The organism is Kitasatospora sp. NPDC087315, assembly GCF_044744345.1.
GTDB lineage: Bacteria > Actinomycetota > Actinomycetes > Streptomycetales > Streptomycetaceae > Kitasatospora.
Genome location: NZ_JBIUYD010000024.1, coordinates 32545 through 81372, shown reverse-complemented (window position 1 = coordinate 81372; position 48828 = coordinate 32545). Strand labels below are relative to the sequence as shown.

General features: G+C 72.7%; 33 protein-coding genes and 1 pseudogene. 14 read left to right on the top strand and 20 right to left on the bottom strand.

Annotated elements, in window-relative coordinates:
* Positions 1-138: 138 nt before the first annotated feature.
* The 4 genes from ACIO5D_RS29825 to ACIO5D_RS29810 all read right to left on the bottom strand — a co-directional run bounded on the left by ACIO5D_RS29825 (position 139) and on the right by ACIO5D_RS29810 (position 3747).
* A complete protein-coding gene (locus ACIO5D_RS29825) occupies positions 139-567 on the bottom strand; it encodes an SHOCT domain-containing protein (RefSeq protein ID WP_400656466.1) in 429 nt (142 codons plus the stop codon).
* Positions 568-737: 170 nt separating this feature from the next.
* Positions 738-1319 carry an NUDIX hydrolase gene (locus ACIO5D_RS29820; protein ID WP_400656464.1) on the bottom strand — a complete coding sequence of 194 codons (582 nt, stop codon included), beginning with the start codon at positions 1317-1319 and terminating at the stop codon, positions 738-740.
* Entirely contained in the window at positions 1316-2476 is a 1161-nt protein-coding gene (locus ACIO5D_RS29815; RefSeq protein WP_400656461.1) for a type III polyketide synthase, read from the bottom strand. The genes ACIO5D_RS29820 and ACIO5D_RS29815 overlap by 4 nt, the downstream gene beginning before the upstream one ends.
* Positions 2477-2541: 65 nt before the next feature.
* On the bottom strand, positions 2542-3747 hold the full coding sequence (locus tag ACIO5D_RS29810; RefSeq protein ID WP_400656459.1) for a cytochrome P450: 1206 nt from the start codon (positions 3745-3747) through the stop codon (positions 2542-2544).
* Between the two features lie 290 nt (positions 3748-4037).
* On the opposite strand from ACIO5D_RS29810, the gene ACIO5D_RS29805 reads away from it, so the two are divergent.
* From ACIO5D_RS29805 to ACIO5D_RS29785, 5 genes are all read left to right on the top strand, one after another.
* Complete coding sequence (locus ACIO5D_RS29805) at positions 4038-6839, top strand: penicillin acylase family protein (RefSeq protein WP_400656457.1); 2802 nt, start codon at positions 4038-4040, stop codon at positions 6837-6839.
* Between the two features lie 81 nt (positions 6840-6920).
* Positions 6921-7475, top strand: a complete 555-nt coding sequence (locus ACIO5D_RS29800) for a VanZ family protein (RefSeq protein ID WP_363612379.1) — start codon at positions 6921-6923, stop codon at positions 7473-7475.
* Positions 7476-7728: 253 nt separating this feature from the next.
* Positions 7729-8472: a hypothetical protein gene (locus tag ACIO5D_RS29795; RefSeq protein WP_400656455.1), complete on the top strand. Its 744-nt coding sequence runs from the start codon at positions 7729-7731 to the stop codon at positions 8470-8472.
* Positions 8473-8644: 172 nt separating this feature from the next.
* The gene (locus ACIO5D_RS29790; RefSeq protein ID WP_363612389.1) at positions 8645-9943 is read left to right on the top strand and encodes a hypothetical protein; all 1299 of its coding nucleotides are present in this window, start codon (positions 8645-8647) and stop codon (positions 9941-9943) included.
* Between the two features lie 112 nt (positions 9944-10055).
* Positions 10056-11156, top strand: a complete 1101-nt coding sequence (locus ACIO5D_RS29785) for a WD40 repeat domain-containing protein (RefSeq protein WP_400656452.1) — start codon at positions 10056-10058, stop codon at positions 11154-11156.
* A 381-nt stretch (positions 11157-11537) separates the two neighbouring features.
* Here the strand turns inward: ACIO5D_RS29785 and ACIO5D_RS29780 are convergent, their stop codons facing one another.
* From ACIO5D_RS29780 to ACIO5D_RS29765, 4 genes are all read right to left on the bottom strand, one after another.
* Positions 11538-13085: a hypothetical protein gene (locus tag ACIO5D_RS29780; RefSeq protein WP_400656450.1), complete on the bottom strand. Its 1548-nt coding sequence runs from the start codon at positions 13083-13085 to the stop codon at positions 11538-11540.
* A 322-nt stretch (positions 13086-13407) separates the two neighbouring features.
* Positions 13408-13566 (bottom strand): hypothetical protein, encoded by a 159-nt coding sequence (locus ACIO5D_RS29775; RefSeq protein ID WP_400656448.1) that lies wholly within the window; start codon positions 13564-13566, stop codon positions 13408-13410.
* A gap of 749 nt (positions 13567-14315) precedes the next feature.
* Entirely contained in the window at positions 14316-14846 is a 531-nt protein-coding gene (locus ACIO5D_RS29770; RefSeq protein ID WP_400656446.1) for a hypothetical protein, read from the bottom strand.
* A 196-nt stretch (positions 14847-15042) separates the two neighbouring features.
* Positions 15043-16566, bottom strand: a complete 1524-nt coding sequence (locus tag ACIO5D_RS29765) for a carbohydrate binding domain-containing protein (protein WP_400656445.1) — start codon at positions 16564-16566, stop codon at positions 15043-15045.
* A gap of 426 nt (positions 16567-16992) precedes the next feature.
* Here ACIO5D_RS29765 and ACIO5D_RS29760 point away from each other — a divergent pair, with 426 nt between their 5' ends.
* Positions 16993-17946 (top strand): aldo/keto reductase, encoded by a 954-nt coding sequence (locus ACIO5D_RS29760; protein ID WP_400798980.1) that lies wholly within the window; start codon positions 16993-16995, stop codon positions 17944-17946.
* A gap of 37 nt (positions 17947-17983) precedes the next feature.
* Here ACIO5D_RS29760 and ACIO5D_RS29755 read toward each other — a convergent pair whose 3' ends face one another.
* The 3 genes from ACIO5D_RS29755 to ACIO5D_RS29745 form a co-directional block, all read right to left on the bottom strand.
* Complete coding sequence (locus tag ACIO5D_RS29755; protein WP_400656444.1) at positions 17984-18634, bottom strand: GNAT family N-acetyltransferase; 651 nt, start codon at positions 18632-18634, stop codon at positions 17984-17986.
* Between the two features lie 85 nt (positions 18635-18719).
* Positions 18720-19397: a nitroreductase family protein gene (locus ACIO5D_RS29750; RefSeq protein WP_363612403.1), complete on the bottom strand. Its 678-nt coding sequence runs from the start codon at positions 19395-19397 to the stop codon at positions 18720-18722.
* A 143-nt stretch (positions 19398-19540) separates the two neighbouring features.
* Positions 19541-21196, bottom strand: a complete 1656-nt coding sequence (locus ACIO5D_RS29745; protein WP_400656441.1) for an ABC-F family ATP-binding cassette domain-containing protein — start codon at positions 21194-21196, stop codon at positions 19541-19543.
* Between the two features lie 468 nt (positions 21197-21664).
* Between ACIO5D_RS29745 and ACIO5D_RS29740 the strand changes: the two genes are divergently transcribed.
* Complete coding sequence (locus ACIO5D_RS29740; protein ID WP_400798977.1) at positions 21665-23272, top strand: ABC-F family ATP-binding cassette domain-containing protein; 1608 nt, start codon at positions 21665-21667, stop codon at positions 23270-23272.
* A 54-nt stretch (positions 23273-23326) separates the two neighbouring features.
* Here ACIO5D_RS29740 and ACIO5D_RS29735 read toward each other — a convergent pair whose 3' ends face one another.
* Both ACIO5D_RS29735 and ACIO5D_RS29730 read right to left on the bottom strand, forming a co-directional pair.
* Positions 23327-24748, bottom strand: a complete 1422-nt coding sequence (locus tag ACIO5D_RS29735; RefSeq protein ID WP_400798974.1) for a S41 family peptidase — start codon at positions 24746-24748, stop codon at positions 23327-23329.
* Positions 24749-25048: 300 nt separating this feature from the next.
* A complete protein-coding gene (locus tag ACIO5D_RS29730) occupies positions 25049-25696 on the bottom strand; it encodes a Pr6Pr family membrane protein (RefSeq protein ID WP_400798972.1) in 648 nt (215 codons plus the stop codon).
* 198 nt (positions 25697-25894) lie between these two features.
* Between ACIO5D_RS29730 and ACIO5D_RS29725 the strand changes: the two genes are divergently transcribed.
* On the top strand, positions 25895-26260 hold the full coding sequence (locus tag ACIO5D_RS29725; RefSeq protein WP_400656433.1) for a hypothetical protein: 366 nt from the start codon (positions 25895-25897) through the stop codon (positions 26258-26260).
* Between the two features lie 74 nt (positions 26261-26334).
* Here ACIO5D_RS29725 and ACIO5D_RS29720 read toward each other — a convergent pair whose 3' ends face one another.
* The 4 genes from ACIO5D_RS29720 to ACIO5D_RS29705 form a co-directional block, all read right to left on the bottom strand.
* Positions 26335-32328: a hypothetical protein gene (locus tag ACIO5D_RS29720; RefSeq protein ID WP_400798969.1), complete on the bottom strand. Its 5994-nt coding sequence runs from the start codon at positions 32326-32328 to the stop codon at positions 26335-26337.
* Between the two features lie 564 nt (positions 32329-32892).
* Positions 32893-33981, bottom strand: coding sequence for a hypothetical protein (locus ACIO5D_RS29715; RefSeq protein ID WP_400656431.1), 1089 nt, complete (start codon positions 33979-33981; stop codon positions 32893-32895).
* A 10-nt stretch (positions 33982-33991) separates the two neighbouring features.
* Positions 33992-36136, bottom strand: a complete 2145-nt coding sequence (locus ACIO5D_RS29710) for a DUF6571 family protein (RefSeq protein WP_400798967.1) — start codon at positions 36134-36136, stop codon at positions 33992-33994.
* A gap of 19 nt (positions 36137-36155) precedes the next feature.
* The gene (locus tag ACIO5D_RS29705) at positions 36156-36614 is read right to left on the bottom strand and encodes a hypothetical protein (protein ID WP_363614865.1); all 459 of its coding nucleotides are present in this window, start codon (positions 36612-36614) and stop codon (positions 36156-36158) included.
* A gap of 288 nt (positions 36615-36902) precedes the next feature.
* Between ACIO5D_RS29705 and ACIO5D_RS29700 the strand changes: the two are divergent.
* From ACIO5D_RS29700 to ACIO5D_RS29675, 6 genes and pseudogenes are all read left to right on the top strand, one after another.
* Positions 36903-38018: pseudogene (locus ACIO5D_RS29700) on the top strand (CaiB/BaiF CoA transferase family protein); the annotation flags it as partial.
* 90 nt (positions 38019-38108) lie between these two features.
* Positions 38109-39323 (top strand): acetyl-CoA C-acetyltransferase, encoded by a 1215-nt coding sequence (locus ACIO5D_RS29695; RefSeq protein WP_400799043.1) that lies wholly within the window; start codon positions 38109-38111, stop codon positions 39321-39323.
* A 36-nt stretch (positions 39324-39359) separates the two neighbouring features.
* Entirely contained in the window at positions 39360-41642 is a 2283-nt protein-coding gene (locus tag ACIO5D_RS29690; protein ID WP_400798964.1) for a 3-hydroxyacyl-CoA dehydrogenase NAD-binding domain-containing protein, read from the top strand.
* A 245-nt stretch (positions 41643-41887) separates the two neighbouring features.
* Positions 41888-43078: a non-hydrolyzing UDP-N-acetylglucosamine 2-epimerase gene (gene wecB, locus ACIO5D_RS29685; protein WP_400798961.1), complete on the top strand. Its 1191-nt coding sequence runs from the start codon at positions 41888-41890 to the stop codon at positions 43076-43078.
* Positions 43075-44115: a hypothetical protein gene (locus ACIO5D_RS29680; RefSeq protein ID WP_363614875.1), complete on the top strand. Its 1041-nt coding sequence runs from the start codon at positions 43075-43077 to the stop codon at positions 44113-44115. Before wecB ends, ACIO5D_RS29680 begins: the two co-directional genes overlap by 4 nt.
* Positions 44116-44142: 27 nt before the next feature.
* On the top strand, positions 44143-44907 hold the full coding sequence (locus ACIO5D_RS29675; RefSeq protein WP_400798958.1) for a class I SAM-dependent methyltransferase: 765 nt from the start codon (positions 44143-44145) through the stop codon (positions 44905-44907).
* 472 nt (positions 44908-45379) lie between these two features.
* Here the strand turns inward: ACIO5D_RS29675 and ACIO5D_RS29670 are convergent, their stop codons facing one another.
* The 3 genes from ACIO5D_RS29670 to ACIO5D_RS29660 form a co-directional block, all read right to left on the bottom strand.
* Positions 45380-45985 carry a hypothetical protein gene (locus tag ACIO5D_RS29670; protein ID WP_363614879.1) on the bottom strand — a complete coding sequence of 202 codons (606 nt, stop codon included), beginning with the start codon at positions 45983-45985 and terminating at the stop codon, positions 45380-45382.
* A gap of 375 nt (positions 45986-46360) precedes the next feature.
* Positions 46361-47104: a MerR family transcriptional regulator gene (locus tag ACIO5D_RS29665; RefSeq protein WP_363614881.1), complete on the bottom strand. Its 744-nt coding sequence runs from the start codon at positions 47102-47104 to the stop codon at positions 46361-46363.
* Positions 47105-47343: 239 nt separating this feature from the next.
* Entirely contained in the window at positions 47344-48396 is a 1053-nt protein-coding gene (locus tag ACIO5D_RS29660) for an isopenicillin N synthase family dioxygenase (protein ID WP_400798955.1), read from the bottom strand.
* Between the last annotated feature and the right edge of the window lie 432 nt (positions 48397-48828).

The following is a 48828-nucleotide window of genomic DNA, read 5'->3' as shown; positions in this document are numbered from 1 at the left end:
GCCGGGCCCGGGGGCGGCGGGGGGGGGGGCCCCCCCCCCCCGCCGGGGGGGGGGGGCCCCCCGCCCGGGGGGGGGGGGGGGGGCCCCCGCCCCCCCCCCCCCCCCCCGCCGTCGCTTCCCTCGCTGCCCGGCCGGTGCTCAGGCCAACAGTCTTTCCTTGGCCCGCTGGTACTCCTCCTCGGTGAGCGAGCCGGTGGCCTTGAGCTCCGCCAGCTTGGCCAGATCGTCGACATGGCTGCGGGCGCCCGTGGCGGCCCCGGTGCCGCCTCCGCCCTCCGTCGGCGGGGCGGCGGCACTGCGGATGTATTCCTTGAAGGCGGCCTCGTTCCGCTGGGCCTGCTCCACGTCTCGCTGGCTCATCGACCTGCCGCGCGCGATGACGTAGACGAGCACGCCGATGAGTGGCAGCACGATCACGAGGAGTAGCCAGCCGGCCTTTGCCCAGCCGCCCAGATCATGGCTGCGGAAGATGTCCGTGATGATCTTGAACAGCAGGAAGAACCAGAGAATCCACAGGAAGAGCTCCAGCATCGTCCAGAAGATGTTGAGCAGCGGGTAGTTGTCCATGGTGCTCCCATCGGTGCGACCCCCTGGCTACAGGCGTCACCCGATTCATATCACCGTATATTGGACATTGCGCTGCGCTGCTCGGCCATTCAAGTGATCTCCGGCGCCGATGGGAATACCTCGCCGACCAGGCGTCTCGGCCGCGCTTCAGCCGTCGGCCGGGCCGCGCGTCAGCCCCCGGCCCGCCCCCGCAGCTCCACGGCCAGGCCGATCAGCTCGGCCCACCAGGCGTCGCGCCCACCGGCCAGCAGCTGCTGCGCCTCGCCCGCCTCCATCGCCCGCACCTCGACCACCTGTTCGCCATCGGCCGGATTGGTCGGCGCGGAGTCCACCGTCACCTCCGCCCAGCCCCAGAGCCAGGCCTTCTCGGGGTGCGGCTGCCACGGCCGGTACGGCTCCGGGGCGTCCGTCACGCACCGGTGCGCCCCCAGCCAGACCGGCGCCCCGAGCAACTGCGCGCCGGCCTCCTCCCGCAACTCCCGGACCAGGCAGGACTCGATGCTCTCCCCGCTCTCCCGCGTCCCGCCCGGCAGGAACCAGTGGTCGCGCTCGTCCCGGCAGAGCACCACCAATCCCTCGCTGAACCCGACCAGATGGATGTTGGTGACCAGTTCGTCCGGCGGCAGTTCCGTCGAGAACTGCGCGTCGTAAGGCCCCCACGCCCAGTGCTGCGGCGCGTGCAGCGTGGGGAAACGCGCCGCCAGTTCGGCGACTCTGCCAGTGGTGTCCGTTCGGTCCGTGGTATCGGTCATTCCGAGATCGTAGTGCCGGCGGGGAGACGGAGGGGGGTGGCGGTACGGGCCAGGGCGAGGCCGGCGGTGCCGAGGGCGCGGGAGCGGTGGGGGATGGTGGCCCCGACCGGGGTGGCGACCCAACTGCCCAGCGAGATCTCGGCGGTGATGCCTGGTCCGAAACCGGCGATCAGGCCCTGGGCGCCGTCGGGAAGGGCGCCCTCGTCGAAGAGGCGGGCGAGGGCGTCGAAGACGACGGCGCTGGCGATGTTGCCGCGCTCGGTGAGGGTGGCGCGGCTGAAACGGAAGGCGGCGGGCTCCAGATTGAGGTAGTGGCAGAGGTCGTCGAGGATGCGGGGGCCGCCGGCGTGCACGATGTAGAAGCCGAGGCCCGAGACGTCCCAGCTGTGCTCGGTGGCCAGCGCGCGCAGGGCGGGGGCCAGCATCTCCATGGTGCCGGGGACGCGCTTGTCGAGCTGGAAGTGGAAGCCGGTGTCCTTGACCCCGTAGGAGATCCAGTCCTCGGTGTGCGGGACGAGGTGCGAGCCGTTGCGCTCGATGTGCACGCCGGTGCCGCCGCGGCCGCGCATCACCACGGCGGCGACGGCGTCCCCGAACAGGCCGTTGGAGAGCAGCGAGCCGACGCCGAGGTCGGTCGGCTGGTAGCAGAGCGAGCAGAACTCGCAGGCCACGATGAGGACGTTGGAGCCCGGGTAGGCGCGGCAGAAGTCGTGCGCCCGGTTGACGGCGGCGCCGCCGGCCGCGCAGCCGAGCTGGGCGATCGGCACCTGGCGGGTGTCCGAGCGGAAGCCCATGGTGTTGATCAGCCAGGCCGTCAGCGAGGGCATCATGAAGCCGGTGCAGGAGACGTAGACGATCAGGTCGATGTCCCGGGCGGACAGCTCGGCGTGCCCGAGGGCGCGTTCGACCACCTCGGGGACGCGCAGCTTGGCCTCGCGTTCGTAGACGGCGTTGCGGGTGGTGAAGCCGGGGTGCTCCAGGGTCTGCTCGATGGGCTGGACGAGATGCCTGGTCCGCACCCCGGTGTTCTCGATCAGCCGTAGTGCCAGGGCGAGTTGCGGGTGGCCGGCGTGCAGGGTGCGGGCCAGGTCGAGGGTCTGGCCGAGCGTGATGACGTGCTCGGGTACCGCGATGGCGGGTCGGCAGAGTGTTGCCATGGATGAGGTCTCCCCTGGTGCCTACGGGTGCGTCGGACGTGCGCCTGGGTGGCGCGGGGGGAGGGTCACCAGGCGACCGGAAGGGTGCGCGGGTAGCGCCAGATCGAGCCCGTCCGCCAGTCCAGCCCGTCCGCCGGGACGGCGAGCCGCAGCCCGGGGAAGCGCCGCAGCAGGGTGCCGATGGCGACCTGGAGCTCCATCCGGGCCAGGTGCGCGCCGGGGCAGTGGTGGGTGCCGTAGCCGAAGGTCATGTGGTTGGCCGTGCCGCGGTCGAGGTCCAGCTCGTCGGGCCGGTCGAACATCCGCCCGTCGCGGTTGGCGGCCAGGTAGGAGACGTGCACGGCCTCGCCGGCCTTGATCAGCACACCGCCCAGCTCGACGTCCTCGGTGGCCACCCGGGCGATGCCGACGCCCTGGCGGAACGGGATGAAGCGGAGCAGCTCCTCCAGGGCGCGCGGCAGCAGGTCGGGCTGGGCGCGGAGCTTGGCGAGCTGCTCGGGGTGGGTGAGCAGGGTGTAGGTGATGTTGCTGAGCTGGTAGGTGCTGGTGTCGTGGCCGGTGACCAGCAGGACCATCGCCATCACGGCGAGCTCCTGGTCGTCCAGCAGTTCCTCGCCGTCCCGGGCGGTGGCGAGGGCGCTGATCAGGTCCTCGCCGGGGGCGCGGCGGCGGGCGGCGGTCAGCTCGGCGAAGTAGTCGCGCAGGGCGGTCTTGGCGCGGACCTGGCCGTCACCGCTGCCGGGGCCCATCGACATCATCGCGACGGCGTGGCCGCGGAGTTCGGCGCGGTCCCGCTCGGGGATGTCGAGCATCTCGCAGATGGTGGTGAGCGGCAGCCGGCTGGAGAGGTGGTGGACCAGGTCGGCGGGGGAGCCGTGTTCGGCCATCTCGTCCAGGAAGCCGTCGACGATCCGCTGGGTCTTCGCCCGCATCTGCTCGACCTGGCGGTTGGTGAAGCCCTTGGCGACCAGCCGCCGCAGCCGGTTGTGGGCGGGCGGGTCCATCAGGTTGATCGCCTCGACCTGGGCGATCGGGGCGGGCGTCATGCGGGGGAGGTCCCGCCCGATGCCGGCGGCGCGGCTGAACCGGCGGTCGGTGGTGACGACGCGGACGTCCTCGTAGCGGGTGGCCAGCCAGGCCTCGCCCTCGCCGTGCGGCAGCCGGATCCTGGCGATCGGGTCCTCGGTGAGCAGTTGCTTCAGGAGGGGGTCGAACTCCAGGCCTGCGGTGTGGTTGAACGGGCAGTCCCACACGGGGGCGGAGGTAGTCACGGGCTGATCCAAGTGGCCTGAGGTGGTGCCGCCCGGACATGGGCCGTTCGGGCGCGGACGTGCTGATGTTCCCCCATGAGGAGGCAAAAGTGTGGGCGTGACGGATAGTTCGCTCGATCGAGCGAGATAGATGATTGTCTTCAGATATACGGGAGTTGGGGATCACCTGCTGCCGGGGACGCACTCGGCAGGACGTGCGGGGCGCGCGGCAAATGGCATGCACGCTACTAGGCAACCGGCCAGTAACAGCCCTACCGTCGAACCCTCTTAGCTCTGACGGAGGAGCTGATATGCACCGACGCCCCCATGCGCTCAGGCTCCCGGTCGCCGGCCTCTCGGCGGCCCTCCTCATCACCGCGGCCCTCACCACGACACCCGCCCCGGCCACCCCCGTGCCCGGCACCCCCGTCGCGGCCGGCGACTACTGCGGCGGCCGCTGCCTCGACATCCTGCCGCCCGGCGAGAACGGCAACGCCACCCTCGCGGAGATCATCCTCAACCGGATGTTCGGCAGCCGCCCCGCCCACACCGACGACCAGCTCGGCCCGTACGCGGCGCTCGCGGCCGGCTACCCGGGCCTCACCGAGGCCCAGTTGCGCAGCTTCTTCAACGACGCCTCCTTCGGCGTCCCCGCCGACCAGGTGGCCAGCACCACCCGGCCCCGCGCCGACGTCGCCATCGTCCGGGACAAGGCCACCGGTGTCCCGCACATCACCGGAACCACCCGCTACGGCACCGAGTTCGGCGCGGGCTACGCCGCCGCGCAGGACCGGCTCTGGGTGATGGACCTCTTCCGGCACGTCGGCCGGGGCGAGCTCTCCGGCTTCGCCGGCGGCGCCGCGGCCAACCGCCAGCTGGAGCAGAGCTTCTGGCAGGCCGCCCCGTACACCGAGGACGAGCTCCAGCGGCAGATCGACGCCATCGCGGGGCAGGGCGACCGGGCGAAGCAGGCTCTCAACGATGCCACCGCCTACCTCGACGGCATCAACCAGTACGTCAAGGAGGCGTACGACGGCCGCTACTTCCCCGGCGAGTACGACCTCACCGGGCACATCGACCCGATCACCAACCAGGGCTCGATCGCACCGTTCAAGCTGACCGACCTGGTGGCCCTCGCCTCCGTGGTCGGCGCCCTCTTCGGCTCCGGCGGCGGCGGTGAACTCGCCTCCGCCCAGGTCAAGTCGGCCGCCGAGGCCCGCTACGGCAAGGAGGCCGGCGACGCCGTCTGGAAGTCGCTGCGCGAGGCCGACGACCCGGAGGCCGTCCAGACCCTGCACGACGGGCAGAGCTTCCCCTACGCCCAGGCGCCCGACGACCCGCAGGGCGCCGCGCTGCCCGACCCGGGATCGGTGGTGCCCGAGCGGCTGGTCTACGACGCCACCGGCTCGGCCGGACAGCTCACCACCCCGGCAGGCGGCGTGCTGCCCGGCAACCTGCTCCGCGACCGGCACGGGATGTCCAACGCCCTGCTGGTCTCCGGCAGCCACACCGACGACGGCCACCCCGTCGCCGTCTTCGGCCCGCAGACCGGCTACTTCGCCCCGCAGCTGCTGATGCTGGAGGAGATCCAGGGCCCCGGCATCAGCGCCCGCGGCGCCGCCTTCGCCGGCCTCAGCTTCTACGTCCAGCTCGGCCGCGGCCAGGACTACGCCTGGAGCGCCACCTCCGCGGGCCAGGACATCACCGACACCTACGCCGTCCCGCTCTGCACCACGGACGGCTCACCCGTCACCACCGCCGCCAACTCCTACCGCTGGCACGGCCAGTGCCTGCCGTTCGACCGGCTGGAGCGGAAGAACGCCTGGAGCCCGACCACCGCCGACTCCACCGCGGCCGGCTCCTACACCCTGGTGATGTACCGCTCCCGCTACGGCCTGGTGACCGCGCGCGGCATCGTCGGCGGCGCCCCCGTCGCCTTCACCTCGCTGCGCTCCTCCTACCGCCACGAGGCCGACTCCATCATCGGCTTCCAGGAGCTCAACGACCCCGGCGCGGTGCACGACGCCGCGAGCTTCCAGCGGACCGCGCAGGACATCAACTACACCTTCAACTGGTTCTACGCGGACTCCAGGGACATCGCGTACTACAACTCCGGCGCCAACCCCGTCCGCGCCCCCGGGGTCGACCCCGGCCTGCCCGTCCGGGCCGAACCCGCCTACGAGTGGGCCGACTTCGACCCGGTGGCCAACACCGCGCGGTACACCCCGCCGGCCGAGCACCCGCAGTCGGTCAACCAGGACTACTACATCTCCTGGAACAACAAACAGGCCGCCGGGTACGCCCCGGCCGGCTACGGCAACGGCTCGGTGCACCGGGCCAACCTGCTCGACGACCGGGTCAAGGCCCTGCTGAAGAACGGCGGCAGGGCGAGCCGGGTCTCGCTCACCCAGGCCATGGAGAGCGCCGCGCTGGCCGACCTGCGGGCCGAGGACGTGCTGCCCGAGCTGCTACGGGTGATCCGCAGCGCCCCGGTGACCGACCCGGCCGCGGTCACCGCCGTGCAGCAGCTGGAGAGTTGGCTGGCGCACGGCGCGCAGCGCCGGGAGACCTCGGCCGGCAGCCAGACGTACGCGGACGCGGCGGCGATCCGGATCATGGACGCCTGGTGGCCGCTGGCCGCGGAGGGGGTGATGCGGCCCGGGCTGGGCGACCAGCTCTTCGCCGCGCTGACCGGGGCGTTGCAGATCAACGAGTCGCCGTCGGGCGGGCAGCCGGGCCCCGGTGGCGGCCCGGTCAGCGCCAACGAGTCGATCCCGCACAAGGGTTCCGCGTTCCAGTACGGCTGGTGGAGCTACCTGGACAAGGACCTGCGGGCCGTGCTCGGCCAGCCGGTGGCGGGCCCACTGGCCCGCCCGTTCTGCGGCGGGGGCGACCTCGCGGCCTGCCGGTCGGTGCTGCTCGACACCCTGAAGCGGGCCGCCGCACAGACCCCGGCCCAGGTCTACCCGGGGGACGCGGACTGCGCGGCGGGCAACCAGTGGTGCGCGGACACCGTCATCCAGCGGCCGCTGGGCGGGGTGACCGACGCCAAGACCACCTGGCAGAACCGGCCGACGTACCAGCAGGTGGTGCAGTTCTCCGCCCACCGCTGAGCACTCCGGCCCTGCGTCCCTGGCCGCGCCGGAAACCGGCGCGGCCAGAACCGGGCGGGCGTCCGGGGCGTCCGTTCAGGCGTGATCACAGGTCTCCTGAGCGGGGTGCCGCTGTTCTGGCCCGGGCTGCTCTGCTCGCTGGTACCGGCGGCGCTGCTGAACCGGCCGGTGGGGCGGCTGCTGCGGGCGCACTGGGCGGTGGCGTTCGTGCTGCTGCTGGCAGGTGGCGGGGTGGTGACGCTGACGCTGCTGCCCGACAGCCAGGGGGCGTTCTGGGAGCTCTCCCGGGACGCCGTCCGGCACTGCGCGTTCGCCGGGGCCGGGCTGCGGCCGCCCGATGAGTGGCTGACCTCGCGGCAGGCGGAGCTGAACATCGCGATGTTCGTTCCGGTCGGCCTCGCGGCGGCGCTGGCCGGGACCAGGCCCCGGGCGGCGGCCGCCCTGCTCGGTGCGGCGGCCCTGCCGTTCGCGGTGGAGGCCGTCCAGTACGCGCTGCCCGGACTCGGCCGGGCCTGCGACGCCCAGGACGTCTGGGACAGCCTGCTCGGCCTCGCGCTGGGCGCGGCCCCCGGCCTGCTCGCGGGCCAGGTGGTCCGGGCGGCGGCGCGCTCGCTGCGGGCGGGGAGGAGCGCCTGACGGACCCGTACGGGGGAGGGGCGGCGGCCGTACAGAACCGGGCTGTCCGCCGTGGGACGGACAGCCCGGGTGTGTGGCCCAGCCCCCAACCCCCGACCCCTGAGGGCCGGGTGCCCGGCTCCGAGGCCCGAATCGGGGCGACCCGCCGCCTCCTCCGGGCGGATCACGGATGGAATTCGGAGATTGCTGCGGTGCCTTCCCGTGGGCAGCCCGGCGAGATCGCGGATGGGGCCGCGCCGGTACGATCCGGCCCATGCTTCTGTCGATCGACGTCGAGTCACATGCCTACCAGTACGGGCAGTACACCGGATACGCCATCGTGGGTGCGCTCGGACTGCTCTTCCTCTGGAAGGCGACCGGCGAATGGCGCGGCGTGGTCGACCAGCAGCCGCCCCGGAGCCCCGAGGACGCCACCCGGATCGCCGGGCTGCGCCGGAGGCGTACGAACATCGTCCTGGCCGTGATGGGCGCACTCGCCGCCGTCGGGACGACCGCGATAGGCGTGAAGGCCTCCGGGAACGACTTCCGTGATGCCGCCGCGTCCTCCGGCCCCACCGACCGCACGGTCGTCGCGCCGGCCTCCGTCGGGGACTACCACCTGCTCGTCGGGGAGAACGCCGCACAGCTGGAGGCACGGATGGCGAATGACGCGTCGCATCGCAGCTGGTTCTACGCGAACTCGCCGGACGACACCCACCCGCAGGTCGTGCTGACCGCCGCCACGAACGAGTGGAGCCCCGAACTCGCCCACGAGAAGGCCACGCATTCGTCCTCCTGGGCTCTCCAGAACTTCTTCGCCGGGGCCAGGATCGACCGCCCGCAGGCCGTCGACCCGGGCCCCCTCGGCGGGCAGATGCAGTGCGGCGGCAAGGGTGCGAACACCATCTGTGCCTGGGACGACGCCTCGACGTCCGGAGCCCTCGTCCTGCTGGGCATCACGGATATCCACGACGCTGCCGACCTCGCGGTGAAGTTCCGCAACGCGGCCGAACACTGAGTCAACGGGACGCCGGACCACAAGCTGATCGGGTGAACCCGGGCCGGTGCGAGGGCCGTCAACCCAGGTGTCGGCCCTCCGGGCCGGCCGGTTCGGACACCCGCGCGCACGGCGCGCTCCGGACAACGGCTCACCACGGTCAGTGCCCTGACCGCTCCCCAGGAGGTCCGCAATGGCGCCGAGGAAACCCACGAAGATCCTGCTCGGAAGCACGACACTGGTCTGCCTGAGCGCCGGCGTGATCGCGATCGGAGGCGTGGCATCCGGGCACGAGGGCACCGGGGCGACGTCGGCCGTGGCGGCGTCGGCGCGAAACGCCCGCCCGGTCCTGAAGTTCAGCAGCCTGGACGGCCCGGTCACCGCAGACGAGATCAAGTCGTACAAGTCCTACATTCAGACGCTCACGCCGGCCGCCGACAACATCGGCAACCAGTGGGCCCAGGGGCACAGCGGTGAGTCCACCAAGGCGATGGGCCTGGTGTACGAGGTCTCCGCGGACCGGGCGATCCTCGACCGGATGATCGGCTTCTGCGACACCGTCCTCTCCGAGCGCAACGACCTGGCGGCCCGCCCGGTCGGACAGCACGTGCTCTGGACCGGCAAGGTCGATCCCGCGTGGCCCAACGACGTCACGGCCAAGCCCATCGGCACCGGTGGCGAGCAGGGCGACCCGGTGGGGCACCTCGCCAACTGCGCCCGGCTCATCCTGCGGACGCCCGGCATCTGGCAGAAGCCCGTGACCAGCGGCGACCCCCACGGGTACGGCGCCACCTACCTCGACCGGGCCAAGCGGTTCGTCGCGGAGGCCGACACCGCCGTCGACCGGCACATCCTGGCCCGGCTGCTGGACGTCTCCAAGGGGAACCGCCAGTACTTCGCGGCGGACTCGCCCTACAAGGGCGGCCAGCCGGTGCCGTGGAACCAGCAGATGATGTTCGACTACGCCTTCCAGAACCTCGCGATCGCGCACCAGCTCCTGGGCGACGACCCGAAGCGGGTCAACCGGTACGACGACCTGGTGCAGGCCAGCATCGACTGGTTCTTCTCGCAGGCGCGCAAGTACACCGACGGCGCCGGCAAGACCGCCTACGACTGGGGATACGCCCCTTCGACCAACGGCAAGGAGGACAACAACCACGGCAGCCTGGACTGCGCGGGCCTCTACCGGGCCTACCTGTCCGGCCGGTACGGCATCACCCCGGCCATGCTCGCCCCGCTCGCGAACACCTTCGTGGACGTGATGAGCAAGGAGCCCGGCCACTACGCGGGGCGCATCGACGGCGCCGACGGCGCAGGGAACAGCGGGCCCACCACCTACGTCCGCAGCGGCTGGCTCCTCATGGCCGAGTTCCGGCCCGACGCCTACCAGAAGCTGATGAGCGCCAACTTCCCCCAGGGGACGACGACGGCCGACGACCAGTTCTCGCGCGCCCTGATGCTGAAGAACCGGCGGAACAAGCCCCAGGGCTGACCGGCCCGACCCACCCCGAGGCCGGCCGTCCACCACCGCGCCGGACGGGTCTCCGCACCGTGGCACCGGGCCCGTGCGACGACGTCCAACGGAGAAGTTCTAGGGTGAGCCCATGCCTGACACTGTGCCGCACGACGCCGACCGGACCGGCGGGGGCGCCGGTGGCGGGTGGTTGGAGGAGATGAGAGCGCGGGTGCGCGGAGCCCGGGCCCAGGGCGGACGGGGTGCGTGGGGTCCATCGGCCCCGGCGGGGGAGGCGCTCGACCGGGCCGACGCCACCGCCTCCCCGGTCGAGCGCCGCCTCCGGCTGGCCTTCGCCGCGCACACCGGTGAGGTGACGGCGGTGGCGGCGGCCACGGCGTACGGCCGCCGGTTCGCCGTCACCTGCGGCTGGCAGGAGGAGGCGGTCCGCGTGTGGGATCTGGACACGGGGCATCCGCTGGGCGGACCTCTCGTCGGCCACACCGACCGGGTGTCCACGGTGGCGACGACGGTGCTGGCCGGCCGGCCGGTCGCCGTCACCGGCGGCGAGGACGCGACCGTACGGGTCTGGGACCTGGTGACCGGCGCGCAGATCGGCGAACCGCTGATCAGCCCCGCCGGCCGGGTACCGGCCCTGGCGACCACCCGGCTCGACGGCCGCCCGGTGGTCGTGATCTGCGGCGAGGACGGAACGGCGCGCGTGCGGGACCTCGCCACCCGCCGGCAGGTCGGGCAGTCGCTCGCCGGCCACACCGGCGAGGTGCTGTCCGTGGCGACGACGGCGCTGGACGGCCGCCGGGTGGCCGTCACCGGCGGCGAGCACGGCACGGTTCGGCTCTGGGACCTGACCACGCGCCGGCCCCTCGGCGAGCCCCTCACCGGTCACACCGGCCGGGTGACCTCGGTGGCGACCACCCGGCTCGACGGCCGCCCGGTCGCCGTCACCGCCGGTCCTGAAGCCGTCCGGGTCTGGGACCTGACCACGCGCCGTCAGCTCGGCACGCCGCTCACCGGCCTCGCCACCACCGTGGTGACCGCGACCCTCGACGGCCGCCAGGTCGCCGTCACCGGCGGCTGGTACGAGGTGCGGACCTGGGACCTGGCCACCCGCGAGCAGATCGGCGAGGCCCTGGACGTCCCGATGTCCGTGGGAGCGCTGGCCCTGGCACCGGACGGCCGGCTGCTGGTCGGCTTCGACTGGGACCTCACCGTGCTGGCCCACCTGCGCTGACGGGCGGGGGCGGCGGCAACCGCCCTGGCCGGCCTGGGCCCCGCCGCCTTCACGATCACCGTGTCCGACCTGCGCCTGGCCTTCGGCCGCAACCTCCGGCAGGCATCCCGGCGTTCGCGGAGCTGGGGGAGCGGTAGCAGCGCCTGGTCCGCGTCGTGGCCTCGCTCGACGGCGAGACGTGGCGATGGGTGAACTTCCTGGAGATCCTGGCTGCCCGGGGGCTGCCGCAGGACCGCGCGGCGATGCGCGCCCATGCGGGGATGGCACGGGAGTAGCCGGAAGGCCCGCCCGGCGAAGACCGGGCCCCCGGCGTACCCCCTTCCCGTTCGGAGTCCGGGAAAGTGGTGCGCTGGGGGCCGGGCCGCGCCGGAGGAGAGCCGGTCAGCCGGAGACGGCGTCACCGGGGACGGCACCCCAGGACGACCAGCTGCCGGCGTTGTAGTCGGCGCCGATGGAGTAGACGCGGTTGTCGGTGCCCACACCGTAGACGTGCATCACGTTGTTGGAGACCGCGCTGGTCAGGCTCTTCATCGGGTTGGAGGCGATACGCGTCCAGATGTTGGACCAGCCGGGGCCCGAGTAGTCGCCGTCGGTGTTGTACAGCGCGTCGTCCGAGCCGATGATCTCCAGGTGTACCGTGCTGCCCGTGACCGAGGCCGTGATGCCCTTGGCACCGGCCGCACCGCCCGGGACCTCGTCCCAGCCCGGGGACCAGCTGCCGGCCGTGTAGTCCGCGCCCTTGCTGTACACCTTGCCGGTTTCGCCCAGCGCGAAGACGATCATCTTGTTGCCCAGGGCGATGCTGGTCAGGCCCCTGAGGCCGGATCCGTCCAGGCGGAACCACTTGTTGTCCCAGCCCGGGCCGGAGTAGTCGCCGTTGGTCGAGTACAGCGCCCCGTCGGCGCCGACGATCGCCAGATGGACGGTGCTGCCGATCAGGGTCGCCGTCAGGGCCGTCGCGCCGGCCGCGCCACCCGGCACCTCCACCCAGCCGTCGGACCACGAACCGGCGCTGTAGTCCGCCGACTTGCTGTACACCTTGCCGGTGCCGCCCAGCGCGAAGGTGATCACCTTGTTGCCGAGTGTCACGCTGGTCAAGGCCTTGAGGCCGGATCCGTCCAGGCGGAACCACTTGTTGTCCCAGCCCGGGCCGGAGTAGTCGCCGTTGGTCGAGTACAGCGCCCCGTCGGAGCCGATCAGGTTCACCCGGTCTGTGGTGCCGGTGGCCGCGGCGCTGATGAGGGGCTTCGACTGCCAGTTGTTGGCCGGCGGCGCGTCGTCGACGATGCTGTTGTTGCGGACCGGCTTGTAGGTGCCGTAGCCCGAGAAGTACGGGTAGGGGATGACACGGTGGTGGACGCCGGTTCCGGTGAACTCGTAGCCCACGTAGGAGTTCTGGCCGCCGTCCGTCCAGTGGTCGAAGAGGACGATGTGGCCGCTGGCGCCGGCTGCGTCGTTCAGCAGGGCGTCACCCGGCTTGAGGTCGCCCTTGCCGATCCACGAGGCGACACCGGCGGGGACGAAACTGGTGGTGTCCAGGCCGGGGGTGCCCAGCTTCCAGGCCATCGAGACGTAGCCGGAACAGTCCTGGCGGTAGCCGTCGTGGTAAGTGGTCCAGCTGTAGTTGAGACCGAGCGGCACCCATGCGGCCGCCCTGGCCAGGGCGGTGGAGCGGCTGATTGCCGGGCCCGCCGTCTGGAGTGCGGCACTGGACCCGTCCGCCCCTTGGCCCTTGCCGAAGGACGGGGACCCCTGGCCCGCGCCGCCCTTGTCGTTGGTGCCGGGGACGGCGGCCGGGGCGGCGGTGGTCGAGGCGCCGGCCGAGGGGACGGGCTGCGCCTGTACCGGGGTGGTGCTCAGCACGGCGATCGAGAGGCCGGCCGCGAGAAGCAGGGACGTGGAACGCAGGACGGAGCGCGAAGTGGACATGGTTGTCTCCCCTGAGGTGGGTTGGTCGAATGGACGGGCCTTGAGCGGCGCCCGGGACGGGACTCGGTCCGGGCCGGGGTGCATCAGTAAGTGCCTTGGATCCGTGCTTAGTTGCGGGTACTGGCTCGTGCCAGGGGGATCGACCGCGCATGCCGGGGTGGTGGGAAAGGCCGCGGGAAGGAGCGGGGGAGCGACTCTGCCGAGAAGCCCGGGCAGCGCGGGCAGGCCGGCGGCGTACTGGGCGGGCGGCACGGCTGCTGGGCGACCGCACGTGCTTCTGGGGCGGGGTGGCCCGGCCCGGTTGAGGTCAGCCCGGTTGAGGTCAGATGGTGCCGGACGGCGGCGCGTCGGTGTCGGCGGTCGCGACCGCGGTCGTGTCGGCGGTGGCCGGGCCGGGATGCGGGAACCCGGATACCGGGGGTGACCCGCCCCGGGCGGGCATGGCGACCGCGGCGGCCTCGGTGAGAGTGGTGTCAGGCATGACGGAGTCCTTTGCGAGAGTCGGGGGGTGACGTGTGGTCTCCGGTTTCGCGTCCCGCGGTGACGCTTCCTCCGGCCTGCACCCCTGGGCGGTGCTCCCTGGTGGCGAGTACCAGCTTTCCCGCAACGCAGGGCGGGTGGAAGGTTTCCTGGCTGGACGGAATCGGCCCTGGACGGATTCGTCCAGGGCCGCCTCGGAGGCCCGCAGCCCGCTGTCGTGCGGAGGGTGAATCCTCTGCGGTGTTCGCGCGGTGGTGTCGGTGCCCGGGTGCCCGTCGTCCTCCAAGGAGGACAGCCTGCTCTACGGGGCGGCCTGCCTCGCCACTCTCGGGGGTGGTGCTGCGCGTGGGAGAGGTGCAGGCGGGTCTGCGCAAGCGGGTGGGTCGTCGACCGCACCTCTGCACCTGGACCCTGAACGGCCGGGAGCGCCAGGAGTATCGGAGGAGTGTCGAGCCGCACGTCACCGGTGACCGGGTGCGCTTGCGGGCCGGTCGCGAGGCCGGCGAGGCGGACCACCGCGAGGGGGCGCCTGGTCATGGCGGTCGTCCTGGCGTCCTTCGCGGGCCTGTTCGTCCTCGGCTGCCCCGGCCTGCCGGGAAGGGCCCTGCCGGGAAGGGTCCTGGCGGTGAGGCTGTGACGAGGCGTCTGGCCGCCGGGCGGCCGGGCGGTTCCCCTCGGGAGTGGGACGTCGGACCGGCCGACTTCCCACTCCGCGGCTCGCCGGAGCGCGGGGGCCCGGGGCCCGGGGGATCAGCGTCGGCCGGTGGCGTGCTCGTTCAGGAAGGCGCCGGCGTGGGCGGCGGCCTCCTCCTTGGTGGCCCAAGAGGTGCCGCTGTCGGCCGCGCCGTCCGTCCCGTCGGCGCCGCGGGCGGTCCACCGCCAGTGGCCCGATGCCGGATCGCGGGACAACTCGGCCTTTCCGCCGAACAGTTCGACGGTGGCCCGGTCCGGCTGCGCGGTCGGCCTCTCGACGGCGTCGGGCCACTTCTTGCGGGCGCCCTGCCGGGTGATGCCCCAGGCGGCCCCGAGCTGCTCGTAGTTCGCGCCGTAGGAGCCGGCGGTCCGCGCGGCGATCGCCGTCAGCCGTTCGACCTCCGTGTCCACCACCTTCCAGGCGGCGAGGACGGACAGGGTGACCTCGATCGGGTCCGCGTTCCACATGCGGTCCTCGGTGAGCCCGGTCGCCCGGGCGCGCAGGGCCGTGGCGAGCGGGGTGAGGGCGTCCTGGAGGGCCCGGTCGAGAGAGGCGAGTTCGGCGGAGGTGGCTTCGGTCGGCTTCATGGCGACAACTTTAGTTTCCAAACCTCCTTGCGGTAACAAGAGTTTACGAATGACATATGCCAACCACGGTGGCGCCGAGGGCGTCCAGACGGCGGCGGACGCTGGTGGCGATGCCCTTGCCGGGCACGTGCATCGGCGGCCCGGGCGTGCGGGTGCCGACGGCTCCCCGAGCCGCCGGCACCCGCGTCAGGCCTGGTCAGCCGCCGTACTGGGCGAAGATCTTCGCGAACTCGTAGGGCTGCTGCGGGATGTTGGTGCACTTGAACAGCGCGCCGGTGCAGGCGTTGGCGTCCCGGGTGGCGTCCCAGAAGGCGAGCACGCCGAGGTGGTGCTGCTGGGCGAAGGAGACCAGCTGCTGGGCGTCCGCCTGGTTGTAGATCTGGTGGTCGTCGTTCTCCCCGATCATCGGGGTGACGCCGACCATCGCCCAGAGCTGGGCGTCGCTCTTCGCCGGGTAGAGGGTCTTGAGCTGGCCGTAGAGCGACTGGGCGGCCTGGACGGCCGCGTCGCCGTAGTCGGTGCCGGTGCGGTAGTAGTCCATGGCCATGACGTTCACCAGGTTGACGTCCACGCCCGCGTCCCGGGCGGACTTGACGATGGCGACGCCGTCGGCGGTGAGGCCCTCGGGCAGCACCGGCAGGGTGAAGGAGACCTTGAGACCGGGGTTGGCCTGCTGCAACCTGGCCAGCGCGGCGGACCGGCGGGTGTTGGAGGCGGTGTCGGCGATCGCCGCGCCCTCGATGTCGAAGTCGACGTAGCGCAGGTTGTAGGCCTTCACCACGGCGTCGTACTCGGCGAACAGCGAGTCCACCGTGGTGCAGGCGGCGGCGAGTTCGGTGCCGCTGGCGCCGCCGAAGGAGACCTTGACGTCGCCGCCGGCCGCGCGCAGCGCGTCCACCTGGTCCTTGGCCCAACCGGTGCGCGGGTCATAGGCGTTGAACCAGCTGGCCTTGCAGCCGACGCCGGTGACGAAGCCCATCGTGAAGGACTTGAGGTTGCCGGACTTGGCCATCGCGGGCATCGACGGGGTCGGCCAGGCGCCCATGTCGATGTACGGGGCCACCGGGACGGCCACGTTCGGCGGCGGGGTGCCGGGGCCGGTGGGCGTGGCGGTGGTCGTCGGGGTGCCCGACGTGGGCGGCGGGGTGGACGGGTTGCCGCCGCCGGGCCCGGTCAGCGAGACGTCGTCGGCGAGGTAGGAGCCCTGCCCGTACCAGCCGTGCAGGTACACCGTGACGCTGGTGGTGGCCGGTCCGGTGGTGAACGTGGTGGACAGCTGCTGCCAGGCGGCCCCGCCGGGCGTCCAGACGGCCGGGTCGGTGACCCCGCTGCCGGTCGCGCCGAGGTAGACGTACTGGCCCTGCACCCAGGCGCTGAGCGTGTACGTGGTGTTGGGCTGCACGGTGACGCTCTGGCCGCACTGCGCGGTGTCGCTGCTGCCCGCGGCGCCCTTGAGTGCGTACGAGCCGTTGTGCGCACCGGTGTTGACGATGCTGCCGGTGGTGGCGGAACAGCTCCACGGGCCGAGCGAGCCGCTCTCGAAGCCGGCGTTGGCGAGCAGGTTGCCGTCGGCCGCACCGGCGTTGCCGGCGAGGGCGGCGAGTCCGCCCGCGGCCAGGGCGACGGCGGCGGCGAGGCTGAGCAGCTTGGCGCGGCCGGCGGGGCGGCGGTGCTGGGCGGGCGCGTGCTGGACGGGGGCGTGCTGGGGCGCGCGTGGCATGGGGGTGCCTCTCGGGGACGGTGCCCCGCCGACCACGGGCGCAGAAAAGGACCGGGGTGCGCGGGCGGGCGGCGGCGGGCTGGGGGCGGGGTGTCCGGATGCGGGGGAGGTGCGCGGTACTGAGCATCAAACTGGACTAGACCAGCTGTGCACGTCAAGCATTTCCGGGACATCAAGGCGCGCCACAGCCCGGCTTGTGCATGGTTTAAGAGTGCTCTCATCCTGGCGGCCGCTCGGGTTTCACACCGTCGGCTCACCGGGCGGCCGCGGGTGTGGTCGAGGCGGGCGCCGGCCCGGGCGCCGCACCGTTCGGGTGTGCCGCACTTGACCTTGAGTGCGCTCGAAGGTGAAGGCTGGTTCCCGTTGGTCCCGGTGACACCGGATCCCGACGGATCCCGACGAATCCCGACACGAAGGAGAACCGCGATGCGTACCGCCACGTTCGGAACCGAGGGCCCCGAGGTCGGGGTGGTCGGCCTCGGCTGCATGGGGATGACCTGGGCCTACGACCTGCGCGACCGCGACGACGAGGTCTCGGTCCGGGTGATCAGGGAGGCGCTGGACCTCGGTGTCACCCTGATCGACACCGCCGACATCTACGGCCCGTACAACAACGAGGAGGTGGTCGGCACCGCCCTGGCCGGCCCCTACCGGGAGCGCGCGGTGCTCGCCACCAAGGTGGGCCTCGTCCCGGGCACCGACACGCGGGTGGCGAACGACGGGCGGCCGGAGCACGTGCGGCGGGCGATCGACGAGAGCCTGCGCCGGCTCGGCACCGACCACGTGGATCTGTACCAGCTGCACCGGGTGGACCCGCAGGTGCCGATCGAGGAGACCTGGGGCGCGCTCGCCGAGACGGTCGCGGCGGGCAAGGCGCGCCGGATCGGGCTCTCCGAGGTGAGCGTCGAGCAGATCAGGCGGGCGCAGGCGGTGCACCCGGTGGCGTCCGTGCAGTCGGAGCTGTCGCTGTGGACGCGCGACGCGCTGGCCGAGGTGCTGCCGTACACCGAGGAGCAGGGCATCGCCTTCCTGCCGTTCTCGCCGCTCGGCCGGGGCTTCCTGACCGGGCGGATCTCCTCGGTGGACGAACTGCCCGCCGACGACTTCCGCCGGACGCTGCCGCGCTTCCAGCAGGAGGCGCTGGCGGCCAACCTGGCGCTCGTCGGGAAGGTGAAGGAGGTCGCCGCGCGGGTCGGGGCGACGCCCGCGCAGGTGGCGCTGGCCTGGGTGCTGGCGCAGGGCCGGTACGTCTTCCCGATCCCGGGCACCAAGACGCCCCGCTACCTGGCGGACAACGCGGCGGCGGCCGAGGTGGTGCTCGGCGCGGCCGACCTGGCCGAGCTGGACGCCCTGCCCGCGCCGACCGGCGGGCGGTACTGAGCGGTTCCGAACGGCACCGCCGCCCGCCGCCGGGCGCTCAGCGCTCCTTGACCCAGACCAGCTGCCGCCCGGTCTCGCCGGGTGCCCTGACCGCGGTGTCGGCCACCCGGTCCAGGCGGTAGCCGAGCTTGCGCGGGACGGCGGCGCTGGGGCCGTTCGCCTGGTCGCAGCGGATCTCCACCCGTTCGATGCCGGGCAGGGCGAGGGCGGTCTCGGTGAGCGCCCGGGCGGCGGCGGTGGCGATGCCGCGGCCCACGTGCTCGGCGCTCACCCAGTAGCCGATCTCCAGCGCGCCCGGCCCGATCCGGCCGTGCAGGCCGAACGCGCCGATGACGCTGCCGGGCCTGGCGTCCAGCCCGGCCAGGTAGATGAAGTCGGTGCCGGCGTCCCAGGCGGCGGCTCCGGCCGCGGTCAGCCGGCCGGTCTGCGCGCGGGTGGGCGCCTCGGCCGCCCACTCCATCCAGGGCCGCAGATGGTCGAGGTTGGCGCGGACGGCGGCGTTGAGCGCGGTGGCGTGCCAGGCGCAGCGGCGGTGCAGGGAGACACCGCCGGCCAGCCGCAGCAGCTCCGGCGGCCGGCCGGCGGTGACCTCGCCCGGCGCCCCGGCACGCGGGGTCTCGCCCCGCACGGTGGCGCGCGGCCCCGGCTCGGGCGCTTCCTTGCAGGACCGTGGCATGACGTGACTCATGACAGCGATTATGTCGGCGGCCCAAACCGGGGACCACCGAGTTTCGGGGCGGGCGCCGGGAGCGTCGGAGCGCGCGACGGGCGCGTCAGAGGCGCACCAGCACCTCGTCGAGATCCTTGCGCCGCAGGTCGGGCACGCGCGCCCCGTCCGCCGGGTACCCGACCGGGATCACGTACGCGGCCCGCTCCTCGGCCGGCCGCTCGCACACCTCGTTCAGGAACTTCATCGGGCTCGGGGTGTGGGTGAGCGTGGCCAGCCCGGCCTGGTGCAGGCTCGCGAGCAGCAGTCCGACCGCGATGCCGACCGACTCCTTGGTGTAGTACGGGCGCGGCGAGTGCGGGCCCTTGTGCACCTCGAAGACGACGATCACGGCGGGCGCGTCCTCCAGGAACGGCTTCTCCCAGTCGGTGCCGATCGGCGCCAGCGCGGCCAGCCACTCCTCGGAGGCCCGGTGCGCGTAGAACTCGCGCTCCTCGGCCTCGGCGGCCGCGCGCAGCCGCCGTTTGCGCTCCGGGTCGGTGATCACCACGAAGCGCCAGGGCTGGACGTGGGCGCCGCTGGGCGCGGTGTTCGCGGTGCGGACCGCCCACTCGACGACGCCGTCCGGGATCGGGCGGGTGGAGTAGTCGCGGACGGTCCTGCGCTGGTCCATCACGTCGTGGAAGGACTTGCTGCGCGCCTCGGCCTCGTGGGCGGGCACCGTCATCGGGCGGAGCGGGACGCTCGGGTACGAGGCGCCGGCCGCCGCCGTGCTGTCAACCATGGGGCTCTCAACCATGGTCGACAGCAGAGCACATGACGGACGGTCGGGGGAAGGGGTCAGGTCTGGACCACGGATGCGTCCGCCCGCCCCGACCGCCCGCCCCGACCGTCCGCCCCACTCGCCCCCCGACCGTCCGCAGGGGTTCAGCTCTCCCGGACGCGACCGCCGCTGACCTCGATCCGCCGGTTCACCGCGACGGTGTCCAGCATCCGCCGGTCGTGCGTGACCAGCAGCAGCGTGCCGGTGTACGAGGCCAGCGCGGACTCCAGTTGCTCGATGGCGGGCAGGTCCAGGTGGTTGGTGGGCTCGTCCAGCACCAGCAGGTTCACCCCCCGCGCCTGCAGCAGCGCCAGCGCGGCGCGGGTGCGCTCGCCGGGGGAGAGGGTGCCGGCCGGGCGCAGCACGTGCGCCGCCTTGAGGCCGAACTTGGCCAGCAGGGTGCGCACCTCCTCCGGCGTCAACTCCGGTACGGCGGCCGCGAACGCCTCCGCCAGCGGCGCCCCGCCGAGGCTGTGCTCGTTCTTGAAGATGTGACCGCGCGCCTGGTCCACCTCGCCGACCACCACGCCGGAGCCCAGGACGGCGCTGCCGCCGTCGAGTTCGAGCCGGCCGAGCAGGGCGGCCAGCAGCGTGGACTTGCCCGCGCCGTTGGCGCCGGTGATGGCGACCCGGTCGGCCCAGTCGATCTGGAGGTCCACCGGGCCGAAGGCGAAGTCGCCGCGGCGGGTGGTGGCCCCGCGCAGGGTGGCGACCACCGAGCCGGAGCGCGGCGCGGTGGTGATCTCCATCCGCAGCTCCCACTCCTTGCGCGGCTCCTCGACCACGTCCAGCCGCTCGATCATCCGTTGGGTCTGCCGGGCCTTGGACGCCTGCTTCTCGGTGGACTCGGCGCGCACCGCGCGCCCGATCTTGTCGTTGTCGCTCGCCTTGCGGCGGGCGTTGCGCACGCCGTGCTCCATCCAGCCGCGCTGCATCCGCGCCCGGGCCTCCAGGCCGGCCTTGGTGTCGGCGTACTCCTCGAACTCCTCGCGGGCGTGCCGACGGGCCACCGCGCGCTCCTCCAGGTACGCCTCGTAGCCGCCGCCGTACACGTTGACCTGCTGCTGGGCGAGGTCCAGCTCCAGCACCCTGGTCACCGTGCGGGCCAGGAACTCGCGGTCGTGGCTGATCAGCACGGTGCCCGCGCGCAGGCCCTTGACGAAGGCCTCCAGCCGCTCCAGGCCGTCCAGGTCGAGGTCGTTGGTGGGCTCGTCGAGGAGGAAGACGTCGTAGCGGGAGAGCAGCAGCGAGGCCAGACCGGCCCGGGCGGCCTGGCCGCCGGAGAGTGCGGTCATCGGCAGGTCCAGCGAGACCTTCAGCCCGAGCGAGTCGGCGACCTCCTCGGCCCGCTCCTCCAGGTCGGCGCCGCCGAGGTCCAGCCAGCGGTCCAGGCTCGTCGCGTACGCGTCGTCGGCGCCCGGGCGGCTCTCGACCAGGCCCTCGGTGGCCTCGTCCAGCGCCGCCTGCGCGGCCGCGACGCCGGTGCGGCGGGCCAGGAAGTCCCGGACGGACTCGCCCTCGCGGCGCTCCGGCTCCTGCGGCAGGTGGCCGATGCTGGCGCCGGCCGGGCTGAGCCGCAGCGTGCCGCCCTCGGGGGTGTCCAGCCCGGCGAGCAGCCGCAGCAGGGTCGACTTCCCGGCGCCGTTCACCCCGACCAGGCCGATCACGTCGCCGGGGGCGACGACCAGGTCCAGGCCGGAGAAGAGGGTGCGGTCGCCGTGGCCGGCGCTGAGGTCCTTGACTACGAGTGTGGCGCTCATGATGCTCCCGATTCTAGGAGCAGCGGGGCCGGGGGCGGAAAGCCGCCGGAGCGCCCCCGGGCCCGCGGCGGGATGCCGCGGGCCCGGGGTGCCATCGGGCCGGGTGTCCGGGCCGGGTGTTCGGGGGGACGGGCCGGGCCATGGGGCAGGGCCGGAAAACCGGTTGCGGGGCCGTCCGGGCCTCCGTAGCGTGAGCTCCGCCACCCGCCAGAACAGGAGAAGGCCGTTGCTCTACTGAGGTCCCGAGACACCGCCCCCGCCGTGCCGCAGCTCTGCTGTGCGTGGTGCGCGAGTGTGCGACCTCAGTGGTGAGCAGGCCCCGCCGCCGTTCGTTTCCGGCGCTCCGACCCGGCCAGGCCCGATCCGGCCCCGCCGGGCCCGACCCGGCGCTCCCGCTCCCGCCGCACCCGCGGTGTCTCCCGTGTTGCTCCCCCTCATCACGTCAGGCAACCATCCGGGAGGCCGTCCATGGCACCATCCACCACCTCCGTCCTCTGCACCGACCTCGCCTTCGAATGGCCCGACGGCAAGACCGTCCTCGACGGCTTCCACCTCGCCGTCGGCCCCGGCCGGACGGGACTGATCGGGCTCAACGGCGCCGGCAAGTCCACGCTGCTGCGGCTCATCGCGGGCGAGCTCACCCCCACCGCCGGTGCCGTTCGGGTCAGCGGCGAACTCGGCTACCTGCCCCAGGGGTTGACGCTCGACACGGCGCTTCGGGTCGATGAGGCGCTCGGCATCCGGGCCGTCCGCGAGGCCCTGCACGCGATCGAGTCCGGCGACACCGACCAGCGGCACTTCGACGCCGTCGGCGACGACTGGGACGTCGAGGAGCGTGCCCGCGCCACCCTCGACCGGCTCGGCCTGCACCGCCTCGGGCTCGACCGCACCACCGGCGAGCTCTCCGGCGGCGAGGCCGTCCTGCTGCGGCTGGCCGCCCTGCTGCTGCGCCGCCCCGACGTCCTGCTGCTCGACGAACCCACCAACAACCTCGACCGCGCCGCCCGCGAGCGGCTCTACGAGACGGTGGCCGGCTGGAGCGGGGTCATGCTGATCGTCAGCCACGACCGCGAACTGCTCCAGCACGTCGACCAGATAGCCGACCTGCGGGACGGCGAAGTCACCTGGTACGGCGGTAACTTCGCCGAGTACGAGCGCACCGTCGCCGCCCAGCAGGAGACGGCCGAGCGGCTGCTGCGCAACGCCGAGGCCGACGTCCAGCGCCAGAAGAGGGACCTGGTCGAGGCCCGGAGCAGGCTGGAGCGCAGCGCCAGCTACGGCAAGAAGCGCTCGGTCACCCGCAACGACCCGCACATCTTCGCCGGCAAGCTGAAACGCCAGGGCCAGGAGACGGCGGGCCGGCTCCAGGGCATGCACACCGAGCGCCTGGAGGAGGCCAAGCAGCGCCTCACCACCGCCGAGGAGGCCGTCCGCGACGACGCCGAGATCCGGATCGACCTGCCCCGCACCGCCGTCCCGGCCGGCCGCACCGTGCTCACCCTGCAGAAGGTCCGGCTGCCCTACGGCACCACCGCCGACCTCGACCTGCGCGGCCCCGAACGGATCGCCCTGGTCGGCCGCAACGGCTCCGGCAAGACCACCCTGCTGCGCGCCATCGCCGGTGAACTCGCCCCGCTGGAGGGGGAGATCACCACCCCGGTGCCGCTGCGCCACCTGCCGCAGCGGCTCGACCTGCTGGACGACCGGCTCACCGTCGCGGGGAACGTCAAGCTGTTCGCCCCGTCGGCGGGGGACAACGCGATCCGGGCCCGGCTGGCCCGTTTCCTGTTCCGCGGCGGCCGGGCCGACCAGCCCGCCGCCACCCTCTCCGGCGGCGAGCGCTTCCGGGCCGCACTGGCCGCCCTGCTGCTGGCCGACCCGCCGCCGCAGCTGTTGCTGCTCGACGAGCCGACCAACAACCTGGACCTGGCCAGCGTCCGCCAGCTCACCCAGGCGCTCGCCGCCTACCAGGGCGCGCTGATCGTGGCCAGCCACGACCTGCCGTTCCTGCGTGGCCTCGGCCTCACCCGGTGGCTGGAGCTGGACGGCGAACTGCGGGCGGTGGAGCCGATGTGAGAGGCGGACGCCGAGGGGCCGATGCGAGGCCAGGCCCGCGGGGCCCCCGGCTCCTCAGCGGTCGCCACCGAGGAGCCGGCGGGCCGTGGTCAGCGCCGAGTCCTTGAGGGTGTCCAGCTCCTTCTCGGTGAACACCGGCGTGGGCACCTGCGGGGGGATGCCCGGCCCGTCGAAGGTGCGTCCGTCGCGGGTCAGGAACTCCTCGTTCGGCAGACCCACCGCCCAGTGCGCCGACAGCAGCCGGATCATGACGTCGGAGAAGACGCCCTGGGTGTTCTCGCCGATCCTGGTCACCCGCGGGCTGCGCTCCATCAGCGCCATGGTGAACGTCTCGCCCGCGCTGACCGTGGTGCCGGCGGTCAGCAGGGCGACCGGCCCGGTGAAGCGCGGAGCCGCCGCCGGGCGCACGGTGATCGGCTGCGGCCGGGTGAAGCGGCTCGGGTCGGCCGGGTCGTTCCGGGCCCGCTTGGTGTACGCCGGATACGGGCGGTCGGTGAGCCGGGCGGCGATCCGCAGCCCGAGTTCGTCCGAGCCACCGCCGTTCAGCCGGACGTCGATCACCAGTCCGCGCAGCCCGGCCGAGCCGGCCAGGAGAGCGTCCAGAGCCCGGTCCAGCTCGGCCGCCTGCTGCTGGTAGCTGCCGTCCTCGACATAGTCGTCGAAGCTGCCGACGCGCAGATAGCCGATACCGCCCGGGAGTTCGCCGACCCCGAGCTTGCCCCCGCCGAACATCCGCTCCGGCCCGACCAGTTGCGCCGCGACGGCCTTCCCGGCCCGCTTGGCAAGCTCCGGGGTCTCCTCCTGAGTGCCCGGCCGCAGGCCGAAGAAGACCCCGTGGAGATCGCGGGCGAGGCTGGTGTGCGCGTCGTGCAACGGCTCCATCATGGCGGTGAAGATTCGCTGGAGGTCGTCGTCGGTGGTCTGCGGGCCGATCTGGGGCCGGTACTGGTCCCGGACGGCGTGCCAGTCGATGCCCTTGGCGGCGAAGAACGGGTAGTTCTCCTCGAACGTCTCCCAGAACCGGTCGAAGACGGACAGCGGGTCCCCGGGCGCCGGTGTGGTGCACAGCGCGGGCAGCCCCGGCAGCCGCTCCAGGTGCGTGCTGCCGGCCGAGTCGTCGGCCTTCAACGCGGCCCGGTCGCGGCCCTGTGGCGTGACGGTTATGTCGGCCGTCGCCCCGCGTCCGTAACGGGTCGCCCCGTCGCGCCCGGGGCTACCGACCTGCCCCGCCGTGAAGAACCCCGGGACGCAGCTGCCCGAGGTCACGCTGTAGGTCGTCAGCCGTCCGTGGTCGATCGTCAGGACCATTCCGTACCCGTCCGACCGCCAGACGCCCTCCAGCCGGTTCGCGGCCGGCTGCGCCCCGCTCCCCGGCGCGGCGAGCGCGGTGCCCGCCACCCCCGTCGTCACTCCGATCGTCACCGCGAGCGCCACCGCTGTGACCCCCGCCGCCCGTGCCGTACCCCTGAACCGCATGTCGGCCTCCGCCGTCTCTGTCGGTCCGGTCGGGTGGGATCCTGCCGGGCCCGCACACGGGTGAGCGGGCCCGCACGGTCCCCACGACCGTCCCCAGGCCTCCCCCGCGGAACCCCTCCGCCGCCTGCCGTCGACGCTACGGGCCGGGTGGCCGACCGGTCGTCCACCTCTGTGGTGGTCCCGCCGGTCGCCCGGGCCCGTCCCAGGACGGAGCGGGGTGCGGCCCGGGGCGGACCAGGGGAGGAGCGGAACGGGACCTGAGGAGGATCGACAACCGACCCTCCGGCCTGCCACGGCGTGTCAGGCCCGGGCGGGCCGCAGCTTTCCCGAGACCAGGGTGCCCAGCCGGTCCAGCCCGACCACCGCCGCCGCGAGGACCACGAACTCCACGGTCAGCAGGGCGATCTGGCTCCAGACATAGCCGTAGCCCTCGGTCGTCGGGTCGAAGAAGAAGTACGGGTACGGCATCGGGTAGTTGGAGAACAGCGCGTTGCGGACCAGCACGATCGCCGCGTACCCGAGCGGGAAGGCCAGCCAGAGCGGTATGTCGCGCCAGGCGGAGGCGTTGCGGGGCTTCAGCGTCAGCCAGTCGGCGATCACCATCACCGGCGTGACGTAGTGCAGGAAGAACGACGACCAGTGCTGGAGCTTGTCCGGCCCGTCGAAGAGTCCGGGCAGCGGATTGGCACCGTGCTCCAGCAGGATGTGCGAGACCAGCCCGGTGATCAGGATGTACAGGGTGGCGGCCCCGCGCAGCCGGGGCGCGGGGGCGTCCACGGTGCCGCGCTTGACCATCCAGTACGCCGCGCCGGCGAAGTAGCCGAGCACGATCACGTTGCTCTGGATGGTGAAGTACACCAGCGGCGCGGTCTGGAGGGTCAGGCCGAGGCCCGCCGAGAGCACGATGCCCAGGCGCCACCAGAGCGCCGGGCGGATCCAGACTGACATACGGTCACCAGTTCGTTCGAGGCGATACGGGAGGTATCGGACGGTCGGGGCGGGGGAACGCCGCACTCTACTCGCTGGTAGGGCCGGGACGGAAGAATCGTCACTGCGGACTGCCCCCGGCCGCCCGGCTGCTCGGGCAGGACGATCATCGCCCCGCCCGACGGCGTCGACCGGTCCGCCCACGGCCGCGCCGAGACGGTGATCGCCGCTCTCGCCCTCGCGCTGCCGATGAGCGCACTCGTCCTCCTCTGGCCGTGGGCCGGGCCGGACGACTACTCCGAACCCGTCTTCTCGGCCGGCCTCCAGCGGCTGCTCGACGTGTCGTCGGCCTGGCCCGCCCTGGTGATGGCGACCGCCTTCTTCGTCCACTCCGCCGCCCGCCGCCCTGCCGGCCATCGCCACCACCCTCGCCGTGCTCCGCCGCACCCCGACCGCCTCCCCGGAGCCGGCCGAGCCGGCCTGACCTCGGTGCGGGCCTGGCCACGGTGCCGCCCGCCCGGGCGCCGTGAGACGTCAGACGGTGGCCGGCCCGCGCCGGGCGGTGAAAGCGAAGGCCCGGCGTGAGTGGGGCGAGTTTCACCTCGACTCACTCACGCCGGGCCGATCACGCTCCGGGCGCCTTGCACCCGGTTCGCGCGTCAGGACCTACCGCGCGCTGCCCGCTTCCTGGCGAACACCAGCGCCGCACCACTGAGCAGCGCGAGGAGCGCGAGCCCGATGGCGACCGCGATGTTCGTACCGGTCGCGGCCAGGTTCCCGCCCGGCTTCGTCTCCGGCGCCACACCCGAGGTCGGGGGCGTTCCCGGCATCGGCTGCTGCGGAACCGGAGACGACGGATCCGGCGAGGACGACGGGTCGGGCGTCGGCCCGGGACCGGCCGACTCCGAGGACGACGGCTCCGGCGACGGAGACCCCGTGGCGGTGGGGGAGGCCGTCGGAGAGGGCGAACCCGTGGCGGTGGGGGAGGCCGTCGGAGAGGGCGAACCCGTGGCGGTGGGGGAGGCCGTCGGAGACGGGGAACCCGTGGCGGTGGGGGAGGCCGTCGGCGAGGGCGAACCCGTGGCGGTGGGGGAGGCCGTCGGCGAGGGCGAACCCGTCGCGGTGGGAGAGGCCGTCGGCGAGGGCTCCACCGTCGGGGACGGCGAGACCGTCGGCGAAGGCGAACTCGTCGGCGTCGGCGTCGGCGTCGGCTCGGGCTCCTGCTCCAGCTCCGTCGTCACGACGCACGCCCTCCCCGCCTCCACGGACGAGTCCGTCGGGCAGGACTGCGGGTCGCCGCTGGGCGCGGAACCGACGACCGAGACACCGTTGCTGATCCGGGTGCCCTTCTCGGTGACCTCGCCGATCACCACCGAGTAGGTGAGCGTCGCCGTCCCACCCTTCTTGATCGGCGCGGTCCACACCAGACGCGAACCGTCGACCTCCGCCTTCCCCGCACTCGGGTCGGCGTCGTTCCGGTAGGTCGCGTGCTTGAGGACATCGGTCATGTCGTCCTCGATCGCGGCCGGGTCGCCCGCGAGGAAGTCCGCGCCACCGGTGTTCTTGGCCGTGATCGTGTAGGTCAGGACGTCACCGGCACGCACCGGCCCCGCCTTGTCCACCGACTTCGTGAACCGCACCTCGGGCAGGGCGATGTCCGCGCAGGCACTGTCCTTCCCGACCACCGCGTCCGTCGAGGTCAGGGCGACGAGGTTGCCGTAGCCCTGACCGCCGTCCGTCGAGCACTTCGCGTCCTGCGCGCTCAGCTCGGCGCGGTCGGCAGTCGCCGTGACGGTCACCCGGTACGCACGCGTACCCGGCCCCTCGTCGGTCGCCGCCGGTACCCGGTCGTTCCCGGTGAGCAGGACGGCATCAGGCGTGAGAGCCTCGCCGCCCATGTTGTCGAGGCCACCGTTGAACCTCGGGTTCACCGCGGCACCGTCACCCGTGGCGGTGGCGGTCACCTCCTTCACCTCCACGCCCTTGGGGAACGCGAACCTGTCCTGCAGCCCGTAGCTCAGCCCGCCGGCCGGAGTCCGGGCGTCGTTGCTGACGACGATCAGGTAGGCGATGTCCCAACTGCCGTCCTCGTTCTGCTTCGGCGCCCCGTCGACGGCCTTGGTGACCGTCGGCTTGACCGGTGCCGCACAGGCGTCGGCGGTCCGCTGCACATCACCCGCGAGGGCCAGCGTGGCCCGGTTCGCGAAGCCGCCGGCCGAACCGTCGACGCACTGCCCGGGCTGCGTCCCGGCAGTACCGTGCGCGTCCGCCGTGACGGTCACGACCCACTCGTGGGACTTGCCACCCGGAAGTTCGACCGCGGAGGCGACGGCGCCCGAGCCGTGCCACGCATCGGCCGCAGCCACGCCCTCCGGCACGGTGGTCACCTTCGCGTCGACCACATCGATGCCCTCACCGAAGCGCAGGTCGTCGGCGAGGCCGTAGGTCACCGTGTGCCCGGGGCTCGGGTTGACCACGCCGATCGCGTACTCGACCGTCCAACGGCCGTCGTCGCCCTGGCTTGCCGAGCGAACCGACTTGGTCAGCTCCGCGGTGAAGCCGTCGCTGGTCACAGCGCACGGCACACCGCTGCCGTCCCGGCCGGTCGCGCTGTCGCACACCGCCCCGCCGAGCCCGCCGTAGACGGTGTTGACCAGCGCGTGGTCACCCCCGTCCTTGACGGTCACCTTGTAGGTGAGCGTCGCGGTGGAGCCCGCCTTCAGCGCGCCCTTCCACGTCAGCAGACCGGTCTGCGGGTCGTCGACCCTGGTCGCGGAACCGCCGTCGACCGTGACGGAGGCCGAGCCGTTGACGAAGCCGGCGTCGTCGAGCACGCCCGCCAGGTCGTCGGTCACGACTGCCGGGTCGGCGTCGGTGTAGTCGGCGGTGCCGGTGTTCTTCACCGTCACCGTGTACGTCACCGTGTCGCCCTCGCTCACACCGGCGGCCTTGGCGTCCGACGCCTTGGTGACGGCGAGCGAACGCAGCCCGTCGGTGTCACTCGCCTCCGCGCTCAGCTTCGCGCTCCCGTCGGCCGGGTCGGGGGCCGTCACCGCCGCGGTGTTGACCACATCGCCCTGGGCACCGGGCAGCACCCGCACGGTCACCTTCACACTCGCGGTGGTGTCCGTGCCGCCGTCGGTCCTGTCCCCCTCGGGGGACGCGACCGCCGCACCGCCGAGGTCGCCCAGCGCCCACGTCACCACGCCGCCGGGCCGGTTGCCGTAAGCGTCCTGGTCGCCCTGGCCGCTGATCTGGCCGCCGTCGGTCGCCGAGACGAACGCCACGCCCGCGGGCAGGGGGTCCGTCAGCATCGCACCCTTGATCTTCTCGGAGGGCAGCAGGTTCACCACGTCCAGGGTGTAGGTGTACTCCTGGCCCGGGGCGACCGAGGTCAGCCCGTCGGTCTTGGTGAGCGAAAGCCCGGCCGTCGCCTCCTCCACCGCCGTGCAGCCCGTCGCCTCGTTGTTGGACGGATCCGGGTCGTGCATCGGCCCGGTGATCGACGCCTTCACGCAGACCTTGCCCGCCATCGAGGGCACCACCGGGATGTCGAGCGCAACGTCGGCCCCCTTTTGCAGCTTGGCCGGAGCATCGCCGTCGACCGGCGTGCACGTCAGCGACAGCGGCCCCTCGTACGGCGCGTTCTCCGGCGGGGCGGTGCACGCCCAGCCCTGCGGCTTCAGGCTCGTCACCGTCAGACCGGCCGGCACCGAGACCGTCACCGTCGCCGGGGACGCCTGTGAGCCACCGCCGTTCTTCACCGTGAACGGCACGACACCGGGACGGCCCGCCTGCAGCGGCAGGCGGTCCGGCACGGCCACGCTCAGGTCGGCCTCCTGCGTGGTGGCACACACCGGACGCGGCTCGGCCGCCAGCGTCTGCCCGCTCCTCATGGCCACCGAGTTGCAGGCCCGCGCGTCCGCCGCCGACCCCGGGTTGACGGAAGCCGCGTACGTGAAGCCCGCCGACTGGCCGGGCGCGAGCGAGCCCTGAACGGCTGCGCGGATCGCCTTCCTGCCCGACACATCCGGACCCCAGTCGTCCACCGCACCCGGCGCGGACGGATACACCTCGTCACGCTTCGGGTTCGTCGACGCCGAGTAGGACAGCGCCAGATTCCCGGACACATCGGAAACACTGGCCAGCGCCTCCTCGAAGGTGCTCCCACGCGGCACGTTCGCCGTGCCCGCGCTGGTGCCCTTGTCACCGACGTACGGCAGCACGTCGTACGCGACCACGTTGCCCAGCGTCGTGTTGCCGGTGTTCTTCAGCGTGATCCGGTACTTGATGTCCGTCGCCGTCGGCGAGACACCGACCAACTCGTCCGGGTCGGACAGCCAGGTGCAGCCGTCAGCGGCGCCCGGCGTCGGCCGGCAGATCTCCTTGACCGCGCTCAGGGCGTCGGCCGCCGAGACGAGCACGTTCTGGTTCACACTGGAGAACCACTGCGCGGGCTGCCCGTCCTGCACAGCGCCCGTGTACGTGGCCTGGGTGTTGTCCCAGGTGTTCCGGGAGTCGCCCGCCCACGCCGTCGCCACGCTCGTCGTGCCGGCCGTGACCGCGAAGGTCGGCTTGGCGACCACCGTCATCGTCGGCCAGGTCCCGTTCGCACCGAAGGAGACCGTGTTCGGCCACGTCGCCACCACGGCCTCGCGGGCGACACCGCCGATCGTCTTCGTCGTGTACTCGAACTTCACACCCGCCGGGACACTGTTCGGCGGAAACGCCGCCGAACCCTTGTTGATCGTCCAGCCCGCGGGCGCGATGAACACGTACTGCGGCGTGATCTGCGCATCGGCCGGAACGTTCGACGTCGTCCCGTTCACACTGAAGGTCGTGTTCTTGCCCGGCACGGCGTTGCCACCGCCCTCGACCGCGGCGGGCGCGGCGAAGGCCGCGGTGAAAGCGGGCTTCACCGTCGTCTTCGGGGTCTCGCGGAACTGGATCGTGCGGGAGACCGGGCCCAGGCCCATCGGCGACAGCCCGCTGTCCGGCCAGGACATCGTCGCCTTCGCCGTGTTGGTGCGCTGCTCACCGATCGGGGCGGTCTTCGTCACCGTGTAGGAGAAGTTGACGTTGAACGCGACGGAACCGCTGTCACTGGGCCGGACGTTCGGCGGCGCGATGGAGCCGCTCGTGACCTTCGCCTTGGTGAACCAGGTGCCGGCGGGGGCGGTGGCAGACCCGCTCGATGTCCCCGTCTGACCGTCGCTGAGCGTCCACTCGACCGTGGCCGCCGGCGTCGTGGCCGTCGTCGTGATCCTGTTGACCCGCGCGTCCGCCTGGTCGAGAGTGTCGTCCTCGATCACCGCGACACCGGCGACGTTCGACTGGTTGCGCGCCGTCACGACCCAGTTGAAGGAGTTGTCCGCGAAGGGGGCGAGGGCCGCGCCCGGGGTGCAGGTGCGGTTCCAGTCGTCACGGCCGCCGGCCGGGCAGGTCAGCCCGGTCACGTCCGGCGGAACGTTCACCAGCCGGGTGTTCCCGTTGCCGGCGTTGTTGGTGCTGTCCTTCGTCATGTCGGCCCGGGCGAACGGGTCGTAGCACGAAACGGTGTGCGTCATCTGGTGCGAGGCGTTCTTGGTGGTGCGGGCCGCGTCCAGGTAGGTGAGCGACACGCTGGAGTCGTGCGTGACGGTTTCCTCGAAGTTGCAACCGCCCGGATCGGAAGTGAACTTGGCCGCCGGGTAGTTCACCGTGACCGCACGCGGGTAGTACGGGCCGCGCGTGACCCAGCCGCTGGTGCTGGTGGTACCCCAACCGCCCGAAGCGTTCGCGTCCGGGGCATCCTTCGTGCCGAGCGACCACGTCACGCTGTGCGTCGCCGCGTCGTACACGCCGCCGCCCGTACTCGACACGTACGTCGCCCGCGGATCCAGCTTCTCCGTCACGGTGTAACTGCCCGCCGCGACCCACTCCGACGTCCCCGCGATGCGGCTGCCAGAGGTGCGCGGGAACGAACCGGACCCCATGTACACCGACCACGTGACGTTCACACCGGGCTTCACCGATCCCGGACTCGTCTGGACGATGCCCGGCTCCGGCACCCTGCTCGTCCAGGTCACCGGCTGCGCGTCGGCCTTGGCCTGCCCGGTGGCACTGGTCGCGGCCATGGTGGCCGACATCGGGATCTGGAACCCGGACGGGTAGTACTGGGCCGGCCGGGGCGTGGTGTAGGTCTCGTCCGCGAGGATGCTGAAGACGACCAGGAACGTGCCCGACGTACCGGCGGACAGGTCACCGAGCTTGACCGTGATGCCCGTGGTGGCCGTGCCGCTGATCGTCGCGCCCGACACCCCGGCCGGGGCCGTCCAGTTCGCGTACCTCAGGATCGGTTCGGTCGCCAGCCCGTAGGGATTCGGCGGCGCCGGAGACAACTGCACGGTGGTGCCCGCGCAGTCGGCGGCCGCACAGGAGTACGCCACCCTGTAGGCGAGCTGGTCGTTGTGGGCCCCGTAGGAGGCGTCCGTCTGCGGCTGCCCGGTGAGGGAGTCGACGGGCTGGATCGAGACGCTGAGGACCGCGTTACCGGCCGCACCCGCGACCACCGCCGGCCCGATCAGTCCCGCCAGCATGGCGAACGCGGCCACTAGGGCCAGCACGCCACTACGACGTGCCCCCGCCCACGCGGCGGCTATCCGGTGTGACACCGTTTCCCCCTCAGAGGGTTGTCTTTGCAAGAACGAGTCTTCAGTTGACTGAGCTACGAGCCGGTCCAGCCCCGAGTCGGCGCGGTCAATGGTGGTTCACACGCCGCCGCGCACGACGAACAGCGGCACACGAGGTGACATGTACCGCGACATAAGGAGCATTCCGGTGGTGCCCGGCGCTTGGGAACGTAACAGGACAAACATCGCAACTTCAAGCATCCACCACATACTTGAGTCCCCTTCGCAACCTTGCTTCGGAGGTGGGGGTATTTGTCACGAAGGGACCGGCGCGCCTTCGCGCTGCCCCCCTTCGGAAGGTGATATCGACCCCAGCCGCCGAACGGGCCGCGGAGTGGCTCAGCGGAGGGCGGTTGCACCGAGTGCGAAACGTGCTTCGCGGGATACCGCGACAGAAGCCGGAAGGTGCTGAATGACCACCGGAGTTCGCCGCACAGGGCGACACAGGGGCGGCCTCGCCGCTCGTTCATGGAGGACTGGGCCGACGACAACGCGACGGGCCCGCCCGGGCGTGCTGCCCGGGCGGGCCCGTGGATCCGTTTCTGCTTACGGGATGAGCGGTTCGCAGCCGATCGCCTTGCCGCCGGCGGTGAGGAACTGCTTCCAGAGGTCCTTGCCGTCCGCGAAGAGCCCGCTGCCGCTCACGCTCGGGTCGTAGCTCCGCTCGAGGTGGAAGTACGTCGCCTTTCCCTGGCAGGTGGCGACGACGTTCTCACCCGGCGCCGTGATGAACCGCGAGCGCCCGTAGGCCTCGGAGCGGGCCTCTTCCGGGTCGAGGCCGGTGACCCGTGCATCGGTGGTGATCGTGAAGGACGCGAGCGTGTTCTGGTCGCTCGGGTCGCTGATTCTGCAGGACCAGACCGGGCCGAAGGCGGTGGTGGCCTGTTGGCGGTACCTGTCCTTGATGCCGGGGTTCATGGCCGGGGCCATGCCGGGCAGGCCGCAGATACCGCCGGGGTCGACGGGCTGGGGCGAGCCCGTGGCGGACAGGTTCCCCGGTGCCTGCATCTTCCCGTCCCCGCAGTTCTTGTCCTTGGCGACCAGGTTCGCGTATGCCACGGCCATCCGGGCGGCCCCTTCGGCACGGTCGCCGTCCAGGCTGCCCTTGCCGACGTTGATGTCCGTGAACAGGCCCTTCGTGCAGCCCTCCGGTAGCAGCGCCCACGCCCTGTCCGGTGTCACGCCTCCGGCCGAGGCCCCGGAGAACAGGCGGGTGTCAGGGTCCGGCCGGTAGGCGACGCTGTTCTGGTTGAACCCGATGCTGAACGACGCCGACCGCTCGGACTTGCCGAACAGCCCGGAGCTGACCGTCGCCACGCAGCTGTTCGTCCGGTCGTAGGCGGTCGGCGAATAACCGGAGCTCTTCTCCTCGCTGATCCGCCCCGGTCCCAGAGCGGCGTGCAGGTCGTCGGCCGTTGCCGCGCCACCGCACACCGTGTCCGGCCCGAGCACGTTGGTCAGGTTGTAGAGCAGAACCCCCGAGACCCCGGCCGTGATCGCCACGATCACGGCCGCCGCCCGCAGGCGCAGCCGCCGGGTGGTGAAACCGCGTCGGGTGAGAGCAGAGTCGAGCCTTGGACCGATCCCCTCGGCGTCCGGGTGCTGGTCGCTGGAGGTGTTCGTTCGCTGATTCATCTGGTGCTCCTCAGCTCCGGCCCAGTGCCATGCGGTAGGTCTCGTTGACCCCGGTGTGGTAGCTGGTGTCGACCTGGTGCAGCAGGTTCTGGGTCACGCCACCGGTTCTGTTGATCTCATCCGTGCTCAGTCCGGCGATCTGGGCGCGTTCCCGGATCATGACATCCAGTTGGTTGTAGCCCGAGGAGAACGTCTTCGACAGTTCCTGCGAGGCCTTCAGCTCGGCGTCGGCGTTGAGCCCGTTCGCGTACTCGGACGTGCCGACGTCGACCAGCCGTTGGACCAGGTCGCCGGCGACGGGGATGGCCGTCAGGGGCGTGCCGATCACGTGGTAGTCCATCTTGGCCCGCCAGTTGTTCTTGAAGATCTCGTCGTCGCGGTGATCGGTGACGACGTCCGACCGGGTGCCGCTGAGTACGCCCATGACCTGGCCGGCCTCCTGCGTGAATCCCTCGATCCGGTGATCGGGGCGGCCGGTGGAGTCGGGTCTGAACGCCTCGGCGGGGTAGCCGTCCAGTCGCCGGGCGATCTCCTGGCTCTCCGCGTAGTGGATGGCCCGGAAGGCCTCGGGGTCCTCGGCGACGCCCCTGATGGTCCGGATGAGCTGATCGCGTCCGATGGTCAGCTTGCTGGTTTCGGAGGTGCCGCCGGTGTTCTTGCCGAGGATCTCGTACGTGTCCGGAGCGTAGTCGGCGATCATGTTGCCCAGCGGGCGCCGCAGACCGGCCGGCAGGTTGTTCTCGTTGCCCGGCTTGTCCCCGCCGATCGTGGTGATGGTCTCGGACATGATCCGTGCCATCGCCTCGTCGTGCGGGCGGGCCGGCGGCTGGTTGCCGTGCGGGTCGCGGCCGGTGGTGGCGGCCTCCAGGGCGTCGCCGAAGGCACCACGCGACGACTGCCGGGCGAAGGCGTCGATCTGGTTCTGCTCGTAGCCCTGGTTGGGCCACTTGCGGTCCTTGAGCAGGTAGTCGAGGTTCTTGTTGCTGCCCGGGTCGAGGAACTCCTTGGACGCCTCCGGGTTGCGGCTCATCGCCCGCATCAGGCCGCCCATCGGGTCGCCCTGCTTGCCCGTGATCGCGGTGTAGGCGGGACCCCAGAGCTCCTCGCCCTTGAGCTTGCTGTTGCGCTCGTAGTCGACCAGGTCGTTGCCGACCTTCTCCAGGAACGACTTGTCGAAGGTGCCCCGGGCGCCCATCAGTTCGGTCAGCGCCGGGTAGTTGTCGTTGTACCCGGCCGCCGAACCGCCGGGCTTGCGGGCGGCCTTGAGCAGCTTGTCCTCCCACTCCTTGCCCATGCCGCCGTCCTTGGTGGCGGTGGCGAGGACCTGGGAGAGGCTGCCGTAGACGTCCTCGTAGCCCTTGGCGTTGTGGTTGCCGTGCGCGAGGTCGCCGTAGACCTTGGAGTACTCCAGCAGCGCCTCCGGGCCGGTCTTGCCGCCCACGTTGAGGCCGTTGAGCAGGGTGGTGGAGAACTCCTTGGAGCCCGCGTTGGCGGACATCAGGTCCTGCAGCCGCTTGAGTTCCTCGTCGGAGAGGCTGCCGGCCTTGGCGAGCAGCAGCTTGGCCCGGTCGGCGTCGGCCGCGTCGCCGCCCCCGAGCGGGTGGGCGTTGAAGGACGTGGTGCTGGTGCCGATGTCGGTCTGCAGGGCGGTGGTGGCCCGCTGGTCGGCGGCGGTGGCCTTCTCGACGGCCTTGGTCAGCCGGGTGGATATCCCCTCGGCCTTGCCCTTCATATCGGCCTGGTACTTGCGCTGGACCTCTTGCGAGTCGGGGTCGTTGTGCGGCAGCCCGGTTATCGGCGGCCAGCTGACCGTGCCGTCGGCAGCGACGGTGAGCTGCTGCGACTCCGCGTCGTGGATCGCGTTGTCGAGGTCCTTGCGCGCGGCGGCGAAGTCCTCGGCCGCGTCGCGGATGATCGCAGAGAGGGCCGTGGCGACGCCTGCGGCCTGCTTGAAGTCCGTGTCGATGCCCTGGAGCGTCCGGCCCGCGTCGTCGGCGGCCGCGCCCTTCCAGCCGGCCCGCTGGGGGGTGCTGGTGAGCTCCTTGCCGACCCGGCCCTCGAGCGAGCCGAGGGCCTTGGCCACCCCGGCCCAGGCCTCGGCGGCGTCGGTGACGCCGGAGAAGTCGGCTTCGTGCAGTTCCTTGAATGACACCATGTCCGTGAGGTCCCCTCCCTCAGTGCGACGAGCCGAACTGGCCGGCCGTGCGGGCTTCGTTGGCGGCGTAGTTGCGCTGGGTCTCGTCGAGCTTGTCGGCGGTGCCGGTCAGCTTGTCGTGCAGCGTCTTGCACTGCTGCGTCCAGCGTTCGGTGGCGCTGGTGAGGGCGCCGCCGAAGGAGAACCCGCGGATCTTGGTGGCGGCGGTGCTCGCGTACTCGCCGAGGCTGTGCGCGCCGTGGCCGGCCTTGCCGTTGGCGTTGTCGAGGTCGGTCGCTATCTGGCGGGCTATGCCGGCCGAGGCGTTGAGCTCGTGCGGGCTGTCCAGCTGGGTGGTGGGCGCGGACGGGGCCGGACCGGGCGAAGGGCTCGGCGTGCCGGCCGACGTGCTGACCGGCCGGGCGAGTGGTGACGTGCTGGGCGACGGTGTGGCGGGGGCCGGTGCGACCGGCCCGGTGGTGAACCCTGGGTAAACCATGTGTGCGTCTGCTTCCTTCTCCTCCGACGAGAGGTCAGAACCCCTCCCACAGCAGAGACGACCGTACCGGGCCGTCCGTCGGTGTACTGACGCACCCTCCGGGCCTCGGGTTGCGGGGGCCGCAACAGGGGTTTGCCAGGGATTCCGTGGAGGAGTCCGGCACGGTCCCGGGCGAGGGGTGAAGGTCTTGTTACCCGCCGGTCGCTTCCCTATCATCGCGAGTGTTACAGCTTTACTGTCAAACCCTTGAAGGGGCAGTAGCAGGTGAGTGACACAGACAGCCCCGACGTGACCGGCCCCGGCCCACTGGCCGGCGTCCGGGTGGTCGAACTCGCCGGCATCGGTCCCGGCCCCTTCGCCGCGATGCTGCTGGCCGACCTCGGCGCCGACGTGGTCCGCGTCGACCGGCCCGACCCCTCGCCGCTCGGCACCGACCCGGCGTACGACATCACCAACCGCAACAAGCGCTCGGTGCTGATCGACCTCAAGTCCCCCGCGGGGCCGGGCCTGGTGCTGGACCTCGTCGACCGGGCCCACCTGCTGATCGAGGGCTACCGCCCGGGCGTGGCCGAACGCCTCGGCGTCGGCCCGGACGCCTGCCTCGCCCGCAACCCCGCCCTGGTCTACGGCCGGATGACGGGCTGGGGCCAGCACGGGCCGCTCGCCGCCACGGCCGGCCACGACATCGGGTACACGGCGGTCGCCGGCGTCCTCGGCCTGATCGGCTCCCCGGACGAAGCGCCCGCCATCCCCGTCAACCTGCTCGGCGACTACGCGGGCGGCTCGCTCTACCTGGTCGTCGGCCTGCTCGCCGCCCTGCACCACGCCCGCGCGACCGGCGCCGGCCAGGTCGTCGACGCCGCCGTGGTGGACGGCGCCGCCCACCTCACCAGCATGCTCTGGGGTCTGCTCGCCGCCGGCCACTGGCAGGACCGCCGGGGTGCCAACCTGCTGGACGGGGGCGAGCCCTGCTACTCGGTGTACCGGGCCTCCGACGGCGGCCATCTCGCCGTCGGCGCGCTGGAACCGCGGTTCTACGCCGAGTTCGCCCGTCTGCTGGAGCTGGGCCCGGACGCGCCGGGCCAGTACGACACCGCCCGCCGGCCCGAACTGCGCGCCCGGATCGCCGCCCGCTTCGCCACCCGCACCCGCGCCGAGTGGGAGGCCGTCTTCGCCGGGTCCGACGCCTGCGTGGAACCAGTACTGACGCTGCGTCAGGCGGCGGTGAACGAGCACCTGGCCGCCCGCGGCACCTACGTCGAGGAGGAGGGCGTCACCCAGCCCGCCCCCGCCCCGCGGTTCTCCGTCACCCCCGGCGCGCTGCGCCGCCCGCCCGCCCGGCCGGGGGTCCACACCGCCGAGGTCGCCCGCGACTGGGACGTGCCCGCCCTGGGCCCCGCCCCGAGCCCTGCCCCGACACCCCCGCCCCCTGACAGTCCCCGACCACCTCTCGCGAACTCGGACAGCCCCCCCGAGCCTGAAAGGCACTCCACCGTGACCACCGAAGCGTACGTCTACGACGCGATCCGCACCCCGCGCGGCCGGGGCAAGGCCACCGGCTCACTGCACGGCACCAAGCCGATCGACCTCGTCGTCAGCCTGATCCACGAACTGCGCCGCCGGCTCCCCGGGCTGGACCCGGCCGCGGTGGACGACATCGTGCTCGGCGTGGTCAGCCCGATCGGCGACCAGGGCTCCGACATCGCCCGGATCGCCGCCATCGCGGCCGGCCTGCCCGACACGGTGGCCGGCGTCCAGGAGAACCGCTTCTGCGCCTCCGGTCTGGAAGCCGTCAACCTGGCCGCCGCCAAGGTCCGTTCGGGCTGGGAGGACCTCGTCCTCGCGGGCGGCGTCGAGTCGATGTCCCGGGTCCCGATGGGCTCCGACGGCGGCGCCTGGGCGATGGACCCGATGACCAACTACGCGACCGGCTTCGTCCCGCAGGGCGTGAGCGCCGACCTGATCGCCACCATCGAGGGCTTCTCCCGCACCGATGTCGACGCCTTCGCCGCCGAGTCGCAGGCACGCGCCGCCAAGGCCCAGGCCGACGGCCTCTTCGACCGCTCGCTCGTCCCGGTCCGCGACCGCAACGGCCTGGTGGTGCTGGACCGCGACGAGTTCGTCCGGCCCGGCACCACCGTGGAGACCCTGGCCGGCCTCAAGCCGTCCTTCGCGGCCATCGGCGAGGCAGGCGGCTTCGACGCCGTCGCTCTGCAGAAGTACCACTGGGTGGAGGCCATCGACCACGTCCACCACGCCGGCAACTCCTCCGGCATCGTGGACGGTGCCGCCCTGGTCGCCATCGGCAACCGCGAGATCGGCGAACGGTACGGGCTGCGCCCGCGCGCCCGGATCGTCTCCGCCGCCGTCTCCGGCTCCGAGCCCACCATCATGCTCACCGGCCCCGCCCCGGCCACCCGCAAGGCGCTCGCCAAGGCCGGGCTGACCGCGGCCGACATCGACCTGGTCGAGATCAACGAGGCGTTCGCCGCCGTCGCGCTGCGCTTCATCCGCGAACTCGGCTTCCGGCACGACCAGGTGAACGTCAACGGCGGCGCGATCGCCCTCGGCCACCCGCTCGGCGCGACCGGTGCGATGCTCCTCGGCACCCTGATCGACGAGCTGGAACGGCGCGACCTGCGCTACGGCCTGGCCACCCTCTGCGTCGGCGGGGGCATGGGCATCGCCACCGTCGTCGAGCGAATCTGACCTCCGTTCCCGGCTCACCTGGAGACCCGAACCCCCATGAGCGACACCACCACCATCCGCTGGGAGCAGGACCAGGACGGCCTGGTCACCCTCGTCCTCGACGACCCCACCCAGTCCGTCAACACCATGAACGAGGCCTTCACGGCCGACCTCGAAGCCGCCGTCGAGCGGCTCGCCGGCCTCGGCGACGCACTGCGCGGCGTCGTCGTCACCTCGGCGAAGAAGACCTTCTTCGCCGGGGGAGACCTCCGGATGCTCTCCGCGGCCCGCCCGGGGGACGCCGCCGCCGTCTTCGAGAAGTCGATGCGGATCAAGCGCGCCCTGCGCCGCCTGGAGACCCTCGGCAAGCCGGTGGTCGCCGCGGTCAACGGCAGCGCGCTCGGCGGCGGCCTGGAGATCGCGCTCGCCTGCCACCACCGGATCGCCCTGGACGCCCCGGCAAGCCGGATCGGCCTGCCGGAGGTCACCCTCGGCCTGCTCCCGGGCGGCGGCGGAGTGGTGCGGACGGTACGGCTGTTCGGCATCACCGACGCCCTGCTGAAGGTGCTGCTCGAAGGCCGCCAGTACCGGCCCGCGCAAGCCCTCCAGCACGGACTTGTCCACGAAATCGTCTCCAGCCCCGAGGAGTTGACCGCGCGGGCGCGCGCCTGGATCGAGGCCAACCCGACCGCCGTCCAGCCCTGGGACGTCAAGGGGTACCGGATCCCCGGCGGCACCCCCGCCACCCCGGCGCTCGCCGCCCAGCTGCCCGCCTTCCCGGCCGGCCTGCGCAAGCGGCTGGCCGGCGCGCCGTACCCGGCGCCGCGCAACATCCTCGCGGCGGCCGTCGAGAGCGCCCAGGTGGACATCGACACCGCGATGGTCACCGAGGCCCGCTACTTCACCGAGCTGGCCTGCGGGCAGACCAGCACGAACATGATCCAGGCGCTCTTCTTCGACCAGCAGGCCGTCAACTCCGGTGCCGGACGCCCGAAGGACATCCCCAGGCGCGAGGTCCGGCGGGTCGCGGTGCTCGGCGCCGGAATGATGGGCGCGGGCATCGCGTACGCCTGTGCCAGGGCCGGGATCGAGGTGCTGCTCAAGGACGTCACCGTCGAGGCCGCCGAACGCGGAAAGGCCTACTCCGCAGGGCTGTTGGAGAAGGCCGTGGCGCGCGGACGCTCCACCGGGGCGGCGCGCGACGAACTGCTGGCCCGGATCACCCCCACCGCCGACGCCGCCGACCTGGCCGGCTGTGACGCCGTGATCGAGGCCGTCTTCGAGAACCCCGAGCTGAAGCAGAAGGTGTTCCAGGAGATCGAGGGAGTCGTCGCACCGGACGCGCTGCTCTGCTCCAACACCTCCACCCTCCCGATCGGCCTGCTCGCCGAAGGCGTCGGGCGCACCGCCGACTTCATCGGCCTGCACTTCTTCTCGCCGGTCGACAGGATGCGCCTGGTGGAGATCGTCCGCGGGCCGCAGACCGGTGACGAGGCGCTGGCCCGCGCGTTCGACCTGGTCCGGCAGATCGACCGGACCCCGATCGTGGTCAACGACTCGCGCGGCTTCTTCACCTCCCGGGTCATCGGCCGGTTCATCAACGAGGGCGTGGCGATGGTCGGCGAGGGCGTCGACCCGGCCACCGTCGAGCAGGCCGCCGCCCAGGCCGGCTACCCCGCCAAGGTGCTCTCGCTGGTGGACGAGCTGACGCTGACCCTGCCCCGCAGGATCCGCGACGAGTACCGGCGCGCCGCCGAGGCGGCCGGCGGCAGCTGGGCGGCCCACCCGGCGGACGCCGTGGTGGACCGGATGGTCGACGAGTTCGGCCGCCCCGGCCGCAGCGGCGGCGCCGGCTTCTACGAGTACGACGAGGACGGCCGGCGCGGGCGGCTCTGGCCCGGCCTGCGCGAGCACTTCGCCCGCCCGGGCGCCGCAGAGCCCACCGCAGAGCCCACCGCAGAGCCCACCGCAGAGCCCACCGCAGAGCCCACCGCAGAGCCCACCTCAGATCCCTCCGGGGTTCCGTTCGAGGACCTCAAGGAGCGGCTGCTCTTCAGCGAGGCCCTGGACTCGGTGCGCTGCCTGGAGGAGGGCGTGCTCACCTCGGTCGCCGACGCCAACATCGGCTCCATCCTCGGCATCGGCTTCCCGGCCTGGACGGGCGGCGTCCTCCAGTACATCAACGGCTACCCGGGCGGCCCGGCCGGCTTCGCGGCCCGCGCCCGCGAACTCGCCGCCGCCCACGGCGAGCGCTTCGCACCGCCCGCCCTGCTGGAACGGATCGCCGCCGAGGGCCGGACCTTCACCGACCAGCCGGTGCCGGGCCGTCGGGTGTGCTGATCCAACGGGTGGTCAGTGGTCGCGGCTCGGCAGGCCTGAGCCGCGACCGTCCTGCAACCGCCCCGCAACCGCCCCGCTCCGCGACGGTTCGTGCAGCCCTGGTCCGGCTCCGGCGCGGTTCCGGTGCTCGATCCGACGGAAGCCTCGGCCCGCATCCGGCCGCCAGGCCGGCCCGGCCGACGAGATCTGAGTGAATGTGAGATTCCGCGTTCACGCCGATCCGGCCCAGGGAAGAGAACACCATCGTGACCTCCGACTCGCCCGACCCACAGCCCCCGCACGGGCCCGCCGTGCTGCTCGCCGGGACCAGACCCGAGGCACTCAAGCTGATCCCGCTGCTGCGCGCGTTACCGGAGCGGGGTGTGGAGACGGTCCTCGTCGACAGCGGCCAGCACCCCGGCATGGTGGCCGCCGCGCTCGCACCCTTCGGCCTCGCCCCGACCGAAGGCCTCGCCCCGTCCCGCGGCTCCGGCTCGCTGGCCGCCACCGTACGGGGCCTGCGCGAGGCCGTGCACGAGGCGATCCGGCGCCTGGCGCCCCGGCTGATGGTCGTCCACGGCGACACCTCCACCACCTACGCCGGGGCGCTCGCCGCGCGCGCGGCCGGTGTGCCGCTCTCACACGTCGAGGCGGGGCTGCGTACGGCGCACCCGCTACGCCCCTTCCCGGAGGAACTGTTCCGCCGCCGCGTCGGCTCCCTGGCCGACCTGCACTTCGCCCCCACCACCGAGGCCACCGCCAACCTCCGCCGTGAAGGCATCACCGGCAGGTGCGTCGAGACCGTCGGCAACACCATCATCGACGTCCTGCGCGAGACGCTCGGCCGCCCGGCCCCCCACGCCCTGCGGGAACTCGTACCGCCCCGCGCCCCGCTGGTCGTGGTGACCTTCCACCGCCGCGAGAACGTCGGTCGACGCCTCGACCCGCTCTGCCTGGCGGTCCTCGAACTTCTGCGCTCCCGGCCGGACTTGCACGTGCTCTGCCCCCAGCATCCCAACCCCGCGGTCCGGGCGCGCCTGCAGCGCCGGTTCGCCGGTCACCCCCGCATCACGCTGACCGACCCGCTGCCCTACCCGGTCTTCGTCCACGCGCTGGCCCGTGCCGCCCTCGTGGTCACCGACTCGGGCGGGATCCAGGAGGAGGCGCCGTACCTGGGTGTCCCCGTGCTCGTGGCCCGCGAGAACACCGAGCGCCCGGAGGCCCTCACCACCGGCACCACCCGGCTGGTCGCGGCCGACCCGCAGCTGGTCCTCGACGCCGCGCACGAGTTGCTCGCCGCACCGAGGCCCAGGGCCCAGGCATTCGACCGCACCGCCCCGTTCGGGGACGGCCGGGCCGGAGAGCGGATCGCCCGGCGGCTCGCCCATTTCATCCGCAGCCGGCCGAGGACGTCCGGCCCGGGACAGCCGAACCCCGCCCGGGAGGCCACCGCATGACCGACGCCGCCAGCGCCCTGCGCGAATGGCTTCTCGACGGACCGGCCCAGCAGCGGCACGGCAGCGAGCACGGGGCGGTCGCCGGCGCACTCGCACCCGACGGCCGCGCCGCCTACGTCTACGGCGAGATCACCGGCTACTACCTGCACTGGCTCGCCTCCCCGCACCTGCCGGCCGACCCGCGGCGCGAACCCGCGGCACGCGCCGCCGCCGAGTGGGTCGAACGCCGCTGCACCACCGGCCCGCTGCCGCCGACCCGCATCCACCTCCACGGCGCGGCGGAGAAGGACTGGCGCAACGACGCCCAGTTCTTCTTCGACCTCGCCATGCTCGTCGGCGGCCTCACCGCGGCCACCCGCGCCGGGCTGCTGAACCCGCCCGAGCGGGCCCTGCGGGCACTGCTGACAGCACTCGTCGACTTCGTGGACCACGACGGAACGCTCCGCCCGTTCCGCCCCGAGCCCGGAGCGGCCCCGCCCGCACCCCGCTGGTCCACCCGCAGCGGCCCCTTCCTCGCCAAGGCCGCCGCCCGCGTCCTCGCCGCCGCGGCCGTCGTACCGCTGCCACCGGCCCTCGCCCAGGCCTGTGCCCGTCACCTGACCCGCCACCGCCCGGACCCCGCCCGGGCCTTCGACCACCCGCTGCACCCCACCCTGTACTTCCTGGAAGGCCACCTCACCTCACCCGGTGCCGACCACGCCGCAGCCACCGCCGTCCTCGCGGAGCTCCTCGGACAGTGCGACCCGGCCGGCACGCTGCCCGAATCACTCGACACGCCCACCGTCCGACGCAGCGACGTCATGGCCCAGGCCCTGCGCCTCGGCCTGCTCCTGCACCGCGACGAACCCGGCCTCGACCGGACGGCCGCCGCACTCGCCGCCAGGGTCCGCGCCGACGGCGCCATCCCCTTCGACCCGGCCGCCCGGCCGCTCCAGCTCAACGTCTGGAGCGCCATGTTCGCCGAGCAGGCACTCTCCTGGCACCAGGCCCGCACCGCCGGACTGCCGCTGCGGGTCACGCCGGGCGACCTCGTCTGACCCCTCCCAGCAGGAAGCGACACCGCCGTGAACGCCCAGCCGGACACCTGGTCCTACGACCTGATCGCCGACATCTACGCCGAGGACATGGGGCACAGCATGCCCCACGACGACATCGGCTGGTACCGGGACCTCTGTCGGCGACGCGGTGGCCGCACCCTCGAACTCGGCTGCGGCACCGGGCGCATCCTGCTCCCGCTCCTGCGGGACGGCGCGGACGCCATCGGCATCGACCTGTCCCTGCCGATGCTGCGCCGCCTGCGCCGGAACGCGGCCGTGCTGGACCTGACTCCCCGGGTGGCCCGGATGAGCCTCCAGCGCCTTGCTCTGCGCGGGCCGTTCACCACCGTCCTGGCGCCGTACTCGCTCGTCACCTACCTCACGGCGCCGGGCGAACTGCACCACTTCCTGGCCGCCGCCCGCGGCCTTCTCGAACCCGATGGCGTCCTCGTCCTCGACGGCTTCGTCCCGAAGGCCGTCCAGCACCACGAGGAGTTCCGTCCGGACTACCGGCGTCCGTACGCCCACGGCCTCCTCGCCCGGGACAAGAGAATCACCGTGCTCGACGACGGGTGCCACCGGATCGAGCGCCGCTACCGCCTCCACGACGACAGCGGCGGCCTGCGCGAGGAGTTCACCACCTGCGACCGGATCCGTCCCTACCGCGAGCCCGACCTCCTCGCCCACGCCGAAGCCGCAGGCCTCACCATCCGGTCGACCAGCTACGACTACGGCGTCACCACGGCCCCCGCCGGGGCGCAGTTCTACACCCTCACCCTCGGCCGCTCCTGACCGGGCGTCTCCTCCCCGGCGTTGAGAGCCAGGGGCCTCCCCGGCTGCTCCGCCGACCGGCCGGCCCGACTCCGGGACCGGCCGGTCGGCTCGTCGAGGAGAGCCGGCCCACCCTTCTCGATTTCGTCGACGAAAGCCTCCAGGAGCTTGGGGTCTTCGTTGCTCCACTGGCTCACCAGGGTGATGTTCCCGTTCGACTTGTGGGTGAGGTGGAGGAGCGAGAACAGGTCCTGGTAGACATCGTCCGTGTGCTTGGCGAAGAAGTTGCCGAAGTCCTGTACGCGGAGCGGCGGTCGGTCCTGGCACCCGGTTCGGCCCGCCGCCGTCCGTGCCGAGGCTCCGCCCGGGAGCCGTGCACCGGGGCCCCGCCCGAGGCCGCCGAGTGCTCCGACTGCGGCACCCGGCGTCGCCCGGACCGGACAGGGTGCGGGCCGCCGCGATCGCGGGAGAGCGCGGCGGCCCGGGGCGGGGGTCAGGCCAGGCGGGTGGCCTTCAGCCCGTCGAGCGGGTACTCCTTCGGGAGCTTGTCGGGGTCGCCGGGGACGGTGATCTGTACGCCGATGGGCCGTGACGTCCCCGCTGACAGCAGCTGATCGGCCTGGGAGTCGATGTAGGCCTTGCCGTCCGCGTAGGTGACGTCGACGCCGGATGCCTCGACCTTCGTCCCGGGCACCGTCGGCAGGTCGAACGAGATCCGGAACCTGCTCACGTCATGGCCCTTGCCGCTGGTCCTGCCGACGGCCGTGAGGGTCAGCTCGAAGCTGTAGGTCCTGCTGCCCCACGAGCCGTTGAACTTCTTCTTCACGACGATCTCGTCGTAGCTGGGCGGGATGGGCATCGGTGTGATGCGCCCGGCCCCGTTCATGACCTCCAGCTCGTCGACGGGGATCTTTCCGTGGCCGATCCGCTCGGCCCGGTCGGGGATGGTGGCGCCCGTGAGGTCGAGGTGGTTGACGTTGCCGGCGGAGTCGAGGGCGTAGAAGTTGCCGACGGAGTCGAAGAACGTGGCCGAGTACGACTTCCGCGAACCGCCGGCCTTGCTGGCCTCGGCCGGCAGGAAGACCTTCCGCTTGAGCACGGGTGTTCTTCCTGCCAACCGCGAGGTAGACCTTACGGTGCGCCATGAGACGGATCCATTCCGTGAGGAGACGATCCCGTCAGTGTCGGACGACGCCGCGCACCCCCGCAAGGACACGTGGCGGTCGCCTGGTGACAAAGCGTCAATCCTTATGCGTGGCCAGCACTTTGGCGCGTCCCGTTGACAGCCGTCCGGCATCGGCCGCCAAGGCCGTCCGGCCTGTGGCGTGAGCGCACCGTGTGCGACCGACCCCGGTAACAGGCCGACCCCGGTAACAGGCCGAACGCGGTAACAGGCCGAACGCGGTAACCCACCGTCACCCGACCCGGCCATCGTCACCGCCGCCGGTAGGGACCGGTACCGGCCCGGCGCCGATCAGCCGGGCGAGCCCGCGCCGTCGCGCGCGGCCTCGCCCAACTCCTCCCGCAGCGACCGCTGGAACGCCGTCACCAGTGCCTGCGCGACCATCGGCTGGATGTGGTCGGTCAACTCCTTCATCCGCTCCAGTTCCTCGGGCGCCGGCTCGCTCTCCCGGTACGGCTTCCACACCGTCTCCCGGAACAGCCGCTGCAACTCGTGCGCCGTCGCCCGGCTGTGCTCCAGCACCACCGTCCGTGCCGCCAGCAGCGTCTCCAGCGGGATCGGCACGTCCAGGACCCGCACCCCCAGCGGCAGCAGCCCCGGATCCACCCGGAACACCTCCGGGTCCGCCGTCCGCTCCAGCACCCCCATCGCCACCAGCCGGTCCAGCTGCTCCTCCGACAGCCCCCGCCCGGCCCGTCGTTCGAGCTGGACCCGGCCCGCCTCCTCGGCCGCCTCCGGTGTCCACGACGCCACCAGCGCCCGGTGGATCGCCAGATCCAGCGGCGTGCTGTCCTGCGGCAGCCGCGCCAGATACCGCTCGATCGCCGCCAGCGTCAGCCCCTGCCGCTGCAACTCCCCGATCAGCCCCAGCCGGTCCAGATGCTCCGCCCCGTACAGCCCCACCCGCCGGGGCCCCAGCACCGGCGGCGGCAACAGCCCCTTCGTCCCGTAGAACCGCACCGTCCGCACCGTCACCCCGGCCCGCGCGGCCAACTCGTCCACCGTCAGCCGCACCCCCACCTCACGCGCCCCCATCCGCCGCCTCCACCTCTGTCGCACCACTGCTGTGACAGCGGAAGTGTGACAGTGTCGCTCAGCCCCGGTCCACTGCCTGCCCCCGTCACCACCGGGCCGGGTGGACCCCGGAGACGCGGAACCGGCCCGCGCCCTCGGCCGGTAGAGGGCGCGGGCCGGCGGCGGCTGACTTCGGGGTGGGCGCGCAGGTAGCCCCTCAGCTCGTTGAGCCCGAATCCCGGGTGGAGGGTGCGGGCCGGTCAGCGTGCGGCGGTGTCGGCCAGGGCGGGGTGGTGGCGGCGGGTGACCTCGGGGTGGGCGCGCAGGTAGCCCTTCAGCTCGTTGAGCCCGAAGTCGGCGTAGAGGGGGTTGTCCGGGTCCTGGGTGGCGCCGGGGGCGTGGTGGGCCAGCGGGAAGTCGAGGCGCTCGATGTGGGCGTCGAGGCGGGGGTTGTAGAAGAACGGGACCGAGAAGCGCTCGCGGGCGCCGGGCGGGCTGACCACACGGTGGCTGGTGGCCTTCAGGTAGCCGTCGGTGGCCACCTCCAGCAGCTCGCCGAGGTTGACCACGAAGGCGCCCGCCATGGGCGGGACTTCGAGGAAGCTGCCGTCCGCGCGCTCCACCTGGAGGCCGCCGACGGTGTCCTGGAGGAGGAGGGTGATGAAGCCGTAGTCCTTGTGCGCGCCGACGCCCTGGCCGGCGCCGTCCGGGGCGGTGCCGGGGTAACGGACCAGCTTGAGCCGCAGGTGCGGGTGGCCGGCGAAGGCCTGGTCGTAGAAGTCCGGGCGGGCGCCGATCGCGGCGAGGAGCTCGTGCAGCAGCCGGCGGGCGACCGCGTCGAGGTGGTCGATCCAGCCGAGGGCGGCGGTGCGCAGCTCCGGGAGCGCCTCGGGCCACTGGTTCGGGCCCTCCAGCCACCAGTAGGGCGGCTCCCCCCGGCCCGGTACGTGCGGGGGGAGCTCGGCGCCGATGTCGAGCTGGTCGCGCCAGTCCCGGCTGCCGCCGGTGCGCTCGTCACCGGTGCGGGTGTAGCCGCGGAAGTGCGGGGAGTTCAGGTTGCTCACGGCGAGCCGGTCGGCCTCCGGGAGCGCGAAGAAGGCCCGCATCGCGTCGGTGAGGGCGGCCGTCTCGGCCGGGGTCACGCCGTGGCCGACGAGCTGGAAGAAGCCGACGCCGGTGGCCGCGGCCCGCAGCTCGTCGTGCAGCCGGAGCCGGTCGTCGGGACCGCCGTCGGCGAGCGACAGGTCGATCACCGGGAGGGCGTCGTCCGCGGGGGCGGAGGAGGAGCTGGAGGAGGGGCGCTGCTGCGTCATGGGTGACATCCGCTGGGTCTCGTCCCGGCCGGTCCCGGTGGTCGACCGGGGGCGCCGGGGCCACGCCTGGTGCGGCGGGTGCCCCGGGTGCCGGGAGGGGGAGGCGGCCGGGTGGGGCCGCGCTTGAGGGTGGGAGGCGCGAGGTTCAGCCGGAGCGTCGACAGGACATGCTCGTGACGCGGAGCAGGTCCACGTGGCGGCGGCGAACGAGTATGAGCACGTGACCAGCGTAAATGACGGCCGTGGCGGCGGGGAGATCCCCCTCGGAGTCGGGGCGGTCGGCGGCCCCGGCAGCGTGCGCGAGGGCCGTGGGGGGGGGGGGGCCCCCCCCCCCCCCCCCCCGCGGCGCCGGGGGGGGGGGGGGGCGCCCGGGGGGGGGGGCGGGGGGGCGGCGGGGCCCGGGGGGGGGGGGCCGCGCCCGCCGGGCCGCCG

Bases quoted from the DNA above. Each gene is read 5' to 3' on its own strand.
- ACIO5D_RS29740 (WP_400798977.1), top strand. From the start codon at position 21,665: ATGGCACCATCCACCACCTCCGTCCTCTGCACCGACCTCGCCTTCGAA.
- ACIO5D_RS29735 (WP_400798974.1), bottom strand. From the start codon at position 24,748: ATGCGGTTCAGGGGTACGGCACGGGCGGCGGGGGTCACAGCGGTGGCG.
- ACIO5D_RS29665 (WP_363614881.1), bottom strand. From the start codon at position 47,104: ATGGGGGCGCGTGAGGTGGGGGTGCGGCTGACGGTGGACGAGTTGGCC.
- ACIO5D_RS29680 (WP_363614875.1), top strand. From the start codon at position 43,075: ATGACCGACGCCGCCAGCGCCCTGCGCGAATGGCTTCTCGACGGACCG.
- ACIO5D_RS29770 (WP_400656446.1), bottom strand. From the start codon at position 14,846: ATGAAGCCGACCGAAGCCACCTCCGCCGAACTCGCCTCTCTCGACCGG.
- ACIO5D_RS29795 (WP_400656455.1), top strand. From the start codon at position 7,729: ATGCTTCTGTCGATCGACGTCGAGTCACATGCCTACCAGTACGGGCAG.
- ACIO5D_RS29660 (WP_400798955.1), bottom strand. From the start codon at position 48,396: ATGACGCAGCAGCGCCCCTCCTCCAGCTCCTCCTCCGCCCCCGCGGAC.
- ACIO5D_RS29765 (WP_400656445.1), bottom strand. From the start codon at position 16,566: ATGCCACGCGCGCCCCAGCACGCCCCCGTCCAGCACGCGCCCGCCCAG.
- ACIO5D_RS29755 (WP_400656444.1), bottom strand. From the start codon at position 18,634: ATGAGTCACGTCATGCCACGGTCCTGCAAGGAAGCGCCCGAGCCGGGG.
- ACIO5D_RS29705 (WP_363614865.1), bottom strand. From the start codon at position 36,614: ATGGTTTACCCAGGGTTCACCACCGGGCCGGTCGCACCGGCCCCCGCC.
- ACIO5D_RS29805 (WP_400656457.1), top strand. From the start codon at position 4,038: ATGCACCGACGCCCCCATGCGCTCAGGCTCCCGGTCGCCGGCCTCTCG.
- ACIO5D_RS29780 (WP_400656450.1), bottom strand. From the start codon at position 13,085: ATGTCCACTTCGCGCTCCGTCCTGCGTTCCACGTCCCTGCTTCTCGCG.
- ACIO5D_RS29785 (WP_400656452.1), top strand. From the start codon at position 10,056: ATGCCTGACACTGTGCCGCACGACGCCGACCGGACCGGCGGGGGCGCC.
- ACIO5D_RS29745 (WP_400656441.1), bottom strand. From the start codon at position 21,196: ATGAGCGCCACACTCGTAGTCAAGGACCTCAGCGCCGGCCACGGCGAC.
- ACIO5D_RS29775 (WP_400656448.1), bottom strand. From the start codon at position 13,566: ATGCCTGACACCACTCTCACCGAGGCCGCCGCGGTCGCCATGCCCGCC.
- ACIO5D_RS29730 (WP_400798972.1), bottom strand. From the start codon at position 25,696: ATGTCAGTCTGGATCCGCCCGGCGCTCTGGTGGCGCCTGGGCATCGTG.
- ACIO5D_RS29825 (WP_400656466.1), bottom strand. From the start codon at position 567: ATGGACAACTACCCGCTGCTCAACATCTTCTGGACGATGCTGGAGCTC.
- ACIO5D_RS29715 (WP_400656431.1), bottom strand. From the start codon at position 33,981: ATGAATCAGCGAACGAACACCTCCAGCGACCAGCACCCGGACGCCGAG.
- ACIO5D_RS29710 (WP_400798967.1), bottom strand. From the start codon at position 36,136: ATGGTGTCATTCAAGGAACTGCACGAAGCCGACTTCTCCGGCGTCACC.
- ACIO5D_RS29750 (WP_363612403.1), bottom strand. From the start codon at position 19,397: ATGGTTGACAGCACGGCGGCGGCCGGCGCCTCGTACCCGAGCGTCCCG.
- ACIO5D_RS29815 (WP_400656461.1), bottom strand. From the start codon at position 2,476: ATGGCAACACTCTGCCGACCCGCCATCGCGGTACCCGAGCACGTCATC.
- ACIO5D_RS29760 (WP_400798980.1), top strand. From the start codon at position 16,993: ATGCGTACCGCCACGTTCGGAACCGAGGGCCCCGAGGTCGGGGTGGTC.
- ACIO5D_RS29820 (WP_400656464.1), bottom strand. From the start codon at position 1,319: ATGACCGATACCACGGACCGAACGGACACCACTGGCAGAGTCGCCGAA.
- ACIO5D_RS29790 (WP_363612389.1), top strand. From the start codon at position 8,645: ATGGCGCCGAGGAAACCCACGAAGATCCTGCTCGGAAGCACGACACTG.
- ACIO5D_RS29690 (WP_400798964.1), top strand. From the start codon at position 39,360: ATGAGCGACACCACCACCATCCGCTGGGAGCAGGACCAGGACGGCCTG.